Here is a 57,671-nt window from a genome sequence, read left to right on the forward strand (position 1 = left end):
AAAAAAACTGCCCGGTGGGCAAGGTTGACCGCCTGATCGCCAACACGCTCAAGGTTGCTGGTAATACGCATAGAACCAACGATAAAGCGCAGGTCCTTTGCCATGGGCTGATCAAGGGCCAAGAGACTTAAGTTATGTTCATCAAGTTCACATTCAAGTTCGTTTATCTTGATGTCGTTCATAATGACTTCTTCGGCAAGCTCGGCATTGCATCCAGCCAAAGCTTTCACTGAATTGTGCATGGCTGTTTCAGCCATACTGGACATTCTCAGGACCTGAACCTTCAGGTCGTCCATTTTTCTTATAAAATGAGCACGCTGCTCCATGAAAGACTCCTGTATGGTTTAACCGAAACGTCCGGTGATATAATCTTCGGTCTGCTTATTCTTGGGCTTGGTAAACATGGTTTCGGTCTTACCGGTTTCAATAAGGCGGCCCATGTAGAAAAAAGCGGTCTGATCGGACACACGTGCAGCCTGCTGCATGGAATGAGTCACAATAATGATGGTGAAATTCTTTTTAAGTTCGTGAATAAGGTCTTCAATTTTCTGGGTGGCAATGGGGTCAAGCGCGGAAGCCGGTTCATCCATGAGCAAAACTTCAGGTTCAACAGCAAGGGCGCGGGCAATGCAGAGTCTTTGTTGCTGACCGCCGGAAAGCCCTAGTGCGGAAGAATGCAGCCGATCCTTCACCTCATCCCAGAGAGCACCACCTTTGAGACTCTCCTCAACTTTGCGGGCGACAAATTCCTTGTCTGTAATGCCGTTTACGCGCAAACCATAAGCAACATTCTCAAATATGGATTTGGGAAAGGGGTTGGGCTTTTGAAAAACCATACCGATACGCCTTCTCAGAGTAACGACATCAAGCCCCTGCGCATAAATATCTTCCTCGTCAAGAGCGAGGTCACCGTCAACACGGGTTCCGGGAATAAGGTCATTCATTCTGTTTAGGCAGCGCAAAAAAGTACTTTTCCCACAACCGGAAGGTCCGATAAGCGCGGTGACCCTGTTTTCCTCAAAATCCATGCAAATATCTTCAAGAGCCTTGAAGTCGCCATAATAAAAATCAAGATTTCTTGAAGTAATTTTAACAGCTTGCCCCATTACATTGTCTCCATAATTTATATAAAAATAAAATAGGATCAGACTCGACCGATCCCTGAGATTACTTGATGCAACCAAATAGCAGCCAGCCCTATCAGCTGACCTAAATTAACTATCCGGCACGGGTTACAGAGCAATGACCCGGTTGTTACATTTACGTTACGCGGGCCCTAAAAACATAACCCACTGAAAACATACATTTAAAATCAGCTTCAATTAAAAAGGCCCTGCGACACAAAATGTCGCAGGGCCTTCAACACAAAATTTTAGTCTAAAATCAAAAATCAAGACCGAGAACCACTCCCTTGGCATACTTTCGAACGGTCGGCTTAATCTTTGCGGGTATGCCCTTTTCAGCAAGATAAAAAACCAGACGAATTTTATCAGGGTGTTCGCCGAGCACAATCTTCTGCACCGGACAATCTTTTACGCGGTATAATGACTTAGCCTTGTTCTGCCATTTTCCGTGAAAATCAACCACCAACCTGCGTGGTTTTGCAAGGTTGAACCAGCTGATTTTCCCCGCAGAGGAAGAAAGCGCTACGTCCACGGAAGCCTTCCCGGCTTCGCAGGAAACGGACACATTATTCAGCACGCCTTTAGAAGCAGCGGTATTGCCGGGCTTTGCTGCTGTTTTTTGAACTGCGGGTTTTGCTGGGGCCAGCTTAGATTTTATTTCAGGTTCTTCAGCAGCAGAAACCTGTTCTGCTTCGTGCGACTCTTCATCCTTCACAACCGGAACAGCCCCCTGAGCATCGGACTGATTGGCTGCACTGATATCCGCCTCGTTCAATCCTTCAGCAGAGTCAGGAACTTCTGATTTTGCGGATTCAAGCGGGAGCACCAGCTTACTGATCTCGCGGCGCACAACCGGACCTTCCCCATTCCGGCTGACAGCCTCCTTCTCTTTCCCGGCCAGAAAGGAATCAAAGATCCCCATATGGAAGAGGATTGCATTAGCACCCACCACCAGCAGGATTATGAGCAACAGGATAGTAAAAGGACGAAATTTAATTTTCATTATCGTTGATCCATTTTGTAGTCATTTCAGGAGCGATAATATAAGAGAATTTCCCCGTTAAGGCAAAGAGTCCTTCATCCCGCAAAATGTATGGGCTGACACAAAACAACCGCCCGTTTCAATCAGAAAACAGGCGGTTGCGTTAAATTTGAAAAATTAACAAAATTACTATTCCATCTTCATAGGCCTCACGCCCCAGATGTTGCGGGCGTAATCCATTATGGCCCGATCACTGGAAAAATAACCGGACCCGGCAGTGTTGAGTATCGAACTGCGCAACCAGCCTCTACGATCCTGCCACAATGCATCAACCCGGTCCTGCGCATCCACATAATCGCGGTAATCAGCAAGAACCATGTACTGGTCGCCACCGTCAAACAAGGCATTCAAAATCGGTCTGAACATATCCCGGTCTCCCTCAGAGAAGGTTCCGTCGCCAATGTAATGCAAAGCTTCGGACAATTCCTGATCCGCGGAGGCAATTTCCGATGGGTTGTAGCCGTTGTGTCTGCGCACTTGCACTTCATCAGCATCCATACCGAAGATAAACATGTGCTCACGGCCTACCTCTTCCATGATCTCGATATTGGCCCCGTCAAGGGTACCTATGGTCAACGCTCCATTGAGGGCGAACTTCATATTCCCGGTCCCCGAAGCTTCGGTCCCGGCAAGGGAAATCTGTTCTGAAAGGTCGGTGGCCGGAATGATCCGCTCCGCCTGTGAGACCCGGTAATTCGGCATGAAGGCTATGCGCAGCTTGTGATTCACAGCGGGATCTGAATTAACCACCGCGCCCACGGAGTTGATCAACCTGATAATACGCTTGGCAATAAAATATCCGGGAGCAGCCTTGCCAGCGAAGATCTTCAGCCTTGGCACAGCCACACTGCTTGGGTCCTTTTTCAAACGGCAGTAGAGGGTGACCGCATGCAGCACGTTGAGCAATTGCCGCTTGTACTCATGAATGCGTTTAACATGCACATCGTACATCCAGTCCGCAGGCAGATAGAGTCCATATTCATTGCGCGCATACTCCACCAGCCGTTTTTTTTCCTTTAGTTTGCACTCGTACCAGCGATCCTGAAACTCCGGGTTCTCAGCCAGCGACTCCAATTCTTTGAGCCGGGAAAGGTCGGTAACCCAATCCTCACCGATATTTTCAGTAATGAGCTCAGATAAAGGCTGATTGCACTGGCGCAGCCATCTGCGCGGGGTAATCCCGTTGGTAACCGAGGTAAAGCGGCCCGGAAACATTTCCACAAAATCCCGAAAAATACTTTTCTTGATCAAGTCGCCATGCAGTGCGGAAACCCCGTTCACAATAAAACTGCCCACCACAGCCAACCAAGCCATGCGTACCTGTGGAAATTCGCCATCCTCGATGATGGACATACGTTTAAATCTATCTTCGTCGCCGGGGAATCGCTCCTTCACATCTTCCATGAAACGACGATTAATCTCAAAAATAATGGAAACATGGCGGGGTAACACCTTGCGCATCATATCCAGCGGCCATGTTTCAAGGGCTTCGGGCATGACCGTATGGTTCGTATAGGCAAATGTCCGGCGGCAGATACGCCAGGCCACGTCCCAGTTGAGCATATGTTCGTCGATGAGGATACGCATTAACTCCGGGATAGCGATGGCCGGATGTGTCTCATTAAGCTGGACCACAGCGCGGTTGGGTAATTCAGAAAAATCAAGTTTCAATTTCAGGAAACGGCGCATCATATCCTGAATGGTGGCTGAAACAAAAAAGTACTGCTGCACAAGGCGCAGTTCACGCCCTTCACTAAGCCTGTCATTGGGATAAAGAACTTTGGAAATGGTCTGGGAACGGACGGCATCTTCCATGGAACGGATATAGTCACCACTGTTGAACAAGTCGAAGTTGAACCGCCTTGCGGGCTGGGCCTCCCAAAGACGCATATTGATGACATTACCGTTTTTGTAACCGGGAATAAGCATATCCACGGGCACGGCCATTACTTTTGCACTGTCCGCCCAGCGGTGACGTATGGAACCGTCCTCATGAGTGTACTGCTCTTCACGTCCGTAAAGACGAACAGTGAACATAAATCCCTTGCGGCAGAATTCCCACGGATTTCCGCTGTGCAGCCAATCGTCCGGGGCTTCAACCTGCTCTCCGTTTTCAATGGCCTGCTTAAAAATTCCGTATTCATACCTGATTCCATAACCATAACCGGGAATCCCCAGACTGGCCATGGAGTCAAGAAAACATGAAGCCAGCCTGCCCAGACCACCGTTCCCCAGCCCGGCATCCGCTTCCGCGCTTTCGGCCTCATCAAGTGTCACTCCAAATTTGTCCAGAACCTCAGCAACCTCCTTTTCAGCCCCAAGACTCAAGGTATTGCTGGCCAACGATTTCCCAGTGAGAAATTCAAGAGAAAGATAATAAACACTTTTAGCCCGCTGGCTGTAATATGAACGCTGGGTCTTAATCCAATTGCCTACAAGGCGGTCTCGCAAGGTGTAGGCAAGTGCCTGATAAAGGGAAAAAATATCCGTACGCCCATAATCACGCCCCAAATTGGAAAGATGATGACGGCAGACGCAATTCACAAGAGACTCAACGTCCATTCCACCGATTTCTTCAAGGAATTCTGCAATATCTTTCTTAGGCATAAGAAAACACCCCTCTATCTATTCGATATTATTTATTTAAAACACATCTCCTTCAAAATACAACCAATACACCGCCTCAACACTAAAAGTTCTACATTGCCTTATACACCAACTATCTCAAAAAAGTAACACCAACATGCTTTTGGGGCACAACAAAACATTACTGACTGACATAAAGCTGTCGATTACGACTTAGCCCATATTTATTCACAGCCCAAACCACACTAAATTGGACAAGTTAGGATACAACACTGTTCAGCTGTTTAAAAAAGTAGGAGTTTTTTTTAACATTCTACTTCACCTTTATATGCATATAATGCTATTCATAGTTATTAGTGGTCGGTTAAAGTCTTAAAATGAAAACTAGCGTTAATTAAAAGTTTCTATACTAGACATAACACCATTTCACATCAACAAACTAAAAAAAATTAATACATAAATTCTACGGCAACCGTAAAAACATGGAAAGGGAGAGGGTATGGAAGATCATCTTAAAGAAGCTCTTGAAATAGTAAAAGCACAGGCCAGTGTAAGGACCATGACAGAAGAAGAAATAACTTCCATGGTGCAGAAACTTGCAGCCGGAATCAAAAAGATCAGTGAAGGCATGCTTGACAGTGGGTCAACTGAGCCGACTCCCCCGGTGGACCCCAAGAAAGCCATCAGAGAAAAAAGCATCATCTGCCTTGAATCCGGAAAATCATTCAAGGTTTTGACCAAAAGGCATCTGGCAAAATACGATCTCACCCCGGACGAATATCGCGAAAAATGGGGATATGCGAAAAAAACCCCGCTGGTCTGCAAATCCCTGCAACGGGAACGACGCAAAAAGATGAAAGAAATGCGCCTCTGGGAAAAGCGCAAAAAGCAATAACTGCTACTCAGCTTATTAAACAGAAGCAAAAAGCCCCGTTATTTCCTAATGAAATAACGGGGCTTTTAATTTTTCAAAATAATTTTACCACTTGTCCGAAGGCGGCTGGTAGAAAAATTCCACCCTGCGATTAATGGCCCTGTTCCGATTTGAAGTATTGGGAACCAGCGGCTTTGTTCCAGCGTACCCCACAGCCTTGACCCTTTTGGATGAAACCCCTGATCGCTTGAGAATATAACGTAAACAGGAAGCGGCCCGGGCAGCAGAAAGTTCCCAGTTGGAACTGTAAATATTGTTCTTGGTGGCCCGGTCATCAGTATGCCCGCGCACCACCATATTAAAATCCTTTTTCTTCATAATGCTGGCCACCTTATCCAGCATTTTTAATGCCTTGGGATTAATCTGAGCCGTTCCAGGCATGAATATAGCCCGGGTGGGAACCCTAACCAGAACACCCTGCTGGTCAGTATTGACTGACATTAACTTCTGTAATTTACCCGCAGAAATAAAAGCCCTGATATCAACCTCAAGGGCCTCCATCTTTTTCTTAGCTTTAGCTTTATCGGATGAAGCAGAATGGGGACTTTTGGAAAAAGCCATTTGCTTTCCGGACTTGTCCTGAGTCTGCATACCAAAAGCATCGCGCATGGACCCTTTCAAGGTCTCAAAGTTAGCGACATCCTGATTCGCAAAGGAAAGCAGTAGGACAAAGAAACACAGCAGCAGGGTAACCATATCCGCAAAGGTGGCCATCCATGGCGGCAACCCCTCCTCCGGAGGAGGCTCAGTAGGAGCTTTCGCTTCAATATATATGATCTTTTCTTTTTTAGGGGGCACTAAAATACACTCCGGGCATAACCGTTCTTTTCAGAAAAACAGATAACGGCTACCCGCTCTTATTGCAAATACAAGCTTCTGCTAATTCAGCATTCGCCTGATTTCGCTGACCATGACCTCACAGGAGGGTAACGGTTTAAGAAAAATAGAATTTGACACACAAGTAACTTCAGCCAGATCCACCGGAATACTGAACTCTGGAGACCCCGTGTAGATGATAAATTTCAGTTCCGACCATTTCTGCCGGGCCTCATTAATAAAATCAGTACCATTCATACCGGGAAGCCGCAAATCAACAACAACCAGATCCACTTTCTGCTTTTCAAGAAAACTTAAGGCCTCTTCCGAACTGCCAGCTTCGTAGACATCAAACTCCTCATCTTCAAGACTGATCGCAAGACTTTCCCTGACATGTACGTCATCGTCGAGAACAAGTACTGAATGTGACATATTTATGCCTCCTGTCCTGAAATGGGTATCTTTATTCCAAACCGGGTCCAACTGCCCGGAACGGAATTAACTTCCATAAGACCATTATGCTGGTCGGTTATGATGAAATACGAAACAGATAGCCCCAACCCGGTCCCCTGCCCCACACTCTTGGTGGAATAAAAGGGCTCAAAAACCCTTTTACGGACATCCTCGGTCATGCCGGGACCATTGTCTTCAATTTCAATAATGACCATCTTTTCTTCTTTTTTTAATCTTAGAACAAAACGAGGGCCATCTTCAAAATATTCCTTTTCCATCATGGCCTGAGCCCCGTTTTTAAGCAGATTGAGGAAAACCTGCTGGATCTCATTTTCCTCGCAGATCACCCCGGAAATATCAGGATTGTACTCTTTGATAATTTCAATCTTCCTGAAATCATATTCCTTTTTTATATCGTAATCGTTGGCTGCAAGCTCTATAGTGTTATTCATCAATTCCGCAAGGTTGCACTCGCCGAATTTGCGTTCACTTTTACGACTAAAGCGGAGCATATTACTCACAATTGTGGCAGCCCGGTTGCAGGATTCGGAAATCCCATTAAGCATTTTCGGAACATCCCTTCTGGAAAGATATTCCCGTAAATTACCCAGATCTACATTACATTCACTGGCTGTTTTTCGATTCTTTTCCAAATCCTTGTATATGCGGTTAAGTATGTTCTGAGAATTCCCGGCAATGGCGGCCAGCGGGTTATTTATCTCATGGGCCATGCCAGCGGCCAACCCGCCCACGGACATCATTTTTTCGGTCTGGATCATCATCTGCTCCAGATTGCACCGTTCGGTAACATCGTCAATTTGAATAACCGCCCCTTCCACCCCGTTGGCAATAAGCGGATATATGGTCAAGTTCTCATAACAGATGCCATTTTCGCCCTGGCGAATCTTACGCTCTTCACTACGGGGCTGCCGCGTGCGGAGACTTTCCTTTATCTTATCCATTTCAGAAGCCATACGCGGGAAGACAGACACCAGAGATTTTCCCTGAGCATCATCAGCTGAAACTCCGGTCACCTTCTCCGCAGTCATATTCCACTGGGTGACATGTCCTTCGGCATCTACACCCACAAGAACAGAAGGCATGGAATCAATTATATTAGATAGGTAATTACGCAGCCTGCGCAGTTCTTCACGCTGACGATAATCTTCGGAAACATCCCGAAAGACGAGGACTGTTCCTGATATCTCACCCAGATCATCAAACACCGGAGCTGCTGAATCAGCAATCTGAAATTCCTCCCCGGACCGGGAAATAAGTGAGGTATGGTTTGCAAGCCCAACAACACCCTTTGACTCCAAAACTTTATCAACCGGATTTGCACATGGATGACTGGTAACCGCATTAATTATCTTAAAAACTTCCGAGAGCGGGCAGCCAATGCCATCAGCAACACTCCAGCCTGTCAATTGCTCGGCAACCGGATTCATGCGGGTTACAAGTCCATTTGCATCAGTTGCGATAACTGCATCCCCGATCGAGTTAAATATGGTTTTAAGCTTTTCCTCGCTCGCACGTGCCTGGTCTTCCGACCTGACAGCCCTGTCATAAAGGTAAGAAACCACCGCTCCGCTCACGAGCAAAGAACTAACCAGCATAACACGCATATAAATTTCATGAAGATTCCCAAACGGCAACAAAAGAGCACTGAATGAAAGAGCTTCCTCGTTAAACCACAGAAATTCAAAAACAGAGTCAGCAAGCCACAGCAAAGCCGATATAAGCCCGAAGGTAAGCAGCATATTCCTGCCTGCATGTCTAATTTCCCTCATAACTCACCCCAGTCCGGCAACAAACAATAAACGTACAACAAATTTTTCCATTACGGACGATTGAACATCAATCGCCAGAAATGCATATTAAATTAATAGCCCAAACATTACTTTTTTTCATCACTTAAAAAAAGGGCGAAGGCCACAAGCCTCCGCCCCGGAAACAACTGACTAAATCCTGCCAGCAAATATATCAGACCGGACTAAGCAAGAGCTTCATCAGGAGTGACTGCTTCAATACCGAAAGCCTCACCCACAGCCGCATAGGTCAGTTTGCCATTCATGGTGTTCAGGCCGAGCTGGAGGGAGTGATTTTCACGCAGAGCGTCAAGACCTTTATCAGCAAGCTGGAGGGCGTAAGGCAGAGTCTGGTTCACAAGGGCAAAAGTAGAAGTACGGGGAACCGCTCCGGGCATGTTTGCAACACCATAATGAACAACCCCATCCACAACATAGGTAGGATCGGTGTGGGTGGTGGGCTTGATGGTCTCAACACAGCCGCCCTGATCAACAGCAACATCGACAATTACAGCACCTTCCTTCATAGTGGAAAGCATGCCGCGGGTGACCAGATTTGGAGCCTTGGCACCGGGAATAAGCACCGCACCAATAATCAGGTCGGCCTCGGCAACTGCTGCGCGGATATTAGGTTCAGTAGAAGTAATGGTGTTCACACGACCATTAAATATATCATCAAGATATTGGAGACGGGCGTGGTTAACATCGAAAATAGTAACCTTCGCGCCCATACCTGCGGCAATCTTGGCCGCGTTGGTACCAACAACGCCGCCGCCGATGACCATGACCTTAGCTGGTGCGACACCGGGGACACCGCCCACAAGAATGCCGCGTCCGCCCTTAGTCTTCTCAAGGTGCAACGCACCTTCCTGTGCGGCCATACGTCCGGCAACTTCACTCATGGGAGTAAGCAGGGGCAGGGAGCCGTCAGGAAGCTGAACGGTTTCATAGGCAACACCGATGGTCCCGGATTCAAGCAAAACCTTGGTCAACGCCTCGTCCGCAGCAAGGTGCAGATAGGTAAATAGCAGGAGGTCTTTACGAAGATATTGATACTCGGAGGCAATAGGCTCTTTAACCTTAACAACCATTTCTGCGGCCCAGGCATCGTCCACGGACCCAATCTTGGCACCGGCGGACACATATTCCTCATCGGAAAGCCCGGAACCGAGTCCGGCTCCTTTTTCAACCACAACGGCATGGCCGCGACGGACGAGAGTTTCAACCGCGCCGGGGGTCATTGAGACCCTGTTCTCCATGGTTTTAATTTCTTTAGGGATACCAATAAGCATGTCATCAACTCCTGCTAATAAAAGTTGTAGATTTAAAAAGATCCAACAATCTAACGCAACAGCAACTTTCTTAGCAACGAAAAATTTCGAAGAATGTACATAATATTTTTAAACATGAAGACTTTTTTTCTGCTTTAAACTATTTTACGAAAACAGAATGCCCAACTAACCTGTAGACACGCAAAGGATTCTGCAAATGCCTGTCTGTCCCAACAATATACCGACCATTCTTATAGTGGATGACGAACCGTTCAATCTTGAATTCCTAGAGCTGGTACTGAAGCAACAGGGCTACAACATCCTCACTGCAGCAAGCGGACGCAGAGCAAGAGCAATTGCAGAGCAGGAACACCCGGACCTGATCCTTCTGGACATCATGATGCCCGAAGAAAACGGATTCGAATGTGCCTCGGTACTGCGTCTCTCCCCTGAGACTTCTGAAATACCAATCATTTTCCTCAGTGCCCTTGATGACGACGGCAACACATCCAAAGGTTTCGATGCCGGAGCCGTAGATTTCATAGTCAAACCCTTTGCCTACAAGGACGTCATTCAACGCATCAGGCTACACCTGAAACTGACCGCCTGTAACAGGCAACTAAATGAACAATTGCCCACAAAAACCAGCCCCAAAGTCACCGAAGTAGACTTTCCGGCCTGTGGATCAAGGGCAGTATTTCCGAGCCTGCCCCGAAACTCAGGACAGTTCATACATGAATGTGTGACAATGAATGGCAAAAGCGAAGGGCACCTACTGCTGAACTGCTCCCAGTCCTGCGCTGAAAAACTCCCTGAAACAATTAAAATCCTGCTGACCGAAAACAGTGGTCCTCTGTTCAGCCCTTCCGAAACTATGTGCAATATCGGGGTCAGCCTAAAGAAACATATCAAAAATGAATTTTCCGCCAGTTACGCCCATTGGGACCGGGAAAACGAAGTCCTGAGCGTAGTCAATGCGGGAGCACTTCCGGTTATTCTTCTGCGCCGGGAACATCCTCCACTGCTCATCGAAAGACAAAGCGGGAATCTGGGCAGCCTTGGAATGGGCCTGCCGCCCTGCTCCAGCTATAAAATCAGCAAAGGAGACCGCGCTTTCATATTCAGCAGGGAAATGCTGGCCTCGTACGAGCGCGAAGGAGAAGCCATCAACGAACTTATGGAAGCCTGCCATCTCTCATCAGGTGTGGATCTTGAAACAGCCTGCCAAGCCGCCGGGGAAATGCTCCAGCGCAATGGGGAGCAACCGGACGGGGTTCTGGTGGGAATTGAGGGGTAAACAAAAAGCCCCGGCGCACAATGCACCGGGGCGGGGAGAGAGGACCAAACGGTCCTAAGAGTGTATTGACTTTTTTATTTAACGGAAGCGGCAGGGTACTTGGCGCCCTTCCATGCGAAGATGCCGCCGGGGTATCTTTTTACATTGGTGTAGCCGAGCTTTTTGGCCCATGCTGCACCGTTGTGACTGCGGGTGCATTTTACGAATCCGCAATAGATAACGATGAGCTTGTCTTTGTCCGGGCCGAGCATTTCAATGAACTGCTCTTTGGTCTTGCCGTCAGTTTCCTTCACGTCCCACTCTAACATGTCGGGAATGGGGAAGAGGAACTGCTTTGCACCGGGTACGTGCTCTTTTTTGTAGCTGGCTTCGTACGGCATGGTATCGATGATGACCATGTCCTCTTTCTTGTCATGCAGTGCTTTTAGCTCAGGGGTGGTGATAATATCATAATCGCCGCGCTGAACTTCTTTAAGCAACTTAACCGCGCTTTTTTCCTTCTCCACTTCCTGAACGAACTTATCGGAACCCAGACATCCGGTCATAGCGAACATCAAAGCGCACAGGGTAGCAATCACAGAAATATTCTTAAACATCTTCATTCCATCATCCTCCAAATTAAAATACTATCTAGCGACAAGAGTCAGTACAGGCCGGGAGCGATAGCCTTTCACCCAACGCAACAAATAGAGATAACCGCAACCTAACAACAGAAAAGCATCCCGCAACAAAGCCTCGCGCAAGGAATGATACGCCTCCCCTTCCGGATCATCCGGGGCAAAACAACCGCAATCAACATCAAGCCCCATGTTGATGCCGTGAGCCAGCACCGCCATGAACACGAGCAGAAGAACGGAATAGGAAGAAAGAGAACCTTTCACATCCCAGAGCAACCCGGCGGCAATAACTATTTCCGCCAGTGGAAGCACGAGCGCAGCAACATAGTTCAATTGCCCGGGCAGCAATCCATACCCGCTAATAACCGTAGCAAACCCCTGTACATCCATAAGTTTACCCGCCCCTGCATATAAAAACACAGCAGCCAGAACGCATCTTAGAATGAAGTAGACCTGTTTGGACATCAGCTTTTCAAGCATTACACCACCCGTTCAAAAAGTTTTCCCAACTTGGGATTACATTCAATTTAAGTTTAAAATCAAATAGTTAAATTTAATCATACAATGATCTTTTTATTTGATTTTCCGATACCTGCAATTGTATGTCAAAATACCCTTTGCAAAATCCAATACTTATAGCGTAGTGTTTTAGGGATATTTCAAGTTTTAATAGGAAAAACATTTATGACCAATTCAAAAGATGACCAAGCTGCGCAGAAAATGCAGAACGAAAGCGTTCACGACGAACCGGATAAAGTAGTGGAGCCTGAAGAGGCCATGCCGGAAATCGCTATAGAAGAACTCCCCCCATCCATACTGAACGCCATTGATAAAGCGGGCTGGGATAAACTGACCCCGGTCCAGTCCAAATCACTCCCCTATCAGCTATCCAATCAAGACCTCATGGTGCAGGCCAAGACCGGCAGCGGTAAGACCGGTGCATTCGTCCTGCCTCTGCTGGAAAAACTCGACCCCAATATCAATTACACTCAGGCCCTGATCCTCGTCCCCACTCGCGAACTCGCGCGACAGGTGGAGCGTGAAGCGGAAAGAATTTTCGAAGGCTCCGGCCTGCGGGTTCTTTCGGTTTACGGCGGTGTCGGCTACGGACACCAGTGCGATGAGCTGGAAAAAGGCGCGCACATGGTTGTAGGTACTCCGGGCAGGATTCTTGATCTCCTGCTGCGGCGCACCTTTGACCTTGAAGATCTCGAAACCCTGATTTTTGATGAAGCAGACCGCATGCTTTCCATCGGTTTTTACCCGGACATGCGCGAAGTGAAGTCATATCTGCCACGCAGACCCATTTCCACTTACATGTTCTCGGCAACATTTCCTGAGCACGTGATTCGTTTGTCCAAGGAATTCATGTACAAGCCGCAGCTGCTCAGCCTTAGCAGCAAGCAGGTGCATGTAACCGAGATCGACCATGCCTATTATGAGGTCCCCTCCATGGGTAAGGAACGCCATCTTATGCGCATCCTTGAAATGGAAAACCCCACCTCAGCCATCATTTTCTGTAACACCAAGGCCAATGTTGAATTCGTTGCCGCAGTGCTTAATAATTTCGGTTTCAATGCCGCAGACCTGACCTCGGACCTTTCGCAGTCCAAACGCGAACGGGTGCTGGCCCAGCTCCGCTCCGGGGAAGTGCGCTTCCTCGTGGCTACCGACATTGCCGCACGCGGAATCGATGTGCCGGACCTCTCTCACGTCATCATGTACGAGCCGCCGGAAGATAAAGAATCATACATCCACCGCGCGGGACGTACGGGCCGAGCAGGTTCATCCGGGGTGGCCATATCTCTTGTAGATGTGATCCAGAAAATCGAGCTGCAACGCATTGCCACAGCCTACAACATCATATTTGAAGTCCGTGAACTGCCGGATGACAAGCAGGTACTGGAAACCATCAACGAAAGACTGACCACCATCCTTGAAGGTCAGTTTCGCTCCAAAACCATCCTTGAAAGAGAACGCATCACCCGCTATAAAGATCTGGTCCGCCAGCTGGCGCAGGATGACGAACAATGTATCCTCGTAGGCCTACTTCTGGACGAACTGTACCAGAAATCCCTGCACGCCCGTGCAGAACAGCCACCGGCACCCAGACCCAAACCGCAAAGAAATTCCCGCCCCCGCAAAAAGAACTATCACGGTAAGCCGAAGGGCGGACAATCACAGAACAAGGGCCGCAGCGGGAATTACAATCGCAACCGCAGATAGAAAAGTGGAGAACTAAAATGAAGCTTCTTTCAACTCAGGTGGAAGGATACATCGAACGTTCATCCTGGATTCGCAAGATGTTCGAAACAGGAATGGTACTGAAAAAAAAGTATGGTGAAGACGCAGTCTGCGACTTTTCACTGGGCAACCCCGACGTTCCCGCACCCGCAGCAGTAGGTGAAGGACTGAGAGAACTTGCCGAAACAGCGCATAAGCCTTTTGCTTTCGGCTATATGCCTAACTTTGGCTACCCCACCCTGCGTGAAAAACTGGCTAAAACAGTTTCCGCAGAACAGGGTGTTAAAGTTGCAGGATCAGACCTGATCGTCACCTGCGGCGCAGCCGGGGCTATCAATGCTCTTTACCGGGCAATCCTCGAACCCGGCGACCAGATTCTCTGCCCCGCTCCCTTTTTCGTTGAATACGGCTTTTATGCCCAGAACTCCGGCGGCGAACTGGTTACCGTACCTTCCAAGCCGCTGACCTTTGAGCTAGACCTCGACGCCATTGAAGCAGCCATCAACGAGAAGACCCGCGTGGTGCTGATCAACTCCCCCAACAACCCCACCGGGGCTGTCTACACCAAGGCGGAGCTTGAAGGGCTGGCTGCGATCCTCAAAAAAGCGAACGAAGGCCGCGAGCGGCCCATCTTCCTCGTTGCTGACGAGCCATACAGGTTCCTCGCTTTCGATGATGTGGAAGTTCCGTCCATTCTGCCACTTTACCCTTACAGCATCGTAGTAAGTTCTTTTTCCAAGAACCTTTCCCTTGCCGGTGAGCGCGTGGGTTACGGCCTGCTCAACCCGGAAATGCCGGGCAAAGAACAGTTAATGGCCGGACTGGTGTTAACCAACCGCATCTTAGGTTTTGTCAATGCCCCCGCAGTGGGTCAGAAGCTGCTTGAAAAGGCCATCGGCTCACAGGTAGACAAGAACATTTACCTTGAACGCCGCAATGCCATGGATTCCGTGCTTAAAGATGCCGGGTATTCCTACACCATGCCCAAGGGCGCATTCTACTTCTTCCCCGAAGCACCCGGCGGTGATGATGTAAAATTCTGCGCCGCATTGCAGGAAGAAAAAATCCTCGCCGTGCCCGGAACAGGATTTGGTTGTCCCGGCTACTTCCGCCTCGCATTCTGCGTAGGCACAGAAGTAATCGAACGTTCCCGCGAAGGTTTCAAAAAAGCTATCGCTAATTTTAAGTAAAGTATGCCTTCGGCGACCCTGCCGGGGGCCTAAAACCCTTTGAAAAGGGTTTTAGAATCCCAAACTTTTTTAGTAGGGCTTCGCCGCTTCGCAAATAGATTAGTCCAAACGCAAAGACCGCAATATCTTTCGAGATATTGCGGTCTTTTTTGCTGGGTCGCTTTTCCAAGCTGCATGCGAAGCTTATTAAAAAGTTTTGAGGGGATGGGGTCTGGGGAAGGGGAACTTTTCCCAAAAGTTCCCTTTCCCCAGCCGCCGGAGGCATAAATTAAAACTTATATTTTAAATTAAAAAATGCTCCGAAAGCGGATTCCTGATCTTCTGAACCGAACTTATCTCCGTGCTTGTCAAAGAACTTGGTTTCCCTTGCGAACACATATTCCGGCCCAATGGACATGGAAAAGTTTTTAATCGGCTTGCAGTCATAATAAACACCAAGCTTCATACTGCTCACCTCCACGTATCCGGCATCCGAAACAGCGCTGTCATCTTTGAGGCGATAAGTTTTGCCGTCTAAGTTGAAGGCAGTGCGAATGGTGGAGACTTCATCAAAAGAATATCCCACCTCAGTGGCAGGCATGCCGAGGTTTACGAAATACCCGGAACCGTCCTCAGCATAGTCAGTGTAGTTCACACCGAAATAAGGCATAGCCGAAACCCGGATGCTGTTGGCAAAAGCACGCAGTCCGATCAATGCCTTCAAATTTTCATTGAAGGAATAGCCGATATGCCCACGCAAAGCACCACCGTATGAATCTTCCATCTGCTCTTCGAAAGCGGATGTCCCGGTTATTCCGACTCCGTAAAACCAATTATTATTGATCGCACCATTAAGAGTGTAACCAATGCTCAAACGGTGCAAGGTATCCCAAGGATCATCCTGACCGTTACCGAAATTAAGCTGCCCCACATTATCCCAGGAGTAATGCTGCCCTTCGTAGCTGACGGAAAATCCCCCGGCATTCAGACGGACTTGTCCTCCGGCAACACTGGAGGAACCGTCACTGTCTTTGTAGTCAGCGTCGGAAATATATTTCCCGGTAGCCCGGACGGATATGGGCTCAAAAAGTCCTTTCTCTTCTTCTGCTGCGGCGGCGGTACTGGCGCAGCACAGAATTAAAAAAGCAAGTATGGTATTGGTAATTTTGGTCATAAAAAAGAGCTCCTTCAAAACAGATTATTCTTTGCAGTCAGCAATTGAATAAAATTCACAGCGTGAACAGCTTGTAATTAACATGTGAAATAATCGTGAAATAGCAATTTTAATAAGACAAAACACCTCAATTATTCTTAAGAAACCACAATAAATAGACCTTATTCAACTGATCCTTCTGTCGAACTGAAATCAATGGAAACAATTGTGCCGCCTTCAGAACGCCTGCTTATGGAAAAAATCCAATCAAACCGATCACACAACCTTTGTACTATGGATAACCCAAGCCCGAGACCGCAACTGCTCTCCCCTTTCACATAAGGATCTGAAATATTTTTCATAATATTATCAGGAATGCCCATTCCGGTATCCCATACAGTCACTAAAGAATCGTTTATGCGAATTCCGACAGAGCCACCCGGAGAAAATTTAAAAGCATTGCTGAGGACATTAGTAAGAACAATGGAAAAAGCACGTTCAGAAGCATTATTGGAAGCGAAACCGCTCACTTCCACAATCGGTTTAACTTTTTTGAGCTCTGCAAGGGGCTGTAAACTTCGAAGAACCCTCTCAACAGCCTTGTTTATCTTGAAACAACCGTCCGAAACTTCCTTGTTTTCTTCCCGGGCTATCCAGAGCAAAGTTTCAATAGTCTCTTCCATATCCTTTACTGAACGCTCTATCCGGCCCAAAGGTTTCTGCATCTCAGGAATTTCAGAAGAACGGGAAAGTCTGACAAGCTCCAAAGCACCTTTGACAACACTTAACGGGGTGCGCAATTCATGACTGACATCTCTGGTAAATTCCTTTTCCCGCTTGATAAACAGACGCACTCTTTCAAATGAATTCTGAATATTTAAAGCAAGCAGACCTATTTCATCTTTGCGTGCTGACTCCGAGAACGACCGATCCAAATCATCCGCCTTGTATGCCCTTAGTTTTTCAGTAAAAGAATCAAGGGGATGGAACACCATTTTACCAATAAATATCACCAGAATTATGCCCAAAGCAGCAATAAAAACGAAATAAAGAATAAAAATACTGGTAGTACCCAAAAGACAAGACTGCTTGGCAAGCACATGACTGGCATCGTAAATCAGAAACAGTCTCCTACCTCCTTCAGGATAAGTGCGCACCAATGTATTGTGGGTATCCGGGCCGGGAATTGCTGCCGGGCCGCTGGTTTCATAAAAGCCGTCCCGCAAAGAAGGCAACTTGTCCTTAAAATCAAGAGGGAGCTGCTCCGGATCTGTTACTGCCTGCAAATTCAGCAATATAGGCAGACGTGCATTTTTGTCTTCAGCGTAACGCCTGAAGTAATCATCAGCCTCATCACGGAGGATATTATTGATAACCTCATCCTCAGTAACCCGGGCTGTTCCGAACTGAGCCCAGCTATATAATCCAAGCAAAGTCACCAAAAAGACACTGTAAAAAACAATCGCCTTGAAGCGTAAACTGTTAATCTTCATTTTTCCCGGCCAGCTTAAAACCGACTCCATGGACAGTCTGAATCATGGGATAAGAAAATTCCTTGTCCACCTTACAACGCAACTTATAAATATGACTACGTAAAGAATCACTGTCCGGAGGATCTTCACCCCAGATGGAAAACTCCACATCCTTACGGGCCAACACGTTGGGGTAGGTCTCCATAAGAAGCCGTAAAATCTGAAAACAGGCCCGGTTAAGCTTAATGGAGCTCCCTTCCCTGCTTACGGCCATACTTCCGGTATCCATAACCAAAGAACCGACACTCAACAACGAATTGCTGCGCCCTCTGTTGCGCACGGTAATTGATTTAAGCCGCGCACTTAACTCTTCCAGAGCAAAAGGCTTCACGAGGTAGTCATCGACTCCGGCAGCAAAACCTGTAAGCTTATCCTGCAATGCGTCTAAAGCTGTAAGTATTATAATGGCGGGCTGAGAAATGGGAGCCTTGCGAATCCGGGAACAGACATCAATTCCATCCATCCCCGGTAGCATAACATCCAGTATGATAGCATCGTACTTTTCAGTCACGGACAGATGCAGCCCGACAACCCCGTCGGCAGCATAGTCAACAACATGACCGCATGCTTCCAGATAGTCACATATATTTTCAGCAAGGTCCTGATGATCTTCTACAACCAACAATTTTAATGGCGACATGTCAAACCCCCATTTCATGAAAGCTAAAACATTAAATCAAAGTCTTTTTCTCATACTTGGCAGCACCGGAAAAGAGAATAATTGCCATATACCTAGGCCGATTTCTGTGAAATATATGTGAACAATTGGCCTGATCTACCCAACCTGCCCCTTCAAGCGTAATTCGCGATCCACAAACTGGCTCAGCACTAAAGAGACCAGTGCCATTCCTGCTGCTCCGAGGAAAACAATACGGTAATCCTGCATCCAGGCGATTCCTCCCAGTACAGGCACAAACACTGCCGCAATATGGTTTATGGTAAAACTGACCGCCATACTTGGCGCAATATCCGGTTTGTCGGCAATCTTCTGAAAGAAAGTTTTGATGGCTATGGTGAAGTTGAAAAAGATATTATCTAAAATATAGAGCAGTGCTCCCACAAGGGGGCTGTCAGTGTAGGCATAGGCGGTAAAAATCAAGGTAAGGCTGACGTATTCGAGAGTCAGGACCTTGCGTTCACCAAACTTGTTTACCGACTTGGCAATAAGTGGATTCACAAAATAGTTGATCACATTATTGACCACAAAAAGAATGGCGATATGCTGCAAAGAAAATCCGAATTTCTTAACCAGCAAGAAAACGGCAAAAGCCACAAAAATCTGCCTACGCGCCCCGGCTATAAATGTCAGGGCATAGAAGAGCCAGTACTTGGAACGAAAGATCATCTTCTTGTGCTGCGGAGGCAAATCAGGAGAGGATGGATCACGGGTCAGACAATAAAATCCGGCGATAACCGCAACCAGCCCAGCTCCCAAAAATATATCCTGATAATCCATGAATCCGGAAATGGATATTACAACTATGCCCACGCAAATATTCGTAGCAGCGGCAAGACTACGCAAGCGGCCCATGACCAGCGGAGCCTCAGAGTAGCCGAAATATTGCAGGGTCAGGGATTGATTCAGGGTTTCGTAGTAGTGGAAGCCGAAGGACATAACCAGAGTAGTCAATGCCAGCCCGGCAAAAGACGGAAAATACCCGGTAATACAGATACCAATTCCCATAACAATCACCGAAAGTGCAGCCAGCCGATGCTCCTTGATGAACATGAGCACGTAGATTACAAGCAAAGCCAGAAAGCCCGGAATTTCCCGGATGGACCCAAGCATGCCGAACTCTCCGCCGTCCAGCCCGGCGACTTCAACGGCAAAGTTGTTGAGCAGGGTCCGCCAGCCCTGAAAGCCGACAGTGGTAGCAATGGTCAGCACAAGCAGAAATATATACATCTTACGGGAAGTGAAGCTTTTTGTAGGCACGCTGCGATCCTTAAAATGATGAGATTGTGATAAATGGGCGTATAGCAGGGACGGCAAAAGTAATCCTGCATCTTTTATAAAACAAGTAAAATTTAACAGGCAAAGAAATGGCAGACTTTCCTCCCCCGTATACAGTACGGGTCAGCCCAAGGGCGAAAAACGTGATCATCAAACTCATCCCTGACAAGGGGCTTGAAGTGGTATTGCCCAGAGGGGCGAACCGCAGAGATGTGCCCTACTTTCTTGAAAAGCGGAGGGAATGGATTGAGCACAATATTCGCAGACTGGAGCAAAAAGGGCTTTCCCTATCCCCGCCGGAGCTGATCCTGCCTGATGAAATATGTTTTGCCTCCAGCGGAAAAATTTTCACGGTAAGAAGAGTCGAAAACCGTAAACCGGGACTGCGCATGCGCCGTAATGTGGACAAACTTCTTTTAAGCGGCTCGGACTGGTCCCCGAAAGAAGAGCTTGAAGTGCTGAACCGTTTTGTGCGCAGTGAAGCGCGGGAATTCCTTGTGCCCGAACTCAAAAAAATATCAGACGAACTCAACCTGCCCTTCAGCAAAGTATTCATCCGTTCCCAGCGCAAACGCTGGGGCAGCTGCTCTGCCAAGGGCAATATCAACCTGAACATGAAACTCCTGTTCCTGCCCTACCGCTTGATGCGCTATGTACTGATCCACGAACTCTGCCACACCGTACACCTCAACCATTCAGCAAAATACTGGCGGCTGGTTAAAATGGTGGAACCGGATGTGGAAGAGCTGGAAAAGGAACTTTCCGAAGCCGGAAGGCTGGTTCCGGCTTGGATTAATTTTTAATGCTCCAACCTTTCACCCTGCTTCTTCCTCTTTACAAACACGCACAAATGGATGAAGTTTAATTTTTTAATAAGAACACAGCTAAAAGCACAATCACATATATCTCTTTGAGGATTCGCGATGGAAATCAGCAGCAAGAAAGTGGGAAATGTTTTAATACTGGGCATCAAAGGACGCCTTGATGCGCTTACGTCTACAGATCTTGAAAACGAAATGTGCAAACAAATTGAAGCCGGGGAAACTAAAATAGTCTTCGATCTTGGGGATCTGGAATACATTTCCAGTGCCGGACTTAGGGCCATTCTTTTTTGCGCCAAGAAACTGAAGACAACAGATGGCACCATTGCTTTCGCCAATATTGCCGGAATGATCAGCGAAGTATTTGAAATTTCCGGATTCGGTACAATGTTCAATATCTACAGCTCCGCTCTTACCGCTGCGGAAAAAATATCCTGAGAGATTCTATATGCTGCGTCTTGTTCTGACCTTCCTTATGACATCAATATTCCTCATCAGCGGGCAAACTTGCAAAGCCGAAGGGTCCCGGACCATTTCCAAGGAAGAAATACGCCGGGTTCTGAAGAACAACCCGGATCTGATTTTTGATGCCCTGAAAGGACATGAGGAAAAGCTCTACGACCTTTTGCAGATCGGACTTGAAAGAAAAAACAAATCCCGGATCAGGGCAGGCAGACTCAAGCAGCTTAAAAATCCCAAAAATCCACAGCTCCACCCGGGCCGCCCGGTATGGGGTTCATCCAATGGGAAAATCAATATTGTAGTCTTCTCCGACTTCCAGAGTGCGACCAGTGCGAAGGCGGACAAGGCAATCCATGAGTTGCTGGAAAAGCACCCGGACATCAGCTACCGTTTCCGGCACAACCCGCTTGGATTACACAAGATGTCTCTCCCTGCGGCCAGATATTATGAAGCCCTTGCCATTCAGGATCAGACCAAGGCAAAGAGACTTAATCGACTGCTCCTGCAAAACAGACTGTCCATCAAGAAGAACGGGACAAAAAGACTTGATCAGCTGGCAGAAAAATGCGGAGCGGATATGGCACAACTGCATCGAGTCCTGAATTCTGCACAGGTCAATGCTCGAATTGACGGGGACCGCAAGGAAGCCCGCAAGCTGGGCCTGACCGCATCCCCGGTATTTCTTGTAAACGGGGTAACTGTGACAGGGGCCGCCCCGGTGGAAGAATTTGAAGAAGTGCTCCAGATGATTCGCAGCAATTAAAATTCTCGACGGCTTCCAGCCTTGTGTTATTTTTTTAGGAATATCAAAACAGACCACAACAATAATACTGGGCATGAGCACGATAGTGATATATTATCGTAGCATTCCAAAATACATATAATCTTCCAACTAAATGAACGTAATGCCACAAAGTGAATCTGATGTACGCCGTGTATTCCTGCATACCGGGGATGCATATATCGGCGTAAAACCAACCATAGTTTCTACTGTTCTCGGGTCTTGTGTGGCGATATCCATGTTCTCTCCCCGCAAAAGACAAGGGGTTATCTGTCATGCCTTCCTGCCCTCACGCTCAGAAATTAAAAATACAAACGAGCCTTCCATTCAGATTTGCAGGTATGTAGACACAGCTGTCGACCATTTGCTAAAGAGTATGAGGCGTCTGGGGGTCAGAAAAAACGAACTTGAAGTTAAGCTTTTCGGTGGAGCAACCGGCTTGACTTATTCTCAGGTAAGACCGTCATGCGCGTTGGGAATCGGCAACAGAAATGTTGATGCCGCCCTGGAAAATTTAAAAGCAATAGGACTCAAGCCTCTTACCATGGACGTGGGCGGAAATGTAGGAAGAAAGTTGCTCTTTTCAACCTACACCGGAGATGTCTGGATCAAAAGGCTTGAAAAAAAGATGTTTTAGCCCCTCTAAACGGCCATACTCTGCAAGAATAAAATGAAATTCACTAATAAGCTTTCTTCTGCTCTTCTTCTATTCGCCCTTTTTATTTTCTGCCTGCCCGGGCTTTCCGCAGCAGGCAACACCATCTACCAATACTCGATCATTGATTCTTTACTTGCAGGCAATTACGATGGTGAACTGACCATTGCAGATTTAAAAAAGCACGGAGATACAGGACTGGGCACTTTCAACAGTCTGGACGGAGAAATGGTTTTCCTCGACGGCGAGGTATACAAAGTCAATGCCCGAGGTAAAGTCCTTAAAACGAACGATAACGAACTCACTCCATTTGCGGCTGCGGCTGTGTTCAAAACAGACAAAATAATTAAACTTGATTCCGTAAAATCTCTGGATGAATTGAACAGCAAAATTTCAAAAGCCCTTGGTTCTGAAAACATCTTTTACGTTATTCGTATTGATGGAAAATTTCACAAAATGCGCACCCGCAGTGTCCCGGCTCAGAAAAAACCATACCCGCCACTGAAAGAAGTGGTTAAAAATCAGAGTATCTTTGGATTTAAAGAAATTGAAGGAACCATGATCGGTATAAAAAGTCCTTCCTATGTCAAAGGGATCGGGGTACCTGGTTTTCACTGGCATTTCATAAACAAGGAGCGCACTTTCGGGGGGCATGTTCTTAATTGCATCTTCAAAAATATGGCCGCAAAAGTCGGAACATACAACGAATTTCAGTTACAACTTCCCGAGACCAGAAGCTTTCTCGACTCTAAATTCGAAAAAGATAGACAAAAAGAATTAAAAGAAGTGGAAAAAGATTCTGAGAAGAAGTAAAATAACTCCATAATCACTCTCTTTGTAACTGTATAATATTGGCCGGGAGTTAAGCATGAGCGAACGAATCCTTGTTCAGGTAGACGAAGACCTTGAAGCCATCATGGGCCGTTATCTGGAAATCAGACAAAAAGAACTAGCGGAGCTCGAAGAAGCAGTTGCTCAAAAAAACTTCGAAATCATCAGGTTGCTGGGACACCGTCTCAAAGGCACCGGTTCCTCATATGGACTTGACGAACTGACCCGACTGGGAACTCTCATTGAAGACAAAGCTATGGACAACGATATGTCTAAGGTCCCGGAATTCACTGCTGAGATCAGACATTTCCTGAACCATATCGATATAGAATTTGTTGAAATGGACGAATAATAAATAAGGCCGGGAGTTTCCTTAACTCCCGGCCTTACCATTTTACATCAAAAACTTTCCGGTAACCGAATCAGGATTGGCGATAATTTCTTCAGGAGTCCCCTGAGCCACAATCTGCCCGCCGGACTCCCCGCCTCCGGGCCCCAAGTCAAAAACATAATCAGAAGCACGAATCACATCGGTATTATGCTCGATGACGATAACCGTGGCTCCCTTCTCCACCAGCTGTTGCAAGACCTTGATAAGCTTCCCCACCTCGTGCATATGCAGCCCGGTGGTAGGCTCATCAAGGATATACAATGTTCCGGGCAGGCTGCGCTTACCAAGCTCACGGGAAATCTTGATGCGCTGTGCTTCACCACCGGAAAGGGTTGTAGCTGGCTGGCCCAATTGCACATATTCGAGTCCGACCTGTTCCAGTACTTCCAGCCTGCGTTTGAGCGTAGGGTGATTCTCAAAAAAAGCCTTGGACTGACGCACGGTCATATCCAGCACTTCCGCAATATTCTTGCCCTTGTAATCAACTTCCAGAGTCTGGCTGTTATACCGCTTGCCCTTGCATACATCGCAGGTCACGTACACATCGGGCAGAAAATGCATCTCCACCCTGATCTGACCATCACCGCGACAGGCTTCGCAACGACCGCCACGCACGTTAAAACTGAAACGACCGGGCTTGTAACCCCGTTTTTTAGCTTCTTTGGTAGCGCAGAAAATCTTGCGAATATCATCAAAGATTTTTGTATAAGTTGCCGGGTTGGAACGCGGAGTCCTGCCGATGGGCGACTGGTCGATGGAAATAATTTTCTCAATTTTCTCGATGCCGTCAATGCCGGAAATACGTCCGGGCTGATCCACCTTCACCCCACGCGACAATGCTATGTGCTTGTACATGGAATCCACCACCAGCGAACTCTTGCCCGAACCGGAAACCCCGGTAAAACAGCAGAGTACGCCCAGCGGAATATCCACATCAAGATTCTTAAGGTTGTTAGTATTAACACCTTTCATCTTGATCCAGTCTTCGGGGATGCGTCGCTCATCAGGCTTGTCCAAAGCCAGCTCGCCACGCAGATACTTGGCAGTCAAAGTCTGAGCCTTACCGAGCAGCTTTTTCACACTGCCCTGATAAACAATCTCGCCGCCGAGCATGCCCGAACCGGGACCAATCTCAATTACATGGTCTGCGCTGCGAATGGTGGATTCATCATGCTCCACCACCAGTACGGTATTACCACGGGATTGCAGGGAACGCAGGGTTTTAATCAACCGCTCATTATCGCGCGGATGCAAACCGATGGAAGGTTCATCAAGTACGTAGGTAACACCCACCAGCCCGGAACCGAGCTGTCCGGCCAGCCTGATACGCTGAGCCTCACCACCGGATAAAGTTGCCATGTTCCGGCCAAGGTTCAGGTAATCAAGACCCACGTTAACCATAAACCCGAGACGGTGGGTCAATTCCTTCAGCAGCGGTTCAGCGATAAGCATTTCGTGCCCTGAAAATTCCAAACCTTCCAGCCAATCCAATGCCCGTTTGATGGACATGGAGCAGAACTCAAAAACTGAAACAGAATTCACTTTTACGGCTAATGACTCGGGACGCAGTCTCGCGCCTTCACAGGCCGGGCATGGTCTTGACTGACGGAAACGCGAAAGCTCGTCACGCCAGATACGCCCAAGATTATGGCCCACCTCAAGCAGATCCACCACGCCTTCCCAGCCCAGTTCCTTGTCACCGTAGAACAGGGCTTTGTGCGCAGCAGCTGAAAATTCACTAAGCGGGGTATCTACTTTAAAACCGTGTTTTTTGCCCAGTGCACGGAAATCCGCTTCATAGCGTTCAAACATCTTGGGCGATTTCCACGGGATGACCGCCCCTGTCTTGAGCGACAACCCTTTGTTGGGGGCCAGCAATTCCGGTTCATAATAATCCACACTGCCGAGACCGGAGCAGAGTGTACAGGCACCCTGCGGGCTATTGAATGAAAACAACTGCGGAGAAAGCTTGGGCATACTTATCTTGCATGAAGGACAGGTGGACATGGTGGAGAGGTACACATCATCGCCGCCGATGATGGAAACCACAATGGATTCGTCCCCGTAACGCAGGGCAAGCTCAAGGGAATCGCCCAGACGTTTTTTCATATCGCCTTTGATTACAAGGCGGTCCACCACCAAATCAATATTGTGTTTCTTATTCTTCTCAAGGTCCGGCGCATCATCAATAGTGTAGACTTGCCCGTCCACACGCACACGCACGAACCCTTCTTTTTTCAACTTTTTGAACAGGTCCTTATGCGTCCCTTTCTGGTGATCCACCAGCGGGGCCATCAGCATGAATTTAGTGCCTTCACCAAGAGCCATGATCCGGTCCAGAATCTCATCGGAAGTCTGGGCCGCAATGGGGATGCCACATTCAGGACAGTGGAATTTACCCAGCCTTGCAAAGAACACGCGCAAAAAGTCATAAATCTCGGTTACCGTACCCACGGTTGAACGCGGGTTACGCGAGGTGGATTGCTGTTCCAACGAAATGGCCGGGGAAAGGCCCTCGATCTTGTCCACCTTTGGTTTGTCCAGCTGTGGGAGGAATTGCCTTGCGTATGCGGAAAGGGATTCCACATACCTGCGCTGGCCCTCGGCATAGACAATATCGAAGGACAAGGTGGATTTACCGGACCCTGAAGGACCACAGACCACAACCAGTTGGTCACGTGGAATATCAAGGGTCAAATTTTTAAGGTTGTGCTGACGCGCACCTTCAATATGGATAGATTTTTTCATGTATTAAGATGCCTCCGGCGGCTCTCCGAGGGCCAAAGAAACTTTTTGAAAAAAGTTTCTTTGGACTCTTCAAAAACTTTTAATATGGCTTCGCCGTGTTATGCGGATAGTTGGAAAAATTCAACGAAGGGAGAGAATAAGCATTTCCAGAAAGAAGGCAAGTTTATCAGGAATGATTCTTAATTATTTTTTATGTCTTTGTCAGGATCTTCGCATTTAGGCATAGGACTGGTGCTGAAATTATCTTCCACGTCCTCAAGCCCGTTTTCTTTGATGTCTGCGACGAACAACTCCACTAATTCCGGATCAAGTGACGGTCCTGCCAGCTTACGCAGGATGGAGAAAGCTTTATTAAGGTCCATGGCATTCTGATAGGTGCGGGTAGTGGTCACCGCGTCAAAAACATCAGCTATGGAAAGAATACGTGAGCCGGTTTTAATTTCATCGCCCTGCAAACCGTTGGGATATCCTGTGCCGTCCAGCCGTTCATGATGAGAACGCACATATTCAAGGGCAGGACCGAGGAATTCCAACCCGCGCAACATACGGAATCCCCATTCCGGGTGCTGTTTGATCTCTGCCAGCATTTCAGCATCAACCTTAGTATCCACATTTTGAATCAAACGGTCACTGAACCCGATCTTGCCTATATCGTGCAAGGTTCCGGCCACGTGCATGGTCCAAATTTCATCTTCGGAAAGTTCCATCCTGCGCGCCAGACGTTCGCAGTAAAGTCCCACCCGTTCCGCATGACCGCGGGTATACGGATCACGCAGGCTCAGTCCACGAGCCACAGCCTTGATGGTTGCCACAACATTACACTTAAGTTCCTCATTGGCCTGCTCAAGAGCAAACTCACGAGCCTCAATACGGACCATCATCAACCCCACGGATTCAGCCAGTTCCCGCACATAAGGATCAAATCCCTCAGTGGTCAAATTCATAATATCATTGGAATAATTGCCGCCTGAAATTTCCTGAATACAGGTCAGCAGTTCGGTAAGTCCTTTCATGAAGCTATCCGTGGTTAAGGGTACAACAAGACTGATTGTCTTCCCTTTTATACTGAAGTGGAGGAAAGTTCCAGAGGGGATAAAAACGGATTAGTTGGATGAATTTGAGCAAATTATTCTGATGGAATAATTCTAGTAGAATAAAAAATATTATTCTCTTGGAATAATATTAATGCAAAATAAATACCCCCTTTGCAAGATTGCTGAGGGGGAGATCTTAACTAAAAAGTCCTGACCAGCCACTTCCTAAAAACTGGATCAACAAGATTCCATCCATTTTCTTCGTCGCTAATTAAATCCTGCAAACTTAAATGTTTTAGGGCTTTTTGAACTCCTCCCGGAGAAAGGTTGGTTTCCCTTAAAAAAGCCTGCGAGGTAACTTTACTTCCCGGATGTTTCGCAAGTCCCACCAACAAGCCCTGCTGTACAGAAGTTAAGCCATCCACAACTCCCTGATATGAGTATCTTTCACTTGCAAGCAATGATTCAAAACATTCATCCACATCTTCAAGGTTGGGATCAGTTCCCATGCTGAACAACAAATAGCAAAACAACTGCGCGTAATAAGGATACTGCTGAACAAGATTAGATACAGAGGCCGCCGCTTCGTGTGAAATAAAATTGCCTCCCTTTTCGAAAAGATCAACAATATACTCCACAAGGTCATCGTGAGGCAGCGGAGGAAGTTCCATCAAAAGAGTGCTATTGTAGAAAGGACGATGCCTGTCCGTAAACATAGACTTCAGAATACGCCGCCTGCTACCCGCAAAGATATACCCCACGCTATGCATTTGGATATGGGTCCGCAACAAAGCTTCGGTTTTACCTTTGTCCACTTCTACAATATCCTGAAATTCATCCATGGCAATATGCACAGGCTTGTCCACCTTTTCTGCAAACCGCCCGATCTCAGAAAGAAGCGACTCAAGCAGATCATAACCGGAAATGCCCTCAGAAGCGCGCACATCTATCTGTATTCCGCCATCCTCAGTGGGTGTGAAAACCGGACGGTAGGTCTTGAAAAAATCAAGCAAAGCCTTTTTGCTCTTCTCAAAAAAGGACACGTAATCGCTCAGCCCTTCATAAATAGCCTTAGCAAGTCTGGACGCTAGATCTTCAACCGACATAACTCGGTAAAAATCCACATAAAAGACATATGCCCCTTTATCATGCAAATCCTTTTGAGCTCGCTTAATCAGAGAAGTCTTCCCGTATCTACGCGGAGAAAATAGGGTAACATTCGCACCGTTCATGCCGTGCAAAATCAGATCTGCAAGTTCTTTTTCACGATCACAAAAGGGATCGCTGGGCCGTAAGGTATTAAATCGGAAAGGATTATTCATGGATCACCTAAAATCATTCTAGCAGAATATTAAATTTTATTCTTATAGAATTATTCTAGTGGAATATTTTGGTTTGTCAAACAAAGAAAAACTCCCTGCCTCGCACGAGACAGGGAGTTCCTACTTCCAAAAAATATCAACCAAAAATTAAAACTACTTATCCATCTCAACCTTCTCCCCCCGATAAGTATCCCACTGGGCAACTCCACCGCCAATGTACACCTGCCCCGGCAAGGGGAAATGGGTATGAATGAATATCCATTTACGCTCCGCCTTAGCGTGCTCTACCAATGCGTCTGCTATGGCGTTCATCATGCCCTTTACCTTATCGTCGTCAAAGAACCCCGGTACGTAGAGGTCTACAAACAAAGGCTTATTGCTGCGCTTACCTTCGTACACAACAGCATCAAAGGTCTGCCAATAGTAGGTGATGAACGACTCTTTGATACCTGTATCCTTGCTAACATCCTTGCTGACCGACGCCAAAACCGCCTCTACATCAAGATCGGTTTTGGGTGAGGTCACCCTGACCATGGGATCGGCGGGGTCGATGCCGCCTTCGGCATACGAATTCACGGGAAAAAGCGATGCTGCGCAGAGGATGCAAAGCAAGAGAAAAGCAGGAATGAAAGCGTTTTTGACGGAGTTCGACATTTGGGGAATCCCTAGATTTAAAGATGATACTTACCAAAAAATAAACGGGCCGTTGCAATATACAACGGCCCGTTTATTTTGAAAAGCATATTCGCCAGTCTGTTAAGCCCCGACATGCTCCTTGTAAGCCTGTACGGTGTTGATCAGAAGCTGGGCAATGGTCATGGGACCGACTCCGCCGGGAACCGGGGTCATGGCGGACGCCACGTCTTCGAGGGCGGCGTAATCGCAGTCACCAACCAGACCTTCGTCTGTGCGGTTGATACCTACGTCAATTACGACTGCGCCTTTCTTAACCATATCCTTCTTGATGAACTTGGCAATGCCGATGGCGGCGAAAACGAAATCTGCTGCTTTGACTTCCTCGGCGAGGTTGTCGGTGCGGGAATGACAGACAGTTACGGTGGCGTTTGCGAAATCACCGTACTGCATGAGCATCATGGCAAGGGGTTTACCTACAATGTTGGAACGACCAACCACAACCGCTTTCTTGCCGGAGGTGGGCAGGTTGTAGCGTTCCAGCAGGGTCATGATGCCTGCGGGGGTGCAGGAACGGAAACCGGGCAGACCGAGCATGAGCTTGCCTACGTTCATGGGGTGGAAACCATCCACATCTTTGCCGGGATCGATGAGTTCAAGACAACGCTGGCTGTCCAGTCCCTTGGGCAGGGGCAGCTGCAAGAGGATACCGTCGATGGTCTCGTCTGCGTTCAGCTTCTGGATCAGTGCTTCAAGATCATCCTGAGCAACGGACGCATCAATACGGTGAGCAGTGGAAACAATACCTGCTTTTTCGCAGGCAATTTCCTTGTTGCGCACGTAAACCTGAGATGCGGGGTCCTCGCCGACCAGAATAACGGCCAGACCGGGCGCTCTACCGTGTTTATCTTTAAGTCCGTCTATCTCTACCTTCAGCTCTTCACGAATAGTAAGGGCTGTTTCTTTACCATTCAAAATCTGCATTGAAATTTCTCCGCTGTTTAAGGCCTGTGGGTGAAAAATGCATATTGTAATTTTCTCCCACTGGCAAGAAGACAATATATACAAACAGGGCTGCGAGGAAACCCCACAGCCCTGTAATAAACTAATAAACCGTCAGTCTATGACGGATCATCTTAGTCTTCGCCGAAGAAAGCTTCCTTCAGTGCGGGACCGTAGTAGATGCCATCATCTTCGAGGTCTTCCTCGATGCGCAGCAACTGGTTGTACTTGGCAAGACGGTCAGAACGGCAAAGGGAGCCGGTCTTAATCTGGCCTGCATTGAGACCTACTGCGAGGTCAGCAATGAAGTGATCGCTGGTTTCACCGGAACGGTGGGATACAACGTTGGTGTAACCTGCGGTCTTAGCCAGTTCCATGGTGTCGAGGGTTTCGGTAAGGGTACCGATCTGGTTCAGCTTGATCAGGATGGAGTTACAAGCACCGCGCTCGATACCTTCAGCAAGAATTTCAGGGTTGGTTACGAACAGATCGTCACCAACAAGCTGAATTTCTTCACCGAGATCGTCGGTCATTTTTACCCAGCCTTCCCAATCGCCTTCTGCAAGACCATCTTCAATGGAAATAAGCGGGAAACGCTCTACGAAATCAGCGTAGAAATCAATCATGCCCTGAGCGTCGAATTCTTTACCTTCACCGGCCAGAACGTACTTGCCGTCTTTGTAGAATTCGGAAGCAGCAGCGTCGATAGCGAGTGCTACGTCAGCACCGGGGCGGTAGCCTGCTTTTTCAATAGCTTTCATGATGTATTCGAAAGCCTGTGCGTGAGACTCAAGGTTAGGCGCGAAGCCACCTTCGTCACCAACTGCGGTGTTGTGACCGTCAGCAGCCAGCAGACCTTTCAGGGTATGGAAAATTTCAGCACCCATGCGCAGAGCTTCAGCGAAGGTCTCAGCGCCGACGGGCATGATCATGAATTCCTGAATATCAAGGTTATTGGGTGCGTGCTCGCCACCATTGATGATGTTCATCATGGGTACGGGCAAGAGCTTGCCGTTTACGCCGCCGAGGTACTGGTAAAGAGGAATACCGAGCAGGTTTGCAGCAGCACGTGCAACAGCCATGGAGACGCCGAGCATTGCGTTTGCGCCGAGACGATCTTTATTTTCAGTGCCGTCAAGTTCGATGAGAATATTGTCGATGTTAACCTGACGCAGAGCATCCTGACCAACAAGAGCTTCGGCAATTTCTTCACGAATATTGGCAACAGCAACCAGTACACCTTTACCCATGTAACGATCTTTGTCGCCGTCACGCAGTTCGAGGGCTTCGCGGGTACCGGTGGATGCTCCGGAAGGAACAGCGGCACGGCCGGTTGCGCCGGATTCAAGTACTACTTCTACTTCTACGGTGGGGTTACCTCTGGAATCGAGAATTTCTCTCGCCCAGACTGCTACGATAGTGCTCATGACATTACTCCTTAAAAAACAACACTTTCCGGTTACTTTGGAACTGCCGGACACTTTCCCGGCAAAAGACCTACATTAAACTATTTTTCACTGCCAAACCAAGCCATGCGCAACCCGTCCAGAAGGAGAGTGGGTTCCACATGATCAATAGCCTGACAGACTTCAGCTATCTTGGAGGCAAAACCTCCGGTGGCGATGAGTTCAACCTCCCCGCCGAGAGTCTTGCCCAAACGCTCGCTCAAACCTTCAACCATGGCCGCAAAACCGAAGATAAGCCCCTGATTAAGGCTGTCTGCGGTACTTTTACCCGGCCTGATGGTATCAGACTCAATCTCAAGAGAAATATGCGGCAACTTCGCGGTACCGGATGCCAGTGCCTTGGTGGAAGAAAGCACTCCGGGACAGATAAGCCCGCCCATGTAGTCATTACCAACCACACAATCAAAAGTGGTAGCGGTACCGAAATCAACCACAATAAGGTTCTCGCTGTCGCTGATCTGGCGGCCCGCAAAAGCAGTAACCAGCCTGTCCGCGCCAACTTCCCACGGCCTTTCATATTTGTTGTTCAAAGCCAGCGGAATGGAATCCGGGGCAAAACGCAGTTCGCAGGGGAAAAACCTTTCCACGGCCTGTTTCAAAATCGGATTCATGGGCGGAACAACCGAAGACACGGCCCCGCCAATGATGTCCTCATTGGAAAATCCGGCCACCCTACAGATTTCAACGAGCTTAAGTCCCCATGAATCAGCAGTGCCTCCGGGATCGGTAGGCAAGGTGAATGAAGGACCGATTTTATCACGGGTGGAAAAACCGATTTTTGTATTGGTGTTTCCCACATCAAAAAGTAAAATAGTTTCCGAACTCAAAATTGGACTCCGCTGCTTGCTGGATTCTTACTCCAAAATCTAATACCATAATCCACAAAAACTAAAAACATGATTGCGGTACAATTATGCTACAACTTCAAGTCTGTTTTCATAGACCGCTCGAAAAACTAACACCATTGTTGATTTCTCTTTCCGGGCAGCCTGTTAAGACCTATCTGGATGTCCGCGTACTCCATTCTCGGAAATGAATCAATATGGTTTTCTGATCGAAAGTGAACACAAAAATGTTCGAAATGCAACATCTTTATAATAATTTGGTAGCTTATTGACTTGAGTGAAATTAAAAATTAAAAAAATTAATCATCAAAAAAATTTGATTTTCCCCTGAACCCCTATGCGGAGCATGCCGTGCCAGATAAAAAGCTTCTCTCCATTGCGGAAATTTCCCGCCTGCTGGAAGTCCCTGAATCAACCCTCCATTACTGGAAAAACCGTTTCGCCCAGTACTTGCCAAGCACAGGCCGCAACAGGCAGAAAAGGTTCAAATCCGAAGCAGTTGAAATTTTTAAAATTATTGCATCCATGCTCAAACAAGGCCACACAGCTGAAGATGTCATGGCGGAACTTTCCCGCAAATATCCTGTCAATGTGACTGTTGATCCTCAGAATCCCGAATCTGTCCCCCCGGCCCATATGCAAATCCAGGCACAGCAAGCCAATCTTGAACCTGCTATCCAGCTGGCTGCGGCCATGGGCACGGAAATAGCCAAGTCCATCAATGATGGTCTCAAGGGAATGCTATCCTGTATGCCCGCCGGAACCGTATCAGAAGACGTCAAGGCCTGCATGGACAAAGCCAACGCAGACCTGAGTGCTCAGAATGAAAGCATAGAAGGTATTAAAAACGAAAACGTCCTGCTCAAGGAAAAGCTTTCCATCATGGAAGCGGAGCTGGTCCGGCTACGCAAAGACCGCCGGGAAATGGAAAAGTTCCTCCTTGACAAGCTGAAAAACATTACTAAGTAATCCTTGCCTTTTTTTGTTCCTGACAGAACACCCTAAAATACACTCAAGAACCTTCCGGCTGTCTTACATAGCCGGAAGGAATTTTATGTTTACGGAGGAATTTAAATGACTGCCCAGACCGAAAAATTCGAATTCAAGGCTGAAGTTAACCAGCTGCTGGACATCCTTGTCCACTCTCTTTACACCAACCGCGAAATCTTCTTGCGCGAACTGGTTTCCAACGCATCCGATGCCCTCGATAAAATGCGTTTCGCCATCAACAGTAACCCTGAGTTGGACGATGAAGTGGAACCTGAAATTTTCATCGCCTATGACGAAGAAAACAAGACCGTAACCGTGACTGATACCGGTATCGGCATGACCCGCGAAGAAGTCATGGCCAACATCGGTACCATCGCCCATTCCGGCTCTGCTGAGTTCGTCAAGCAGGCTGCTGAATCCAAAGAAAGCCTTGATTCCCTTATCGGACGTTTCGGTGTCGGCTTCTACTCCATCTTCATGGTTTCCGACCATGTTGTAGTGCGCACCAAATCCTACCAGAAGGACGCACCTGCAATTCAGTGGGTTTCCGACGGCAAAAATGCTTACGAAATGACCGAAATTGAAGCGGAAATGGATCACGGAACCACCATTGAGATCCACCTCAATGAAGACAATACCGAACGCTTTGACTCCGATGACAAGCTCAAGGAAATCGTCAAGCGTCACTCCAACTTCGTATCCTTCCCGATCATGATCGGTGGCGAACGGGTCAACACTGTTTCCGCTCTGTGGCGCGAACCAAAATTCCAGATCAAACAGGAACAGTATGAGGAGTTCTACAAATTCCTGACCTACGATGTACAGCCTCCCATCGATACCCTGCACTTCTCCGTAGACGCTCCGGTACAGTTCAACTCCCTGCTCTTCATCCCTGAAAAGGATCTCGATATTTTCGGCATGGACCGCGACAACTGGGGACTCGACCTCTACGTACGCCGCGTGCTCATTGAAAAGCAGAACAAGAACCTGCTCCCTGAATACCTGAGCTTCATCAAGGGTGTGGTTGATACTGAAGACCTGCCCCTGAACATCTCCCGCGAAACCTTGCAGGACAACCTGCTCATCGGCAAAATCAGCGCGACCCTGACCAAACAGGTACTGGGACAGCTGGAAAAACTGGCCAAGGATGATGCGGAAAAATACGCCATGTTCTGGAAGGCCCATTCCAAGATTTTCAAAGCCGGGCACATGGACTTCGTTAACCGTGATAAATTCGCAAAGCTGCTCCGCTTTGATTCTTCCAAAGCAGAAAAGGATGCTCTTGTACCCTTCGCGGATTACATCGAGCGTGCCAAAGAAGACCAGAAGGAAATCTACTATTCAGTAGTAGCCAGCCGTGAGGCCGCGAACCTCAACCCGCACCTTGAAATCTTCCGCAACAAGGACATCGAAGTACTCTACCTCTACGAACCCATTGATGAATTCGTCATGGAATCTATCCGTGAACACGAAGAATTCACCTTTGTAGCTGCCGAGTACGCCGACCTTGAAAAGCTGGACAAATTCGAATCAGCTAAAAAAGAAGATGAGCCGGAACCGCTTTCCGAAGAACAGGAAAAAGACATGGATGCCCTCATCGCCAAGATGAAGGAAGTTTTCGGCGAGCAGGTTTCTGAAGTAAAAGTATCTGAGCGTCTTTCCGATTCTCCCTGCCGTCTGGTCAACCCCGGCGGAGCCATGACCTCTTCCATGGAAAAGATCATGAAGGCCATGAACAAAGACAGCTCCATCCCCACCAAGACCATGGAAGTGAACGCCGACCACCCGCTGCTGCGTTCCATGCTGGAAATCTTCAAGGTCAATCCGGATGACGAATTCATCGCCCTTTCTTCCAACCAGCTCCTTGAGTCTGCTCTGCTGCTGGAAGGCTACCTGAACGATCCCCACGCCCTTGTGGGACGCATTCAGAGCCTGCTGACCAAAGCAGGCGGCTGGTATGCCGAACTGGAAAAGAAAGACTAGCAATCTATCACAAAAAAGTGCATCAAATCCTCGGTAGCGTCTGTTGCCGGGGATTTTTATTTTATTTCAAATCAGTGTTGCTGCCAGCCCGCGCTTAAGATAAAATATTAAATGCTGACCCCGAAAAACAACAGCTGAACTTGTCTATGTCAGCTCTGCAACTTGGAGAAAAGAATGAACTTAACTGAAGAGCCAGGCCGCTTTGACTTACAAAGTGCGCTGGATAGATTCTCAGGGGACTTGGAATTACTGGAAGAGGCCATCGCCATTTTTACAGAAGAAGCGGTGAAGCATCTTGAAGAAATCAAGATCAACCTTAATCAGGGCAAACTGCAAGAAGCCTCAGCAAACTCCCATACTCTGAAAGGAGAATGTGGCGCAGTGGGGGCAGTACAAGCCTATTCTTTAAGCTGGTCCATGGAAAAAGTAGCGGCTGAAGGGGATGTTGATAAAACCAAAAAACTTCTTCCTCAATTGGAAGAAGAGATCTCACTGGCTTTAGAATTCCTTCCGAAGGAAAGCAAACAACTGAATTGACAACGAAGAACTAGTTATTGAGGACTTAACACGAACACTACTTCCTTTTTAATTCTGCTTAGGATAGGCATAATAAACTTTTCTTAAGCACTGAAGTAATATGAAAACTATCCTGATCGTCGATGACGACCCTAAGATGCTTGAACTGCTCAAGCACTACCTCAGAAATGAAGAGGTCAATGCACTTGCCGCCCTAGACGGTGAGCAGGGATTGTCGTTGTTTGAATCCAACCCTGTGGATCTGGTCATCATTGATATCTTCATGCCCAACATGGACGGCATTCAGACCATTCTTGAATTAAAACAAAAAAAACCGGAATGCAGAATTCTAGTCATTTCAGGGGGCGGAGAGTTCACCGGCCTTGAATACCTCAAGCAGGCCAAAGCCCTAGGTGCGAAAGAAGCACTGGTCAAACCGTTCACCCAGAACGATTTTCTAACCACAATACACAGCATACTGAATTAATATTCCTGCCTCCGGAAAGACCTACCTTCTGGAGCAAGCCAAGCTTACACCCAATCCCACGAAAGCTGTTCCCAGAACGGTATTAATATACTTGCAAATTGCCGTTCCCTTCAGAAGTCCCTTAATCTTTTCGCCGCCACAGGCGTAAATCATCATACACGCAAATGCGATGACGGTGAGCAAAGTCAGCAGCACGGCAAAATGCTGTAAGGATGCCTGCCCGCTACTGATAAACTGGGGAAACAAAGCACTGAAAAATACAATTGCCTTTGGATTCCCGGCCGCAACACAAAATCCCTGCATAAACAACCTTCGGGTAGAAGTTCTTTTGTTTTCCTGCACACCGGAATCTTCAAAATTAAAGCCACCGGACAAGAGTACTCCGATTCCGAGCCAGACCAAATAGGCAGCCCCGGCATACTTAACCAACATAAAAGCTGTTTCAGATGCTGCCAGCAGAGCTCCCAGACCGGCAATTGAAACAACTGCCTGCAAAAAAGAGGCAACGGAATTACCTAAAGCAGTGGCAACTGCCCGTCTGGCTCCATATTTAATCCCGTGAGTCAAAGCCAGAATCATGCTCGGCCCCGGAATTATGGAAGCCAGAAAAACCGTCATTACGTACACGGACCAAAATTCAATAGACATGGATTCCACCACCTCAAAAAAGTAATAGGCCGTGCCCGATAAAAATCGAACACGGCCTATGCTATCAATTTACATTAAGACTTAAGCTTCCAGTTCAGCGGCAGCCTTCTCAACGGAATCAATGAAACCCTGACGGGCTTCCCTGATCTTTGCGGCCAGATCTTCGTTATGAAGGGCCAAAATCTGAGCGGCCATCCATGCGGAGTTTTTAGCGCCGACCTTATCAAGGGCAACGGTTCCTACGGGGAATCCCGGAGGCATCTGCACGGTTGCCAGCAGTGCATCCATACCACCTAGAGCGGAGCCGCAGATGGGTACGCCGAGAACAGGACGGATGGTTTTTGCAGCAACAGCACCTGCAAGATGCGCGGCAAGACCTGCGGCACAAATAAAGATTTCACAACCGTTATCTTCCAGTTCCTTGACCAGTTTCGCAGTCCTTTCCGGAGTACGATGGGCAGAGGAAACAGTGAAAACGTGGGGAATACCAAGTTTGGTCAGCAAATCGGAACAAGGCTGCATTGTATCCTTATCCGAAATGGACCCCATGAAAATAGCTACTTTTGCACTCATTTTTTAAGACCCTTGTCACCTATGTCGCGACGGAAGTAAGCTTTGTCAAAGCTGAGTTTTTCAACAGCTTCGTAAGCCTTTTTCTGAGCTGCTCCGAGATCCGCCCCCAGAGCGGTAACACCCAGCACGCGTCCGCCACTGGTTAATGTTTTACCCTCTTCATACTTTGTCCCGGCCTGAAAGACCTTGACGCCTTCAATCTTTTCAGCTTCCTCGAAACCGCTGATCTCGGCTCCCTTTTCATAGGAAGCAGGATAGCCGCCGGCAGCCATGACCACGCAAATGGTGGTTTCATCCTTGAGTTTCACTTCCACTTCCGGGAGGCGATTCTCAACACAGGCCAGCATAATCTCGACCAGATCGCAATCCAGACGCATCAAGAGCGGCTGGCATTCGGGGTCGCCGAAACGAACATTGTATTCAAGAACGGAAGGACCGTTTTCTGTGTACATGAGTCCGGCATAAAGGATGCCGGTAAAAGGCTCGCCGCGATCGGCAAGCAGCTTGAGAATGGGCTTAATGACCATCTCTGCGGTCTCAGCATATTTTTCGCGAGGCAGAATTGGAGCCGGGCTGTATGCACCCATACCGCCGGTATTGGGTCCGGTATCACCTTCGCCCACGGCTTTATGATCCTGTGCGGAAGGCAGCAGTGCGTACTCTTCTCCGGCACAGAAAGCGAGAAAAGAAGCTTCTTCACCCTTGAGGGCTTCTTCCACAACTACTCGTTCCCCGGCAGAGCCGAAAACTCTTTTAACCATCATATCGTCAAGGGCTTCAAGAGCCTCTTCAACGGTTCCGGCCACAACAACACCCTTACCTGCGGCAAGGCCGTCCGCCTTGACCACGATAGGTGCGCCCTGTTCTTCTACAAATTTCTTGGCTTGTTCATACTCATCAAAAACCTGAAAAGGAGCGGTAGGCACACCGGAATCACGCATGGTAATCTTGGAAAAGGCTTTGCTGCCTTCAAGATTGGCTGCATATGCGCCGGGGCCGAAGCAGGGGATTCCTTCCTTGCTAAGAGCTTCCTTGATGCCCAGTACAAGGGGCAGTTCCGGTCCTGCCACAACAAGATCAATCTTGTTTTCCTTGGCAAATTTTACCAGTCCGGGCAGGTCGTCGTCTTTGATGGGCACGTTGGTACCGTGCAGACGGGTTCCACCGTTACCGGGTGCGATAAAAATTTCAGAAACCTTGGGACTCTGACTGATCTTCCATGCCAGAGCGTGTTCTCTTCCGCCTGAACCTACAACAAGTATTTTCATGAAATAATTCCTCTTGGGATTGAGCTGAAGTGACCTGTGGGTATTAATGGCCCCTAACTATTAGTTTGGCAGCAAGCATCACTTAGATAAATATTGCAGATTTGGCAAGAAAATGCGTACGCCTGAAATAATTATCTGCCCTTTTTCACAAAAGCCGAAACCTTTTTTGGGCCCAAACTGCATTGCCCAGTTTAAACTCTCTGAGTATACCACCAAGACCAGCCATGCGTCCACCAAAGACGGCTACAACATCACTACTTGTAATGGTGCAAGCTAAACTTCAAAAAGTGAACTTAAACTCACTTTCAATTTAGACCACAGTAAAACACGAAAAATCAACCGTTTACAAGAAGGGCGTATTCAAGGGCACTGACCAGCTCCCGCAGATGGGTATTATCTTCAATCCTGCCACCATCCGGACCTTCCACATGGAAGACATCAAAGACGGATTGTCCGGTGGTTGAAATACGAGCCATGCGCAGGTCAATATTCATGCGTGAGAATAACGCGGCCATATCATAAAGAATGCCGGAACGATCCTGAGTAATAACCTCAATGAGAGTACACTGCGCACTTGATTCGTTATCAATACGGATCCGGGTAGGAACCCTGCTCTTAACGGCTTTAGAAAGGAGAGAATTACTTATTTTGTGCAGTCGGTAATCAAGCGCAAGCCTTCCGGTCAGGGCATACATAATCGACCTTTCCACTCTGGCCCAGATATCGTCAGGGCAGTTTTCAGAAGGAGCTTCCACAATAAATACGTTAACTGCGATTCCATCGGACCATGAGAAGATTTCAGCGGAAAGGATATTTACCGAATGCAGGGCCAGCACCCCGCTCTGGGCTGCAAAAAGAAAACCTTGATCTTTGGCAGTAATTACGAGCTTAATCCGTTTCGCATCCTCAGTTTCAAAGGACCGAACCAGACTAAGGCCCAGCCCGCCCTTGCCAGACGGCTTACGCACCAGATCCCGCTCATAAATCCGGTTGAATTCAAGAACCTGCCGCATATGCAGTACAATCTCGTCCGGGTCCTCAACCAGCAGATAGCGTTCTGGCATAGAGTCGATCAGGGATTCTACCAATTCGGGATCAATCAGAGCTACAGACCGTTCCCGGATGCGCTGCACGGCATTACCAAGTTGCGCACCGGGATCAATTTCAGCAAATGACTCATCGGTGAGAACCAATTCCAAACCGGCATAGATCTCCCGCAACAAGGATTCACTCCACGAATTCCAAACCCGCGGCCCGGTTGCCATGGAATCAGCCATGGAAAGAATAAAGAGCATACGCAGTCTGCGCAGGGAGCCAATCTTCTCGGCGATTCTACGCAAAGCCTCCATGGAGCTAAGATCAATGGATCGTGAAGAACGGACCAAGAGCAGGTGTTCGCGCACCAGAAACACAACATCTTCCTTAAAGCGATCCGAAAAATCTGTACGCGAAAGAATTTCTTCAGCAATTACTGCTCCGCACTCACTGTGATTGCGTTTGCCCTTACCGATGTCATGAAAAAAAGCCCCAAGTATCAATGCATCAAAATCAGACGCGCCAATACATTTCCCGCCTTCGAAAAATTCATTACGAAAAACATCACAGCATTTGTGCACGGTAAGCAGGGAATGCCTACCCGGAGGATATTGATGATAACCATCATACGGAACGAGTTCTGAAACCTTTGAGAACTCAGGAAGAAATGAATTAAAAACCCCGCTATCAAGCATTTCCACTGAAGCACGCCAGCCGAATTCACCCTTAAAAATATCCATAAGCATCTTCAGAGAATGAGTCAGGCTAATCCCATCTGCGGAACTGATCGTTGAAACCGCACGGCGGGCCTCACGGGTCAAAGGTGCCCCGGTACGGGATTTTATACCGAAAACTTCCAGCCCAGCCTTAAGTTCGGCCCCCTGTCCAAGAATTGGTCGATGATCAATAAAAGAACGGGACTCAGCGTCAAAAGACTCACGAAATAGACTGTCGCCCATGGAACGCACCCGAACCATTGCCTGATGAACAGAAGTGAGCAGCTCATTACCGCGCTTTGCCGGGTCATACCCCTTAACACCGCACAGCGAGGCAACATCCGGTAAAATTTCAAGAATAAGCTTATCCTGCTTGCGTTTACGTAACAGGTGCACAGCACTGCGAGCCTGCATGAGCAAAGCTTCATCCTTGCAAAGATCAATGAGGTCTGTCTTGTTTAGAGGAAAGTAATCGCCCTTGATGTCCGCGCACCAACGTATGAACTGCACATCCCGCAAAGTCCCCCAACCGTTTTTTAGGTCAGGCTCAAGGACCACCGAATCCATGCCCTTTCCACTCTTTGCACGGTTCTCCCAAAGAATACGGCAGAACTCTTCACCGGCAACAGGGAGTACCTCCACCCTGAATTCATCAACCAGCCGTCGATACGATTCTTCACGCCCCGCAATAAATCGGAGGTCCAAAAGCGATGCCAGAACCTTGAAATCTGACTTTGCCAACTCAAGATTTTGCTCCACGGAGCGCACCCCGTGCCCCACATCAAATTTCAGATCCCAAAGAGGATGAAAAAGAAAAGAGGCCAGTTCTTCTAGATCTTCATGAACCGTAAGTTCTGTAAGGATAAGGACATCAATATCTGAAAAAGGAGCAAGCTGTCCGCGTCCGTAGCCGCCAATAACCACAATGGAAAAATCTTCATGGGAAGACAGGATTCCTGTGGAAACCGCTTCCCTGATCCTGGCCCTGAAATAACCGTCCACCAACTCGCACATCTGCTGCGGAAAATCCCGCGGCACGCTCTTTGAACATGCCGCGAGAAGTATTTCACGTCCCGCCAGTAAGCGGTCTATGGATGATTCAGAGGGATATCCGGCATTCATTTAAATAGCATCCGGCCCGGTCTCGCCAGTACGGATACGCACTACTTCCTCAACCGGGATAACAAAAATCTTACCGTCGCCAACCTTTCCGGTCTTGGCAGCTTCACTAACCGCGTCAATGACTTCGGGCACCCGCTCAGCATCCACAACAATCTCAATCTTGGTCTTGGCAATAAAATCTACCTGATACTCGGCGCCGCGGTAGACTTCCTTGTGTCCGCCCTGACGTCCGAAACCTTTTACATCAGTAACTGTCATACCCTTGAGTCCAAGAGCAGCAATAGCGTCCTTCACATCATCGACCTTGAAAGGCCTTACAATTATTTCAATCTTTCTCATTTTTTTTATGTCCTGTATTAAAAGACTCTACCCACTATTAGGGAGTGCAGAGGGGTTTAGCCCTTCTGCCCGCCGGAGGCGAAATCATTTTGACAAAAGCGCGAAGCGCATCATCTTAATTTAAATCTGGTAGCCAGCTTCGCTGTGCTCGGAGACGTCCAGCCCGGAAACTTCGTCTTCTTCAGAAGGACGCAGGCCGTAGAATTTGTCGATCAATTTAAACAGCACCCAGCTGACCGCAAAGCAGTAGCCCCAAGTGGCAATGCAGGATTCGATCTGAATCCAAAGCTGGGATCCATTTCCGTAAAACAGACCTTCCGCGCCGATACTGGCAAAAAGTCCGGTGGCAATGGCACCGTAAGTACCGCCGAGACCGTGAATACCTACTACGTCGAGGGAATCATCATAGCCGAATTTTGATTTCATGAGTACGCCGCCGTAGCAGACCATACCGCCGCCGAAGCCGATGACGATTGAAGCCATGGGAGTAACAAATCCCGCAGCCGGAGTAATAGCAACCAGCCCGGCAACAGCACCGGATGCAGCACCGAGAGTAGTGGGTTTCCCGTTATGCATAGCTTCAACCAGCAGCCAGCCGAGAACCGCAGCAGCCGCAGCAAGATGGGTGGTAACAAAAGCGTTGGCAGCCAGACCGTCAGCCGCAAGAGCACTCCCGGCATTAAAACCGAACCAGCCGAACCAAAGCATCCCGGCACCGAGCAGAGTCATGGGCAGATTGTGGGGAATAAATGGTTCTTTCCCGTATCCTTTGCGTTTGCCCATCACCAAACACCCGGCAAGAGCCGCAGCAGCAGAACTCATATGCACAACCGCACCGCCCGCAAAGTCAAGGGCACCGTGGTCGCCCATCCAGCCGCCGCCCCAGACCCAATGACACATGGGAGCGTAGACAAGGATCACCCAGAAAGAGGAAAAAATAAGCAAGGCCCCGAACTTCATACGTTCAGCAAAGGCCCCGGTGATCAGAGCCGGAGTAATAACCGCAAACATACACTGGAAGACCATAAACAAAAGATGAGGCAGGTTGTCGGCAGGACTGCCCGCTGTATCCATTCCCACTCCGTTAAGAGCAAAGAAATCCATACCGCCGATCAGTCCGCCGATATCAGTCCCGAAAGAAAGGGAATACCCTATCACGGCCCAAATAATGGAGACCAGCCCAAGCATGATAAAACTCTGCATGATGGTTGCCAGCACGTTCTTACTGCGAACCATACCGCCATAGAAAAGAGCCAGCCCCGGCGTCATGAACATGACCAGAGCCGCACAAAGAAGAATAAATGAAGTATCCGCCGAATTCATTTTTTGTTAACCCCTGCTGTTTTGAGTGTGTTGTTTTTTACAATTACGTCTTTCTAAACTTATTTCTTAGGTTCATTTTTACAATTTTAGAAAATCAACCCTTAAAAATGCACTTCTTATACTCATTAAGCACGCTTTGTGCCAAAAAAGTTCTTATAAGGCTAAAGCCGAGCAACAAAACACACACTCAAGACATATTTGAAAAAACACACACAACAAAGCACCGTCAACAACGAACACTTTGACAATTTAATAAACATAGTAGCTTAGAATCAACAGAAAGCTCAAACCAAACCCCATTATCCAAAGAGATCCCTGACACAGAGCAAACACAAAGAATGACAACAGTGATTGACATCATATATAATATGAACCACTCTAGGCTAAATGAGAATGAATTTCAAAGACAGAGAGGAGAAAATGAAAAAACCAATAATCACCCTGACAAGCATAGCCTGCATGATACTCATATCTTCCGCAGCTCTTGCGACCCAGATACAGGCAACAGTTTCCATCGCACCAGTTAAGTATTTTGTAGAAAAGATAGGAGGAGAGAACGTAAACGTAAATATCATGGTCGAACCGGGCAGCAGCCCGGCCACCTACGAACCTCAGCCGCGCCAAATGGCTCAGCTAAGCAAATCAGAAATATACTTTGCCATCGGCGTCCCCTTTGAGCAGGCATGGCTACCGCGATTCAGATCAGCCAATAACAAACTTGAAATCATAAATCTGGCAAATGAAGTTGTCCCTCAGGCCATGCAAGCGCACGTACACGACGAGGATAAACACAGACACGAACACGAACATGAACACGGAGATACCCGCATAAAAGACCCGCACATCTGGTTATCTCCGCCGCTGGTCAGAATTATCAGCCAGCAAATAAGAGACGTTTTGATTGAGCATGACCCCGCAAACACAGAAACATACACCCGCAACTACTTGAACTTTGCGTCCGAAATAAACAAGCTCGACTCAGATCTGCTGAACATCTTCACCCAAAAAGGTAAAGAATTCAGTTTCATGGTCTACCACCCCTCATGGGGCTACTTTGCCCGCACCTACGGACTAAACCAGATCCCCATTGAACTGGAAGGAAAAGAACCCAGCCCCAAAGAATTAACCCAACTGATCAAGCTTGCAAAAAAAGACTCTGTACAAGCCATCTTCATCCAACCCCAATTCTCCCAGAAAAGCGCACGCGCCTTAGCCAAATCAATAGGAGCGGAGGTACTGACGGCAAACCCGCTAGCCGAAGACTGGGCCGAGAATCTACGCAAAACAGCCGAAGCCTTCATAAAAAAGCACTAAAACAGCAATGACCTACAATTTTCGTCAGCAACAAAAAAGCCCGTTCGTTATCCAACGAACGGGCTCTTCAAGGCGATTTTCCGACTGCAACAGCCGGACACAAAACTATCTAAAAGCTCAGAACTCCCATCAGTGCGGTCATAGCCGCAATTGGAGCACGGAGTTTTATGGAAAAAGAACTTGTCATCGGCATCTCAGCAGAAAGCTTGCTGCGCAACTCTTTAAATGCCTGATCCATCTCACGACTGCTGTCCAGCCGATCCTTCTTGGCCTGCTTGGCTTCAGTCCGCAAAAAAATCATATCTTCACGATGCATTGATATTAAGGTTTCAACACTACTCATCAGATCATCTCCGTATATTCGAGGAATTGCGCCGAATTTGCTTTTGAAAAAGGTTATGAACCGGAAAGCCCGGAGGGGTCGGGGAGGTGGAGTGGGCTCTCCGGTCCATACTTGACTAACAAGCTAATTTCTATAAAGCACCATCCGTGCCAAAAAACATAAAGACTTCCTGACAGCGCGGTTTTAAAGGCATTTCCCTCTGAGCAAGCATCAGCGCCCCATTACTCAGCGCATAATCAATGTTGACCCAGCACAACTTTAACGATATTTAAAGATTATATTCAAATAGTATCATTAACCAACCTAATCCAAATCTATCTATTATGACTATATCCATTAATGATTACAAGGCCCTTTCACAAGAATTAGACCCAGAAAAATTACAAAAACAAATTCTGGCCTTACTGCTAAAGCTGCAAAATGTTGAACGCGGCTCTCTCTGGCTGAAACGCGACGACATGTACGAATGCGTCGAAGCCCTTGGAGGTAAAAGCGAAGACGTCAAGGGCATAAAAATTTCCCCGCAGGAGCAGAGCATTGTAGGCTGGGTCATCCAGAACGGCGAAATGACCATTGCCGAATCCGGCGATTCACGCCACTACAGTACGCTGGAAAAAGACTTTAAAATTAAAAGCAAACTAATCCTCTGCTTTCCCCTTAACCTCAAAGGACAGGAAGTATTCGGGGCGGTGCAAGTAATCGACACCAGTGCAGACGGAGACCAGCTGAACCTCGATCCAGCATACTTGACCATGTTGCAGGACATGGTGGACATCGGCTCAATATCCCTGAGTAACTCCCTTGAATTCCAGAAACAACGCATTGAATTTGCCCAACTCAGCAGAACCTTAAGCAGCATCAGGAACACTAAAGCTATTGTTGGTAAGAGCCAGTCCGTGAATAAGGCCCTTAAACTTGTTGAAAACTACGGAGCCACCAGCTATCCGGTTCTGCTTTACGGGGAATCCGGAACCGGTAAAGAGCTCTTTGCTGAAGAAATCCACGCCCAGAGCTCACGGGCCCAAAAGCCTTTCCTGACTCAAAACTGTAGCGCCATCCCTGAAAACCTTCTGGAAAGTGAACTGTTCGGTTACGTAAAAGGAGCCTTTACCGGGGCTACCAGCAACAAATACGGCCTGTTCGAGGCAGCAGACGGAGGCACTGTATTCCTCGATGAGATTGGAGACATGGACGTAAACCTGCAAGCCAAACTACTTCGTGTATTGCAGGAAAATGAAATCAAACCCCTTGGTGGAACCCAGACCAAGAAAATCGATATCCGCATAATCTCGGCCACCAACCGCAATCTTGAAGAAGATGTTCGTTCCGGCAGATTCAGGGAAGATTTATATTACCGGCTCAATGTCCTACCTCTCAAACTGCCTGCTCTGCGAGAACGCAAGGAAGATATTCATATGCTGACCGGGCATTTTTTAAACCGTGAAGCATCCCATAGCCACATGCTGCCCAAAAATATGTCCAGCGAAGCCATGACGGCCATGAAAAATTACAATTGGCCGGGAAACATCCGTGAACTGGAAAACATGGTTAAACAGTTTCAGGCCATGGTTCCGGGCGACACCATTTCCATAAAGGACCTCCCTCTGCACATAGTACACCCCGGAAAGACCCCGCCAACAGAACAGCCTGAAATCAAACCGGAAGAAACCAAGAATCTGCCGCAAGAACCCCAGGATGACATCAGCGGGCTGACCTGGCAGGAAATGGAATACGCATATGTAATGAAGTTGCTGGAAAAATTTCGCTGGAACATCAGCCGTGCCGCCCGGGCAGCAAACATTAACCGCTCCACCTTTGATTCCCGCATGAGAAAGCTGGGGATCAGTAAAAACGGCTAACGCCTCCGTAAAGAAGAAAGTAAAAACCGCTCACCAAACACATCAAACCGCTGACGGTAAAAGCTCTGGACTCCGACATTGGCGGGGTGCTAGATAAATGGATGGATCACATCATTATATAATACTGCTTACCAGCCTCCCGCATGAAACGGGGGAAGAACTCAAGGATTTACCAGATGCTCCTTCTCGGAATTGATGTCGGCGGAACCCATACAGACGCCGTTGCAATAGGTCCTGACGGCCTGGAAGCGCAGGTTAAGGTCGCCACAGATCATGACAATCTGCTTTCCTCCATCAGGAACAGCCTTGGAGAAATTGTCCGCCATACGGACCCGGCCCGGATCAAACAGCTAAACCTGTCCACCACCCTGTCCACTAACTCCATTGTGGAAGGAAATTATGAAGACGTAGGCGTCATTGTCTCCGCAGGACCGGGACTTGATCCTCATTCATTTATGACCTGCAAAGACTTCCACGTCATCCCCGGATCACTGGACCATCGCGGATCGGAAACAAAGCGGCTGGACAACCTCTCCCTTGAAGAAGCGATTGTTTCCTGCCGCAATGCAGGGATTAAAGTTTACGCCGCGGTCACTAAATTTTCCCCCCGCAACCCGGCCCATGAAAAATCCATCGAGCTGGCAATCGGTGATAATTCAGATTTTACCACTTTAGGGCACCAACTCACCGGACGGCTCAACTTCCCGCGCCGTATTTCCACGGCCTTTTACAATTGCGCAGTCTGGCGGGTCTTCAACAAATTTGCCGATGCCATCGCCGACACCCTTGATGAAATGGGGTTGGGCCAGATCAAGGTCAATATTCTCAAAGCGGACGGTGGAACCATGCCTCTGGACTTATCACGCAAAGTTCCGGTGCAATCCATTTTTTCCGGTCCGGCTGCAAGTGTCATGGGCATCATCGCCCTGTGCAATATCACCCATGATTCCATCATTTACGATATAGGCGGCACCACCACCGACATTGCCATCTTCGCCGGAGGCAGTCCGCTTATTGAACAGGAAGGTATCCATATAGGCTCCCACCCCACCCTTGTACGAGCTCTGAAGGTCCATTCCATCGGCATCGGCGGGGATTCAGCCATTTCAATGTTTAATGAAAAAGTCCGGGTCGGCCCCAACCGTTTAGGCCCGTCAATTGCTTTCGGGGGCGAGACTCCCACCCTGACCGACGCCCTCATCTGGAAAGAATCCTGCGATTGCGGAAATATTGAACGCTCCAAAACAGGCTTCACCTCTTTTGCCGCTAAAAACGGCCTTGAACCGGATGAACTCGCAGATCAGGCCATCGGCTACGCCGTGGACAAGATCCACGATTCCACCCGCAGTCTTGTGGACGAGATTAACCAGCAGCCTGTTTATACCATCCATGAACTGCTAGAAAACCGGAAGATCATTCCCCGCAAAATTTACATCATGGGCGGCCCGGCACAGGCCATGAAGATGGACGTTTTCCGCAAGTTCCGCCTTTCCACCGAAGTGCCGGAAAACTACGATGTTGCCAACGCCATAGGTGCAGCCCTGACCCGCACTACCACGGAACTTGAGCTTTTCGCTGACACCGAACGCGGTCTCATGTTTATCCCTTCTTTGGGGCATCGCGAGAACGTTCCCCGAAATTACAAACTTGAGGATGCGGAAAAGGACGCCATGAACCATCTACTGGCTCATCTCGGCGAAATGCATGTGGCCTCGGACGGTTCCAACGCCCAGATTACCAGCTCCTCATCATTCAATATGGTCAACGGAACCAGCACAGTAGGCCGCAACATCAGGGTCAAATGCCAGATCAAACCCGGCGTAGACCGGACATATTCATAGAACGGAGTCAATAATGCTCAAGGCTGACAACAGTCTGGGAATCATATTTTTCCCCGCCTTTGACTGGGCTATATCTCCCACCCACCCGGAACGGGAAGAAAGGCTGCTTTACACGCAGGACCAACTGCGCGAGGAAGGTCTTTTCGACATCGAAGGCATCCGCGAATACAAGCCCGAAGTGGCTTGCAGCGAGGATATTGAACGGGTCCACTTCTGCTTTCCCGAAGCCGAGGCAATTGCCACCCGCTCACATTGCATTTCCGCTGGCGGGGCCATCAAAGCCGCCAAACTGGTCATGGAAGGTGAACGTAAACGTGCCTTTGCCCTCGTGCGTCCGCCGGGACACCACGCCATGAAGACAGTTCAGGGTTCACGTGGATTCTGCGCCATAAACATCGAAGCAATCATGTGCGAATACATCCGTGAAAACTACGGACCAAAACGCATCGCCATTGTGGATACCGACTGCCACCACGGAGACGGCACGCAGGATGTCTACTGGCACGACCCTGACACCCTGTTTATCTCCCTGCATCAGGATGGACGCACCCTTTATCCCGGCACAGGTTTTCCCAAAGAATCAGGCGGTCCCAAGGCTTTAGGGCGTACGGTAAACATCCCTCTGCCCCCCGGAACCTCCGACGACGGATTCATGATGGTTATGGAAAAAGCGGTCATGCCCATTCTTGAAGATTTCAAGCCGGACCTGATCATCAACTCCGCAGGGCAGGACAACCATTTCACCGACCCGATCACCAACATGAATTTCTCGGCCCAAGGATACGCTGCGCTCAACTCCATGCTCAAGCCGGACATAGCCGTACTTGAGGGAGGATACGCCATTCAGGGAGCACTGCCTTACGTAAACCTCGGCATCAGTCTGGCCATGGCCGGAGTCGACTATTCCCATGTGCGCGAACCGGGGTTCAATCCCAAGGCACTCAAGGAATCCGAAGAGGTCATGAATTATATCGCGACCATCTGCGAAGGGGTAAAGGATATCTATTTCAATCCCCCTGCCAAAAGCAGTGAAGGCGTGGTCAGTGGGAACTGGTCCGTGCGTCATCGTAATATTTTCTACGACACCGAAGGGTTTACCGAATCCCAGACCGAATCCCTGCTGCTCTGCGAAAATTGCCGAGGCTTGCTTAAGGTAGAAACCCAGCGCGAAGGCGGCCCCATGGGCTTCGGGCTGGAGATCCCAGCTGCGGCCTGCGAAAGCTGTCGCAATCAGGGCTATTCTTTACTTGAAGAAGCGCAAGTCAAAAGCCGTTACCGCTATATCCAGCTGATCAACCGCAAGGATAAGGATTACCTGCGCTACGGATTTTGACAAAAAAAACGAAAACTCCTCAGGTTGTGAGGGGAATGCCTCAGGACGAGGCGAATCAAAACTTTTGTTAGGCTTCGCCTCTTTAACTTACTTTTTAGTCAGTTAAATAAAAAGCGGACAAATCTGATTAGATTTGTCCGCTTTAATTTTTATTTAAAAAACTTGATTATTTATTCTGCATTCCGTGGATAATATCAGAAAGATTATCCGCCAACTGAGCCAGCTTTTCAATGGCCTCAGCAGATTCAACCATAGCCTGCTCGGTCTCACTTGAAATGCGGCTGACAGTTTCAGTGGAGCGGTTTATCTGCTCACTGGCTGCGGCCTGCTGCTCAGCGGCAGTGGCAATAGACCTGATCCGGTCGGATGTCTCTTCAGACATAGACACAATCCGGGCCAGTGCATCACCGGACTCCCCGGCAAGCTCGGTACTACGGGTTACCGACTCGACTGCGGTTTCAGTGGCCCGCACATTGGTCTTAGCTCCGTTTTGAATATCTCCCACAGCCTTATGAACTTCGGCAGTTGCCTGCACTGTCTTTTCCGCAAGCTTGCGAACTTCATCGGCAACAACGGCAAACCCGCGTCCGGCCTCACCGGCACGGGCAGCCTCAATGGCCGCATTCAAGGCCAGTAGGTTGGTCTGGTCTGCAATATCTTCAATCACGCCCAGCACACTACCGATGGCCTCGGCCTTGACGTCCAAATCTTCCATGGAAGCTTTCAGGGAACTGGCCTGACCGGAAACTTCATCAATGGCACTAACTACCCCGGCCACGGTATCTTCGCCTTTTTCCGCATCAGCTTTTGCTTTATCTGCATCACTCGCAGCTTCCTGCGCATGGCGGGCAACCTCAAGTACAGTAGCGTTCATCTCTTCCATGGCAGTGGCGGCCTGTCCGGCCTCCTCACTCTGGGCTACAGCTCCCTTACGGGCCTCGCCAACCAATCCGCGTAGCTGTTCCGCGGCACTGCTGAGTTCGTAAACAACCGAATTAGCCTGATCAGCAGCCTTTGCAATCAACTCATTCTGCTCAATTATATGCGCTTCACGCTGCTTAAGCTCAGTGGTGTTAATATACAGACAGCAACCGCCGATAACATTCCCGACCACATCATGCAGGGGGAAAAGGTTGGCTAAAATATTAATATCACTTCCGTCCACATGCTTGAAAATAACCTCTCGGTTCATAGCCCGGGTATCATCATCCATACAGTGGCCGATAAGGGATTTGCGGTCATCATGGTAAAAAATTTGGGAAATCATGCGCCCATGATATGATTCAGGCTGCGCGTTGGAGCCAATCATTTCCAGAATTTCTTTATTCAAAAAATTGATGTGCTCTTTCGTATCAACAATACAGCACCCCAGAGGCAGCCCTTCAAGAATACTTGTGCTGAAGCCCAAACGTTCTTTGTAGACATCACTCAACTCGCTAATCGCAGCACGCAACCCATCAAAACCGGGGCTGGTACATTTATCAGCATCCGAGTAGTCACCTTTGATCACAAGGTCAGCAAAATTAGTGATACATTGCACAGGCCGGACGACCTGTGTTTTAAGAATGGTAAAAAATCCGATTCCCAGCAAAGCCAGAAATGCTATTAACCCGGAAGCCAGTCCGGTCAAAGCCCAAGGTTCATTACTGTAAACAGTCAGCATAACGCCGCATAGAATTGCAGCAGCAACAAACACCCCAAAATAAACTCCTGCAAGAACACGCAGAAATTTTGCATTTCCATTATCCATGTCAGCTCTCCCTGAACAGCTTATAGATACTTCTCACGAAATATCCGAAAAACCAGCTTCACCCTCAGCCACGGCTAGACTGTCCTACGGGGACATTCTAACCGGAACATCAGCTGTCAGCTGGCCATATTTCAAGCCTTCAAAGCCGAACCTTCTTTAAAACCTCGCAAGGACACTACTAAGACGTTTATAAGAACTTGTCTAGATGTCCAAATTATCAAAAACAAGAACGGGAGTCTGGAATACCTCCAAACTCCCGCAATATATTCTTAAGATACAAATATTTATTTTTTACTTACAATTAAACCAACACATCAGTTCATGATCCTAAATCATTATATCCGCAAGAGTCCCTAAGAACAAAAGCACTGAAATGACCCCGTTCATGGTAAAGAAGGCCATGTTCACCCGGCTCATATCATCGGCGGAAATAAGCTGATGCTCAAAAATAAGAATTCCGCCCACAACAGCAAGGGTTGAAAAATAAATCCAGCCCAATCCGGCAGCCAATCCGGCCAAGGCAAAAAAGATGACCGTATTTACATGGCTGAAAGTAGAGATGGTCAAAGCTTTATGAATACCGAGGTTGGCGGGAACAGAATTCAGCCCCCGGTTGCGGTCAAACCTGCGGTCCTGCGTAGCATACAGGATATCGAACCCGGCCACCCAGAACATGACCCCGAAGAAAAACAGGATCGCGGGCAGGGAAAAATTGGGATCAACACAAAGCCAACCAGCTAACGGAGCAAGGCCCAACACAGAACCAAGCACAAAGTGGCAAAGCATGGTGAACCGCTTGGTCAGGGAATAAAAGGCGGACCAGCCCAGTGCGAAATACGAAAGCTTGTAGCAAAGTTCGTTCATTCCCTTACAGGCGAAGACAAAGACAACCGCACAGGCCACGATAAAACAAAAAGTGAAAAACGGAGTCAGCTCCCCGGTGACCAATGGACGGGTACGGGTACGAGGATTCTCGCTGTCAATATTGATATCAAAAAGTCTGTTCACCGCCATGGCAAAGGAACGTACTGCCACCATAGCCACGGTCAGCAAAGCAAAAGGTTTGAATCCGGCCCATTCACCTGTGGCAAGAAAATACCCCATATATGCGAAAGGCAAAGCAAAAATGGAATGCTCGATCTTGATCATCCGACAGACCAGAATTGTATTTTCCCACAACTTCTTCAAGTATTTGCAAAGAATATCCTTCAAAACCCCACTCCTTTAACTTTTACCCAATGATAGCACACTAAAACTTCTCAATCAGCACCGCGCCGACAATGACCAGCAATGCCCCGATAATACGGCCCGGTGAAGCCTCCCGCACGGCATACCCTATGACACCGTAATGGTCCAGCAACAGAGAGGCAACCATCTGACCGGCAACCATCCAGCACATCATGGTCCCGGCGCCCAGAACCGGAGCCACAACCACCGCCGCAGCCACAAAAAAAGCACCCATGAATCCACCGGTCCACATCCACCATGGGCCTTTAAACACAGCAGAACCTTCAGGGAGCGGAACTTTGGTAAAGTACGCATAAGCCAGCAGCGTAAACGTACCGACCATAAAAGAAACAGTAGCCGCCAGAATAGGGTCACCCACAAAGCCACGAAGCTTCAGGTTCACCCCGGCCTGCGTAGGCGCCAAGGCACCAAACACGAAAGACATAATTATAAAAAATAAACGCATTTTTTGCCTCCGGCGGCCCTTCGGGGACCAGAGAAACTTTTTGGAAAAAGTTTCTCTGGACTCTTCAAAAACTTTTAACAAGCTTTCGCTACGTTAGCGGAAACCCGTCATAAGTAAAGCCGCACTATTGAAGTGCTCAATAGTGCGGCCTGTTTACAAATCATATTAAAATCTAAGACGCCACCCGGCAAAGCCCTAATAAAAAGTTTTGGGATTCTTAAACCCTTTTCCCAAAAGGGTTTAAGCCGCCGGAGGCATTCTTCTCTTATTTCAAAGTAACAAGACCGTAGTTCTTTTTACCTTTACGAATAAGCATGCATTCGCCGCCGATAAAGTCATCATCACCGGGCACGTAATCGAAATCTGCTACGCGCTCATTGTTGATGTACAGTCCGCCGCCCTTGATATCTTTGCGGGCCTGACCTTTGGATTTAACCATGCCCAGATCAAGCAGGATCTGAGGCAGGTCGGGCAAGTCGCTTTTGACGTATTCAACACCGGGGGCAGCTTCCATGGCACCGCGCAGGGTTGTGGCGTCGACAGACTTGATCTCGCCCTTACCGAACAGCGCTGCTGTGGCAGCCTGAACTTTGTCCAACTCTTCCTTGCCGTGAATCATGATGGTGGTTTCTTCGGCAAGACGCTTGTGAGCTGCACGCATATGCGGAGCTTCCTCATGCTCTTTTGCGATTTCAGCAATCTCGTCTGCGGAGAGAAAAGTGAAGTACTTGAGGAAATTGATCACGTCGCGGTCATCAGTATTGATCCAGAACTGGTAGAAAGTGTACGGGGAAGTCAGTTCAGGATTCAGGAAAACAGCGTTGCCTTCACTCTTACCGAACTTCTGTCCAGATGCGGTAGTGATCAGCGGGAAGGTTACTGCGAACCCTTCGCCCTGTGCCTTGCGGCGGATAAGTTCACAACCTGCGGTGATGTTACCCCACTGGTCTCCGCCGCCGATCTGAAGCTGGCAGCCCTTCTCGCTGAAGAGATGATAAAAGTCGTAGCTCTGTAGAAGCATGTAGCTGAATTCAGTGTAGGAAATACCCACATCATCGCGACCGAAACGGCCCTTTACGGATTCTTTAGCCATCATCCAGTTAACGGAGAAGTGCTTACCTACATCACGTAGCATATCAAGAAAGGAAATCTTTTTCATCCAGTCGTAGTTATTAACTACTTCGGCTTTTTCACCAGTGTTGCGCTCAACAAAAGCTTCAATCTGAGTTCTGATGTTTGCAGCCTGTGATTCAACCTTTTCGATAGAAGTAAATTCCCTTTCCTTGTCCTTACCGCTGGGGTCACCGATACGTCCGGTTGCACCACCGAGCAGAAACAGCGGATTGTGACCCGCACGCTTCATACGTACAAGGCTGAGCAAAGGAACAAGGTTACCGATATGCAGGCTATCGGCAGTGGGATCAAAGCCGCAATACATGTACTGACCCGGAGTATCCAGATACTCACGCACCTTCTCTTCGTCAGATACCTGATTGATCAGCCCTCGCCACTTTAGTTCGTCGTAAATGTTCATTTGGTTAAACCTCTTTAGAATGTATTTATTGCCTGCATTAGGCTTTTTGCCTTCGGCGAGCCTCCCGGCGGGCTCAACCCCTTTTGCAAAAGGGTTTAAAAATCCCAAAAACTTTTACTAAGCTTCGCTGGTATGAATCGCTGATAGGCAGTATTTTTATGAAATTTTATTATACAATCATGCGGCCTGAATTGTATGTCTCAATTAAGACAGTCCGGCCTGTTTCTTCATCTATTTCGAGCAGCACGCCCTGAAGTTCTATGGGGCCGCCTGCCACTTTCCATTTCTGGGGCAGTCCAGTCACAAATCTTTTGATTACCGGATTGGGACTTAGGCCCAGACAGGACTCTATGGGACCGCACATACCTGCATCGGTGATGTAGCCGGTTCCATTTTCAAAAATACGGGCATCGTTGGTCTGCACATGGGTATGGGTGCCCAGCACGGCACTGACTCGTCCATCAAGATAACGTCCGAGGCTCTGCTTCTCTGAAGTGGCCTCAGCATGAAAATCAACCAGCCTGATTTTAATTTCAGGGTCAATTTCTTCTAAAATTTTGTCTGCATACTTGAACGGACATTCCACCGGGTCCATAAAGACCCGCCCTTGCAGATTGATAACCGCAACGGGCACTTCATCACGGACCATGAAAGAAGTCCAGCCCCTGCCCCGGGTTCCTTCCGGCAGGTTGGCCGGGCGCACGATCCGGTCGCAAGTCTTTAAAAAAGAATAAATATTACTGAATTTCCAGATATGATTGCCGGAGGTAAGAATATCAATGCCGTAGTCCAGCAGTTGCTGGGCATTCTTGATCGAAAGACCGATACCCTGAGACCCGTTTTCCCCATTGGCAATAATAAGATCAAGGTTCAGCTCCTCACGAAGCACCTTCACCTTAGCAGCAATCCCCTTACGACCGGGCCTGCCGAATATGTCACCTAGAAATAATATACGCATGGGATTCTTTTTTTGATTTTGCTGAACAGAAACTAGACTTAAACTAATAGGGAGTGCAGAGGGGCTTAGCCCTTCTGCCCGCCGGAGGCGAAATAAAATCAACAAAAGCGCGATAGCGCATCATATCAAAAAGGCCCGGTTAACCGGGCCTTTTGAGAAGTTATTTACTTAGCATAGCCCACCGAGCGCCGTTCGCGTATAACGGTCACGCGAATCTGCCCCGGATAAGTCATGTTGTTTTCAATCTTGGTAGCGATATCTTTACAGAGCATATGGGTGTTATCGTCAGACACTTTTTCAGCATCAACCATAACCCTAATCTCACGGCCTGCCTGAATGGCGTAAGCCTTGGATACACCGTCAAAACAGGTAGCCACATTTTCAAGCTCTTCAAGACGCTTAACGTAGTTTTCCAGAAGTTCCTTACGCGCACCGGGACGGGCACCGGACAAGGAGTCCGCAGCCTGTACGAGAGTCGCGAGAACTGATTTGGGTGGAACATCTTCGTGGTGAGCCTGAATAGCGTGGATGATCTCTTTGGATTCACCATGCTTCTTGGCCAGATCGGCACCGATGACTGCGTGAGGACCTTCAATTTCGTGGTCAACAGCCTTACCGATATCATGCAGCAGACCTGCACGCTTGGCGATCTTCTCGTCCATGCCCAATTCGGCGGCCATGATTCCACAGAGGAAAGCCACTTCAAGTGAGTGCTGAAGTACGTTCTGGGAAAAACTTGTGCGATACTGAAGTTGACCGATGAGCTTAACTATTTCGGGATGGATACCGTGTACGCCAACATCAAAGGTAGCCTGTTCACCGATTTCACGGAGTTTGACGTCCATTTCCTGCTCAACTTTATTGACGATGTCTTCAATGCGGGCAGGATGAATACGTCCATCGTGGATCAGACGCTCAAGAGCCTGCTTGGCGACTTCGCGACGCAGCGGGCTGTAAGCTGAAAGAACTACTGTTTCAGGGGTATCATCAATGATCAGGTCAACACCGGTGGCAGCTTCCAGCGCACGGATGTTACGACCTTCACGTCCGATGAT

The 57,671-nt window shown here is 48.2% G+C and carries 51 protein-coding genes and 1 pseudogene (2 of these 52 cut by a window edge); 18 read left to right on the forward strand and 34 right to left on the reverse strand.

What is annotated here, in order from left to right:
- The 4 genes from phoU to D0S45_14115 all read right to left on the reverse strand — a co-directional run.
- Positions 1–326: the 5' end (the start) of a phosphate signaling complex protein PhoU gene (gene phoU, locus D0S45_14100; GenBank protein ID TIH13744.1), read on the reverse strand. The gene continues 340 nt to the left of window position 1, outside the view; only the first 326 of its 666 coding nucleotides appear in the window; the start codon lies at positions 324–326; its stop codon lies off the left edge, out of view.
- A gap of 18 nt (positions 327–344) precedes the next feature.
- A complete protein-coding gene (locus tag D0S45_14105) occupies positions 345–1,106 on the reverse strand; it encodes a phosphate ABC transporter ATP-binding protein (protein TIH13745.1) in 762 nt (253 codons plus the stop codon).
- 277 nt (positions 1,107–1,383) lie between these two features.
- Positions 1,384–2,127, reverse strand: coding sequence for an AMIN domain-containing protein (locus D0S45_14110; protein TIH13746.1), 744 nt, complete (start codon positions 2,125–2,127; stop codon positions 1,384–1,386).
- 168 nt (positions 2,128–2,295) lie between these two features.
- Complete coding sequence (locus D0S45_14115) at positions 2,296–4,773, reverse strand: glycogen/starch/alpha-glucan phosphorylase (protein ID TIH13747.1); 2,478 nt, start codon at positions 4,771–4,773, stop codon at positions 2,296–2,298.
- A 478-nt stretch (positions 4,774–5,251) separates the two neighbouring features.
- Here D0S45_14115 and D0S45_14120 point away from each other — a divergent pair, with 478 nt between their 5' ends.
- Positions 5,252–5,647 (forward strand): transcriptional regulator, encoded by a 396-nt coding sequence (locus D0S45_14120; protein TIH13748.1) that lies wholly within the window; start codon positions 5,252–5,254, stop codon positions 5,645–5,647.
- Between the two features lie 84 nt (positions 5,648–5,731).
- On the opposite strand, the gene D0S45_14125 is transcribed toward D0S45_14120, so the two are convergent.
- From D0S45_14125 to ald, 4 genes are all read right to left on the reverse strand, one after another.
- Positions 5,732–6,484, reverse strand: a complete 753-nt coding sequence (locus D0S45_14125) for a flagellar motor protein MotB (GenBank protein TIH13749.1) — start codon at positions 6,482–6,484, stop codon at positions 5,732–5,734.
- Positions 6,485–6,565: 81 nt separating this feature from the next.
- Positions 6,566–6,934, reverse strand: coding sequence for a response regulator (locus D0S45_14130; GenBank protein ID TIH13750.1), 369 nt, complete (start codon positions 6,932–6,934; stop codon positions 6,566–6,568).
- Between the two features lie 2 nt (positions 6,935–6,936).
- Positions 6,937–8,745: a PAS domain S-box protein gene (locus D0S45_14135; protein ID TIH13751.1), complete on the reverse strand. Its 1,809-nt coding sequence runs from the start codon at positions 8,743–8,745 to the stop codon at positions 6,937–6,939.
- A 203-nt stretch (positions 8,746–8,948) separates the two neighbouring features.
- Positions 8,949–10,055: an alanine dehydrogenase gene (ald, locus tag D0S45_14140; protein TIH13752.1), complete on the reverse strand. Its 1,107-nt coding sequence runs from the start codon at positions 10,053–10,055 to the stop codon at positions 8,949–8,951.
- A 196-nt stretch (positions 10,056–10,251) separates the two neighbouring features.
- Between ald and D0S45_14145 the strand changes: the two genes are divergently transcribed.
- Positions 10,252–11,331 (forward strand): response regulator, encoded by a 1,080-nt coding sequence (locus tag D0S45_14145; protein ID TIH13753.1) that lies wholly within the window; start codon positions 10,252–10,254, stop codon positions 11,329–11,331.
- 74 nt (positions 11,332–11,405) lie between these two features.
- On the opposite strand, the pseudogene D0S45_14150 reads toward D0S45_14145, so the two are convergent.
- A pseudogene (locus tag D0S45_14150) lies at positions 11,406–12,428 on the reverse strand (DoxX family membrane protein).
- 204 nt (positions 12,429–12,632) lie between these two features.
- On the opposite strand from D0S45_14150, the gene D0S45_14155 reads away from it, so the two are divergent.
- Together D0S45_14155 and D0S45_14160 are read left to right on the forward strand one after the other, a co-directional pair.
- Entirely contained in the window at positions 12,633–14,174 is a 1,542-nt protein-coding gene (locus tag D0S45_14155) for a DEAD/DEAH box helicase (protein TIH13754.1), read from the forward strand.
- Positions 14,175–14,191: 17 nt separating this feature from the next.
- Positions 14,192–15,382: a pyridoxal phosphate-dependent aminotransferase gene (locus D0S45_14160; protein TIH13755.1), complete on the forward strand. Its 1,191-nt coding sequence runs from the start codon at positions 14,192–14,194 to the stop codon at positions 15,380–15,382.
- Here D0S45_14160 and D0S45_14165 read toward each other — a convergent pair.
- The 5 genes from D0S45_14165 to D0S45_14185 form a co-directional block, all read right to left on the reverse strand.
- Positions 15,375–15,647 (reverse strand): hypothetical protein, encoded by a 273-nt coding sequence (locus D0S45_14165; protein ID TIH13756.1) that lies wholly within the window; start codon positions 15,645–15,647, stop codon positions 15,375–15,377. The two genes, D0S45_14160 and D0S45_14165, sit on opposite strands and share 8 nt — an antisense overlap.
- Positions 15,648–15,650: 3 nt before the next feature.
- On the reverse strand, positions 15,651–16,535 hold the full coding sequence (locus tag D0S45_14170) for a hypothetical protein (protein TIH13757.1): 885 nt from the start codon (positions 16,533–16,535) through the stop codon (positions 15,651–15,653).
- Between the two features lie 161 nt (positions 16,536–16,696).
- Positions 16,697–18,037, reverse strand: coding sequence for a sensor histidine kinase (locus tag D0S45_14175; GenBank protein ID TIH13758.1), 1,341 nt, complete (start codon positions 18,035–18,037; stop codon positions 16,697–16,699).
- Positions 17,997–18,686, reverse strand: a complete 690-nt coding sequence (locus tag D0S45_14180; protein ID TIH13759.1) for a DNA-binding response regulator — start codon at positions 18,684–18,686, stop codon at positions 17,997–17,999. The genes D0S45_14175 and D0S45_14180 overlap by 41 nt, the downstream gene beginning before the upstream one ends.
- Positions 18,687–18,821: 135 nt before the next feature.
- Entirely contained in the window at positions 18,822–19,982 is a 1,161-nt protein-coding gene (locus D0S45_14185; protein ID TIH13760.1) for an MFS transporter, read from the reverse strand.
- Between the two features lie 107 nt (positions 19,983–20,089).
- Between D0S45_14185 and D0S45_14190 the strand changes: the two genes are divergently transcribed.
- The 6 genes from D0S45_14190 (at position 20,090) to D0S45_14215 (ending at position 23,902) form a co-directional block, all read left to right on the forward strand.
- On the forward strand, positions 20,090–20,803 hold the full coding sequence (locus D0S45_14190; protein TIH13761.1) for a M48 family peptidase: 714 nt from the start codon (positions 20,090–20,092) through the stop codon (positions 20,801–20,803).
- Between the two features lie 120 nt (positions 20,804–20,923).
- Positions 20,924–21,259, forward strand: coding sequence for an anti-sigma factor antagonist (locus tag D0S45_14195; GenBank protein ID TIH13762.1), 336 nt, complete (start codon positions 20,924–20,926; stop codon positions 21,257–21,259).
- A 10-nt stretch (positions 21,260–21,269) separates the two neighbouring features.
- Positions 21,270–22,046, forward strand: a complete 777-nt coding sequence (locus D0S45_14200; GenBank protein ID TIH13763.1) for a disulfide bond formation protein DsbA — start codon at positions 21,270–21,272, stop codon at positions 22,044–22,046.
- A gap of 142 nt (positions 22,047–22,188) precedes the next feature.
- A complete protein-coding gene (locus D0S45_14205; protein TIH13764.1) occupies positions 22,189–22,701 on the forward strand; it encodes a chemotaxis protein CheD in 513 nt (170 codons plus the stop codon).
- A gap of 33 nt (positions 22,702–22,734) precedes the next feature.
- Positions 22,735–23,532 (forward strand): acetolactate decarboxylase, encoded by a 798-nt coding sequence (budA, locus tag D0S45_14210; protein TIH13765.1) that lies wholly within the window; start codon positions 22,735–22,737, stop codon positions 23,530–23,532.
- 55 nt (positions 23,533–23,587) lie between these two features.
- Entirely contained in the window at positions 23,588–23,902 is a 315-nt protein-coding gene (locus tag D0S45_14215) for an Hpt domain-containing protein (GenBank protein TIH13766.1), read from the forward strand.
- 42 nt (positions 23,903–23,944) lie between these two features.
- Here D0S45_14215 and uvrA read toward each other — a convergent pair whose 3' ends face one another.
- From uvrA to D0S45_14250, 7 genes are all read right to left on the reverse strand, one after another.
- Positions 23,945–26,689 carry an excinuclease ABC subunit UvrA gene (uvrA, locus tag D0S45_14220; GenBank protein ID TIH13767.1) on the reverse strand — a complete coding sequence of 915 codons (2,745 nt, stop codon included), beginning with the start codon at positions 26,687–26,689 and terminating at the stop codon, positions 23,945–23,947.
- 179 nt (positions 26,690–26,868) lie between these two features.
- The gene (locus D0S45_14225) at positions 26,869–27,702 is read right to left on the reverse strand and encodes an HD domain-containing protein (protein ID TIH13768.1); all 834 of its coding nucleotides are present in this window, start codon (positions 27,700–27,702) and stop codon (positions 26,869–26,871) included.
- A 221-nt stretch (positions 27,703–27,923) separates the two neighbouring features.
- Positions 27,924–29,045, reverse strand: a complete 1,122-nt coding sequence (locus tag D0S45_14230; protein TIH13769.1) for an ATP-binding protein — start codon at positions 29,043–29,045, stop codon at positions 27,924–27,926.
- A 153-nt stretch (positions 29,046–29,198) separates the two neighbouring features.
- On the reverse strand, positions 29,199–29,699 hold the full coding sequence (locus tag D0S45_14235) for a hypothetical protein (protein ID TIH13770.1): 501 nt from the start codon (positions 29,697–29,699) through the stop codon (positions 29,199–29,201).
- Between the two features lie 102 nt (positions 29,700–29,801).
- Positions 29,802–30,662, reverse strand: a complete 861-nt coding sequence (gene folD / locus D0S45_14240) for a bifunctional methylenetetrahydrofolate dehydrogenase/methenyltetrahydrofolate cyclohydrolase FolD (GenBank protein TIH13771.1) — start codon at positions 30,660–30,662, stop codon at positions 29,802–29,804.
- Positions 30,663–30,814: 152 nt separating this feature from the next.
- A complete protein-coding gene (locus D0S45_14245; protein ID TIH13772.1) occupies positions 30,815–32,107 on the reverse strand; it encodes a phosphopyruvate hydratase in 1,293 nt (430 codons plus the stop codon).
- Positions 32,108–32,187: 80 nt separating this feature from the next.
- Positions 32,188–32,973, reverse strand: a complete 786-nt coding sequence (locus tag D0S45_14250; GenBank protein ID TIH13773.1) for a type III pantothenate kinase — start codon at positions 32,971–32,973, stop codon at positions 32,188–32,190.
- A 369-nt stretch (positions 32,974–33,342) separates the two neighbouring features.
- Between D0S45_14250 and D0S45_14255 the strand changes: the two genes are divergently transcribed.
- From D0S45_14255 to D0S45_14270, 4 genes are all read left to right on the forward strand, one after another.
- Positions 33,343–33,960 carry a MerR family transcriptional regulator gene (locus D0S45_14255; GenBank protein TIH13774.1) on the forward strand — a complete coding sequence of 206 codons (618 nt, stop codon included), beginning with the start codon at positions 33,343–33,345 and terminating at the stop codon, positions 33,958–33,960.
- A 105-nt stretch (positions 33,961–34,065) separates the two neighbouring features.
- A complete protein-coding gene (htpG, locus tag D0S45_14260) occupies positions 34,066–35,964 on the forward strand; it encodes a molecular chaperone HtpG (GenBank protein ID TIH13775.1) in 1,899 nt (632 codons plus the stop codon).
- Positions 35,965–36,138: 174 nt separating this feature from the next.
- Complete coding sequence (locus tag D0S45_14265; GenBank protein ID TIH13776.1) at positions 36,139–36,501, forward strand: Hpt domain-containing protein; 363 nt, start codon at positions 36,139–36,141, stop codon at positions 36,499–36,501.
- A gap of 100 nt (positions 36,502–36,601) precedes the next feature.
- A complete protein-coding gene (locus D0S45_14270; protein ID TIH13777.1) occupies positions 36,602–36,967 on the forward strand; it encodes a response regulator in 366 nt (121 codons plus the stop codon).
- A 21-nt stretch (positions 36,968–36,988) separates the two neighbouring features.
- Here D0S45_14270 and D0S45_14275 read toward each other — a convergent pair whose 3' ends face one another.
- The 6 genes from D0S45_14275 to D0S45_14300 form a co-directional block, all read right to left on the reverse strand.
- Positions 36,989–37,615, reverse strand: a complete 627-nt coding sequence (locus D0S45_14275; GenBank protein TIH13778.1) for a LysE family translocator — start codon at positions 37,613–37,615, stop codon at positions 36,989–36,991.
- Positions 37,616–37,696: 81 nt separating this feature from the next.
- Positions 37,697–38,188 carry a 5-(carboxyamino)imidazole ribonucleotide mutase gene (gene purE / locus D0S45_14280; GenBank protein TIH13779.1) on the reverse strand — a complete coding sequence of 164 codons (492 nt, stop codon included), beginning with the start codon at positions 38,186–38,188 and terminating at the stop codon, positions 37,697–37,699.
- Positions 38,185–39,456, reverse strand: a complete 1,272-nt coding sequence (gene purD / locus D0S45_14285) for a phosphoribosylamine--glycine ligase (protein TIH13780.1) — start codon at positions 39,454–39,456, stop codon at positions 38,185–38,187. The genes purE and purD overlap by 4 nt, the downstream gene beginning before the upstream one ends.
- Positions 39,457–39,791: 335 nt before the next feature.
- On the reverse strand, positions 39,792–42,329 hold the full coding sequence (locus D0S45_14290) for an HD domain-containing protein (protein ID TIH13781.1): 2,538 nt from the start codon (positions 42,327–42,329) through the stop codon (positions 39,792–39,794).
- The gene (locus tag D0S45_14295) at positions 42,330–42,668 is read right to left on the reverse strand and encodes a P-II family nitrogen regulator (GenBank protein ID TIH13782.1); all 339 of its coding nucleotides are present in this window, start codon (positions 42,666–42,668) and stop codon (positions 42,330–42,332) included. It abuts the gene before it with no gap.
- A gap of 120 nt (positions 42,669–42,788) precedes the next feature.
- On the reverse strand, positions 42,789–43,991 hold the full coding sequence (locus D0S45_14300) for an ammonium transporter (GenBank protein ID TIH13783.1): 1,203 nt from the start codon (positions 43,989–43,991) through the stop codon (positions 42,789–42,791).
- Positions 43,992–44,384: 393 nt separating this feature from the next.
- Here D0S45_14300 and D0S45_14305 point away from each other — a divergent pair, with 393 nt between their 5' ends.
- Entirely contained in the window at positions 44,385–45,305 is a 921-nt protein-coding gene (locus tag D0S45_14305; GenBank protein ID TIH13784.1) for a cation ABC transporter substrate-binding protein, read from the forward strand.
- 109 nt (positions 45,306–45,414) lie between these two features.
- On the opposite strand, the gene D0S45_14310 is transcribed toward D0S45_14305, so the two are convergent.
- The gene (locus D0S45_14310) at positions 45,415–45,648 is read right to left on the reverse strand and encodes a hypothetical protein (protein TIH13785.1); all 234 of its coding nucleotides are present in this window, start codon (positions 45,646–45,648) and stop codon (positions 45,415–45,417) included.
- A 323-nt stretch (positions 45,649–45,971) separates the two neighbouring features.
- Between D0S45_14310 and D0S45_14315 the strand changes: the two genes are divergently transcribed.
- From D0S45_14315 to D0S45_14325, 3 genes are all read left to right on the forward strand, one after another.
- Complete coding sequence (locus tag D0S45_14315) at positions 45,972–47,507, forward strand: sigma-54-dependent Fis family transcriptional regulator (GenBank protein TIH13786.1); 1,536 nt, start codon at positions 45,972–45,974, stop codon at positions 47,505–47,507.
- Between the two features lie 176 nt (positions 47,508–47,683).
- Positions 47,684–49,348: a hydantoinase/oxoprolinase family protein gene (locus D0S45_14320; GenBank protein TIH13787.1), complete on the forward strand. Its 1,665-nt coding sequence runs from the start codon at positions 47,684–47,686 to the stop codon at positions 49,346–49,348.
- A gap of 13 nt (positions 49,349–49,361) precedes the next feature.
- The gene (locus D0S45_14325; GenBank protein ID TIH13788.1) at positions 49,362–50,681 is read left to right on the forward strand and encodes a histone deacetylase; all 1,320 of its coding nucleotides are present in this window, start codon (positions 49,362–49,364) and stop codon (positions 50,679–50,681) included.
- A gap of 166 nt (positions 50,682–50,847) precedes the next feature.
- Here the strand turns inward: D0S45_14325 and D0S45_14330 are convergent, their stop codons facing one another.
- The 6 genes from D0S45_14330 to rny all read right to left on the reverse strand — a co-directional run.
- Positions 50,848–52,431 carry a PAS domain-containing protein gene (locus D0S45_14330; protein TIH13789.1) on the reverse strand — a complete coding sequence of 528 codons (1,584 nt, stop codon included), beginning with the start codon at positions 52,429–52,431 and terminating at the stop codon, positions 50,848–50,850.
- Positions 52,432–52,758: 327 nt separating this feature from the next.
- On the reverse strand, positions 52,759–53,643 hold the full coding sequence (locus D0S45_14335; protein TIH13790.1) for a 4-hydroxybenzoate octaprenyltransferase: 885 nt from the start codon (positions 53,641–53,643) through the stop codon (positions 52,759–52,761).
- A gap of 37 nt (positions 53,644–53,680) precedes the next feature.
- Positions 53,681–54,124, reverse strand: coding sequence for a DMT family transporter (locus D0S45_14340; protein ID TIH13791.1), 444 nt, complete (start codon positions 54,122–54,124; stop codon positions 53,681–53,683).
- Between the two features lie 265 nt (positions 54,125–54,389).
- The gene (locus D0S45_14345) at positions 54,390–55,658 is read right to left on the reverse strand and encodes a tyrosine--tRNA ligase (protein ID TIH13792.1); all 1,269 of its coding nucleotides are present in this window, start codon (positions 55,656–55,658) and stop codon (positions 54,390–54,392) included.
- A 169-nt stretch (positions 55,659–55,827) separates the two neighbouring features.
- Complete coding sequence (locus D0S45_14350; protein ID TIH13793.1) at positions 55,828–56,616, reverse strand: TIGR00282 family metallophosphoesterase; 789 nt, start codon at positions 56,614–56,616, stop codon at positions 55,828–55,830.
- Between the two features lie 164 nt (positions 56,617–56,780).
- A protein-coding gene (gene rny, locus D0S45_14355) for a ribonuclease Y (protein ID TIH13794.1) crosses the window boundary here: on the reverse strand, positions 56,781–57,671 show its 3' portion. Its footprint extends 666 nt past the window's final position; 891 of the gene's 1,557 nt are visible here — the last part of the coding sequence; the start codon falls outside the window, past its right edge; it ends in the stop codon at positions 56,781–56,783.

Source organism: Marinifilum sp. JC120 (genome assembly GCA_004923195.1).
Classification (GTDB): Bacteria; Desulfobacterota; Desulfovibrionia; order Desulfovibrionales; family Desulfovibrionaceae; genus Maridesulfovibrio.

Bases quoted from the DNA above. Each gene is read 5' to 3' on its own strand.
- D0S45_14215 (TIH13766.1), top strand. From the start codon at position 23,588: ATGAGCGAACGAATCCTTGTTCAGGTAGACGAAGACCTTGAAGCCATC.
- D0S45_14300 (TIH13783.1), bottom strand. From the start codon at position 43,991: ATGAATTCGGCGGATACTTCATTTATTCTTCTTTGTGCGGCTCTGGTC.
- purE (TIH13779.1), bottom strand. From the start codon at position 38,188: ATGAGTGCAAAAGTAGCTATTTTCATGGGGTCCATTTCGGATAAGGAT.
- htpG (TIH13775.1), top strand. From the start codon at position 34,066: ATGACTGCCCAGACCGAAAAATTCGAATTCAAGGCTGAAGTTAACCAG.
- D0S45_14325 (TIH13788.1), top strand. From the start codon at position 49,362: ATGCTCAAGGCTGACAACAGTCTGGGAATCATATTTTTCCCCGCCTTT.
- budA (TIH13765.1), top strand. From the start codon at position 22,735: ATGAAATTCACTAATAAGCTTTCTTCTGCTCTTCTTCTATTCGCCCTT.
- D0S45_14110 (TIH13746.1), bottom strand. From the start codon at position 2,127: ATGAAAATTAAATTTCGTCCTTTTACTATCCTGTTGCTCATAATCCTG.
- D0S45_14160 (TIH13755.1), top strand. From the start codon at position 14,192: ATGAAGCTTCTTTCAACTCAGGTGGAAGGATACATCGAACGTTCATCC.
- D0S45_14135 (TIH13751.1), bottom strand. From the start codon at position 8,745: ATGAGGGAAATTAGACATGCAGGCAGGAATATGCTGCTTACCTTCGGG.
- D0S45_14350 (TIH13793.1), bottom strand. From the start codon at position 56,616: ATGCGTATATTATTTCTAGGTGACATATTCGGCAGGCCCGGTCGTAAG.
- D0S45_14320 (TIH13787.1), top strand. From the start codon at position 47,684: ATGCTCCTTCTCGGAATTGATGTCGGCGGAACCCATACAGACGCCGTT.
- purD (TIH13780.1), bottom strand. From the start codon at position 39,456: ATGAAAATACTTGTTGTAGGTTCAGGCGGAAGAGAACACGCTCTGGCA.
- D0S45_14245 (TIH13772.1), bottom strand. From the start codon at position 32,107: ATGAGCACTATCGTAGCAGTCTGGGCGAGAGAAATTCTCGATTCCAGA.
- D0S45_14170 (TIH13757.1), bottom strand. From the start codon at position 16,535: ATGACCAAAATTACCAATACCATACTTGCTTTTTTAATTCTGTGCTGC.
- ald (TIH13752.1), bottom strand. From the start codon at position 10,055: ATGCTTATTGGTATCCCTAAAGAAATTAAAACCATGGAGAACAGGGTC.
- D0S45_14345 (TIH13792.1), bottom strand. From the start codon at position 55,658: ATGAACATTTACGACGAACTAAAGTGGCGAGGGCTGATCAATCAGGTA.
- D0S45_14155 (TIH13754.1), top strand. From the start codon at position 12,633: ATGACCAATTCAAAAGATGACCAAGCTGCGCAGAAAATGCAGAACGAA.
- folD (TIH13771.1), bottom strand. From the start codon at position 30,662: ATGCAGATTTTGAATGGTAAAGAAACAGCCCTTACTATTCGTGAAGAG.
- D0S45_14305 (TIH13784.1), top strand. From the start codon at position 44,385: ATGAATTTCAAAGACAGAGAGGAGAAAATGAAAAAACCAATAATCACC.
- uvrA (TIH13767.1), bottom strand. From the start codon at position 26,689: ATGAAAAAATCTATCCATATTGAAGGTGCGCGTCAGCACAACCTTAAA.
- D0S45_14315 (TIH13786.1), top strand. From the start codon at position 45,972: ATGACTATATCCATTAATGATTACAAGGCCCTTTCACAAGAATTAGAC.
- D0S45_14180 (TIH13759.1), bottom strand. From the start codon at position 18,686: ATGTCGCCATTAAAATTGTTGGTTGTAGAAGATCATCAGGACCTTGCT.
- D0S45_14175 (TIH13758.1), bottom strand. From the start codon at position 18,037: ATGGAGTCGGTTTTAAGCTGGCCGGGAAAAATGAAGATTAACAGTTTA.
- D0S45_14115 (TIH13747.1), bottom strand. From the start codon at position 4,773: ATGCCTAAGAAAGATATTGCAGAATTCCTTGAAGAAATCGGTGGAATG.
- D0S45_14165 (TIH13756.1), bottom strand. From the start codon at position 15,647: ATGCCTCCGGCGGCTGGGGAAAGGGAACTTTTGGGAAAAGTTCCCCTT.
- D0S45_14230 (TIH13769.1), bottom strand. From the start codon at position 29,045: ATGAATAATCCTTTCCGATTTAATACCTTACGGCCCAGCGATCCCTTT.
- D0S45_14235 (TIH13770.1), bottom strand. From the start codon at position 29,699: ATGTCGAACTCCGTCAAAAACGCTTTCATTCCTGCTTTTCTCTTGCTT.
- D0S45_14290 (TIH13781.1), bottom strand. From the start codon at position 42,329: ATGAATGCCGGATATCCCTCTGAATCATCCATAGACCGCTTACTGGCG.
- D0S45_14330 (TIH13789.1), bottom strand. From the start codon at position 52,431: ATGGATAATGGAAATGCAAAATTTCTGCGTGTTCTTGCAGGAGTTTAT.
- D0S45_14310 (TIH13785.1), bottom strand. From the start codon at position 45,648: ATGAGTAGTGTTGAAACCTTAATATCAATGCATCGTGAAGATATGATT.
- D0S45_14275 (TIH13778.1), bottom strand. From the start codon at position 37,615: ATGTCTATTGAATTTTGGTCCGTGTACGTAATGACGGTTTTTCTGGCT.
- D0S45_14265 (TIH13776.1), top strand. From the start codon at position 36,139: ATGAACTTAACTGAAGAGCCAGGCCGCTTTGACTTACAAAGTGCGCTG.
- D0S45_14190 (TIH13761.1), top strand. From the start codon at position 20,090: ATGGCAGACTTTCCTCCCCCGTATACAGTACGGGTCAGCCCAAGGGCG.
- D0S45_14105 (TIH13745.1), bottom strand. From the start codon at position 1,106: ATGGGGCAAGCTGTTAAAATTACTTCAAGAAATCTTGATTTTTATTAT.
- D0S45_14205 (TIH13764.1), top strand. From the start codon at position 22,189: ATGCCACAAAGTGAATCTGATGTACGCCGTGTATTCCTGCATACCGGG.
- D0S45_14200 (TIH13763.1), top strand. From the start codon at position 21,270: ATGCTGCGTCTTGTTCTGACCTTCCTTATGACATCAATATTCCTCATC.
- D0S45_14120 (TIH13748.1), top strand. From the start codon at position 5,252: ATGGAAGATCATCTTAAAGAAGCTCTTGAAATAGTAAAAGCACAGGCC.
- D0S45_14340 (TIH13791.1), bottom strand. From the start codon at position 54,124: ATGCGTTTATTTTTTATAATTATGTCTTTCGTGTTTGGTGCCTTGGCG.
- D0S45_14270 (TIH13777.1), top strand. From the start codon at position 36,602: ATGAAAACTATCCTGATCGTCGATGACGACCCTAAGATGCTTGAACTG.
- D0S45_14225 (TIH13768.1), bottom strand. From the start codon at position 27,702: ATGAAAGGACTTACCGAACTGCTGACCTGTATTCAGGAAATTTCAGGC.
- D0S45_14130 (TIH13750.1), bottom strand. From the start codon at position 6,934: ATGTCACATTCAGTACTTGTTCTCGACGATGACGTACATGTCAGGGAA.
- D0S45_14295 (TIH13782.1), bottom strand. From the start codon at position 42,668: ATGAGAAAGATTGAAATAATTGTAAGGCCTTTCAAGGTCGATGATGTG.
- D0S45_14195 (TIH13762.1), top strand. From the start codon at position 20,924: ATGGAAATCAGCAGCAAGAAAGTGGGAAATGTTTTAATACTGGGCATC.
- D0S45_14145 (TIH13753.1), top strand. From the start codon at position 10,252: ATGCCTGTCTGTCCCAACAATATACCGACCATTCTTATAGTGGATGAC.